59 protein-coding genes (2 of these 59 only partly in view) are annotated in these 54863 nt (G+C 61.1%); 27 read left to right on the top strand and 32 right to left on the bottom strand.

Features of this window, described 5'->3' with window-relative positions:
• Both F0M18_RS09225 and F0M18_RS09220 read left to right on the top strand, forming a co-directional pair.
• Positions 1-673 carry the final stretch of an FAD-dependent oxidoreductase gene (locus F0M18_RS09225; protein WP_149611106.1) on the top strand. 845 nt of this gene lie to the left of the window's left edge, so the window shows 673 of its 1518 coding nt (coding positions 846-1518); its start codon lies off the left edge, out of view; the stop codon is at positions 671-673.
• A gap of 14 nt (positions 674-687) precedes the next feature.
• Complete coding sequence (locus tag F0M18_RS09220) at positions 688-1077, top strand: c-type cytochrome (protein WP_262500892.1); 390 nt, start codon at positions 688-690, stop codon at positions 1075-1077.
• Here F0M18_RS09220 and F0M18_RS09215 read toward each other — a convergent pair.
• On the bottom strand, positions 1074-2261 hold the full coding sequence (locus tag F0M18_RS09215; protein ID WP_149611104.1) for a lipid-transfer protein: 1188 nt from the start codon (positions 2259-2261) through the stop codon (positions 1074-1076). The genes F0M18_RS09220 and F0M18_RS09215 overlap by 4 nt on opposite strands.
• Positions 2262-2290: 29 nt before the next feature.
• On the bottom strand, positions 2291-2725 hold the full coding sequence (locus F0M18_RS09210) for a Zn-ribbon domain-containing OB-fold protein (RefSeq protein WP_149611103.1): 435 nt from the start codon (positions 2723-2725) through the stop codon (positions 2291-2293).
• A gap of 137 nt (positions 2726-2862) precedes the next feature.
• Here F0M18_RS09210 and F0M18_RS09205 point away from each other — a divergent pair, with 137 nt between their 5' ends.
• Positions 2863-3558, top strand: coding sequence for an SOS response-associated peptidase (locus F0M18_RS09205; protein WP_149611102.1), 696 nt, complete (start codon positions 2863-2865; stop codon positions 3556-3558).
• On the opposite strand, the gene F0M18_RS09200 is transcribed toward F0M18_RS09205, so the two are convergent.
• Positions 3555-6071, bottom strand: coding sequence for a TonB-dependent receptor (locus F0M18_RS09200; protein ID WP_149611101.1), 2517 nt, complete (start codon positions 6069-6071; stop codon positions 3555-3557). The two genes, F0M18_RS09205 and F0M18_RS09200, sit on opposite strands and share 4 nt — an antisense overlap.
• A gap of 331 nt (positions 6072-6402) precedes the next feature.
• On the opposite strand from F0M18_RS09200, the gene F0M18_RS09195 reads away from it, so the two are divergent.
• The gene (locus F0M18_RS09195) at positions 6403-7167 is read left to right on the top strand and encodes an SDR family oxidoreductase (RefSeq protein WP_149611100.1); all 765 of its coding nucleotides are present in this window, start codon (positions 6403-6405) and stop codon (positions 7165-7167) included.
• A gap of 17 nt (positions 7168-7184) precedes the next feature.
• On the opposite strand, the gene F0M18_RS09190 is transcribed toward F0M18_RS09195, so the two are convergent.
• The 5 genes from F0M18_RS09190 to F0M18_RS09170 all read right to left on the bottom strand — a co-directional run bounded on the left by F0M18_RS09190 (position 7185) and on the right by F0M18_RS09170 (position 11238).
• A complete protein-coding gene (locus tag F0M18_RS09190) occupies positions 7185-7799 on the bottom strand; it encodes a PqiC family protein (RefSeq protein WP_149611099.1) in 615 nt (204 codons plus the stop codon).
• A complete protein-coding gene (locus tag F0M18_RS09185) occupies positions 7796-8764 on the bottom strand; it encodes an MlaD family protein (protein WP_149611098.1) in 969 nt (322 codons plus the stop codon). The genes F0M18_RS09190 and F0M18_RS09185 overlap by 4 nt, the downstream gene beginning before the upstream one ends.
• Positions 8761-9531 carry an ABC transporter ATP-binding protein gene (locus tag F0M18_RS09180; protein ID WP_149611097.1) on the bottom strand — a complete coding sequence of 257 codons (771 nt, stop codon included), beginning with the start codon at positions 9529-9531 and terminating at the stop codon, positions 8761-8763. Before F0M18_RS09180 ends, F0M18_RS09185 begins: the two co-directional genes overlap by 4 nt.
• The gene (locus F0M18_RS09175; RefSeq protein ID WP_149611096.1) at positions 9531-10661 is read right to left on the bottom strand and encodes an ABC transporter permease; all 1131 of its coding nucleotides are present in this window, start codon (positions 10659-10661) and stop codon (positions 9531-9533) included. Before F0M18_RS09175 ends, F0M18_RS09180 begins: the two co-directional genes overlap by 1 nt.
• Before the next feature lie 70 nt (positions 10662-10731).
• Positions 10732-11238: a DUF3806 domain-containing protein gene (locus tag F0M18_RS09170; RefSeq protein ID WP_262500891.1), complete on the bottom strand. Its 507-nt coding sequence runs from the start codon at positions 11236-11238 to the stop codon at positions 10732-10734.
• A 157-nt stretch (positions 11239-11395) separates the two neighbouring features.
• Between F0M18_RS09170 and dapA the strand changes: the two genes are divergently transcribed.
• Genes dapA through F0M18_RS09155 form a run of 3 tightly spaced genes read left to right on the top strand, consistent with a single transcriptional unit; the run spans position 11396 to position 14086 of the window.
• Complete coding sequence (dapA, locus tag F0M18_RS09165) at positions 11396-12271, top strand: 4-hydroxy-tetrahydrodipicolinate synthase (protein WP_149611095.1); 876 nt, start codon at positions 11396-11398, stop codon at positions 12269-12271.
• Entirely contained in the window at positions 12268-13320 is a 1053-nt protein-coding gene (gene bamC / locus F0M18_RS09160; RefSeq protein WP_149611094.1) for an outer membrane protein assembly factor BamC, read from the top strand. Before dapA ends, bamC begins: the two co-directional genes overlap by 4 nt.
• 7 nt (positions 13321-13327) lie before the next feature.
• Positions 13328-14086 (top strand): MBL fold metallo-hydrolase, encoded by a 759-nt coding sequence (locus tag F0M18_RS09155; RefSeq protein ID WP_149611093.1) that lies wholly within the window; start codon positions 13328-13330, stop codon positions 14084-14086.
• Here the strand turns inward: F0M18_RS09155 and F0M18_RS09150 are convergent.
• Both F0M18_RS09150 and F0M18_RS09145 read right to left on the bottom strand, forming a co-directional pair.
• Positions 14053-14958 carry a lysophospholipid acyltransferase family protein gene (locus tag F0M18_RS09150; RefSeq protein ID WP_149611092.1) on the bottom strand — a complete coding sequence of 302 codons (906 nt, stop codon included), beginning with the start codon at positions 14956-14958 and terminating at the stop codon, positions 14053-14055. The genes F0M18_RS09155 and F0M18_RS09150 overlap by 34 nt on opposite strands.
• Complete coding sequence (locus F0M18_RS09145; protein WP_262500890.1) at positions 14955-15452, bottom strand: hypothetical protein; 498 nt, start codon at positions 15450-15452, stop codon at positions 14955-14957. The genes F0M18_RS09150 and F0M18_RS09145 overlap by 4 nt, the downstream gene beginning before the upstream one ends.
• Before the next feature lie 111 nt (positions 15453-15563).
• Between F0M18_RS09145 and F0M18_RS09140 the strand changes: the two genes are divergently transcribed.
• The 3 genes from F0M18_RS09140 to F0M18_RS09130 all read left to right on the top strand — a co-directional run bounded on the left by F0M18_RS09140 (position 15564) and on the right by F0M18_RS09130 (position 18505).
• Positions 15564-16868, top strand: coding sequence for a hypothetical protein (locus tag F0M18_RS09140; RefSeq protein ID WP_149611091.1), 1305 nt, complete (start codon positions 15564-15566; stop codon positions 16866-16868).
• Between the two features lie 11 nt (positions 16869-16879).
• On the top strand, positions 16880-17674 hold the full coding sequence (locus F0M18_RS09135) for a class I SAM-dependent methyltransferase (protein WP_149611090.1): 795 nt from the start codon (positions 16880-16882) through the stop codon (positions 17672-17674).
• 69 nt (positions 17675-17743) lie between these two features.
• A complete protein-coding gene (locus tag F0M18_RS09130; RefSeq protein ID WP_149611089.1) occupies positions 17744-18505 on the top strand; it encodes an SDR family NAD(P)-dependent oxidoreductase in 762 nt (253 codons plus the stop codon).
• Here F0M18_RS09130 and dapE read toward each other — a convergent pair.
• The 3 genes from dapE to F0M18_RS09115 are packed head-to-tail and all read right to left on the bottom strand — an operon-like array spanning position 18491 to position 21041.
• On the bottom strand, positions 18491-19624 hold the full coding sequence (gene dapE / locus F0M18_RS09125) for a succinyl-diaminopimelate desuccinylase (protein ID WP_149611088.1): 1134 nt from the start codon (positions 19622-19624) through the stop codon (positions 18491-18493). The genes F0M18_RS09130 and dapE overlap by 15 nt on opposite strands.
• A gap of 16 nt (positions 19625-19640) precedes the next feature.
• Positions 19641-20660, bottom strand: a complete 1020-nt coding sequence (gene dapD / locus F0M18_RS09120) for a 2,3,4,5-tetrahydropyridine-2,6-dicarboxylate N-succinyltransferase (RefSeq protein ID WP_149611087.1) — start codon at positions 20658-20660, stop codon at positions 19641-19643.
• 24 nt (positions 20661-20684) lie between these two features.
• Positions 20685-21041: an ArsC family reductase gene (locus tag F0M18_RS09115; RefSeq protein WP_149611086.1), complete on the bottom strand. Its 357-nt coding sequence runs from the start codon at positions 21039-21041 to the stop codon at positions 20685-20687.
• 121 nt (positions 21042-21162) lie between these two features.
• Between F0M18_RS09115 and F0M18_RS09110 the strand changes: the two genes are divergently transcribed.
• Positions 21163-21591 carry an MAPEG family protein gene (locus F0M18_RS09110; protein ID WP_149611085.1) on the top strand — a complete coding sequence of 143 codons (429 nt, stop codon included), beginning with the start codon at positions 21163-21165 and terminating at the stop codon, positions 21589-21591.
• Here F0M18_RS09110 and F0M18_RS09105 read toward each other — a convergent pair.
• The 4 genes from F0M18_RS09105 to gatC are packed head-to-tail and all read right to left on the bottom strand — an operon-like array spanning position 21588 to position 25153.
• Positions 21588-21887 carry a PA4642 family protein gene (locus F0M18_RS09105; protein ID WP_149611084.1) on the bottom strand — a complete coding sequence of 100 codons (300 nt, stop codon included), beginning with the start codon at positions 21885-21887 and terminating at the stop codon, positions 21588-21590. The genes F0M18_RS09110 and F0M18_RS09105 overlap by 4 nt on opposite strands.
• A 46-nt stretch (positions 21888-21933) precedes the next feature.
• Positions 21934-23376, bottom strand: coding sequence for an Asp-tRNA(Asn)/Glu-tRNA(Gln) amidotransferase subunit GatB (gene gatB / locus F0M18_RS09100; RefSeq protein WP_149611083.1), 1443 nt, complete (start codon positions 23374-23376; stop codon positions 21934-21936).
• Positions 23376-24836 (bottom strand): Asp-tRNA(Asn)/Glu-tRNA(Gln) amidotransferase subunit GatA, encoded by a 1461-nt coding sequence (gene gatA, locus F0M18_RS09095; protein WP_149611082.1) that lies wholly within the window; start codon positions 24834-24836, stop codon positions 23376-23378. Before gatA ends, gatB begins: the two co-directional genes overlap by 1 nt.
• Before the next feature lie 29 nt (positions 24837-24865).
• Positions 24866-25153, bottom strand: coding sequence for an Asp-tRNA(Asn)/Glu-tRNA(Gln) amidotransferase subunit GatC (gatC, locus tag F0M18_RS09090; protein WP_149611081.1), 288 nt, complete (start codon positions 25151-25153; stop codon positions 24866-24868).
• 234 nt (positions 25154-25387) lie between these two features.
• Between gatC and F0M18_RS09085 the strand changes: the two genes are divergently transcribed.
• Genes F0M18_RS09085 through F0M18_RS09060 form a run of 6 tightly spaced genes read left to right on the top strand, consistent with a single transcriptional unit; the run spans position 25388 to position 33885 of the window.
• Positions 25388-26425 (top strand): rod shape-determining protein, encoded by a 1038-nt coding sequence (locus tag F0M18_RS09085; RefSeq protein ID WP_149611080.1) that lies wholly within the window; start codon positions 25388-25390, stop codon positions 26423-26425.
• A gap of 45 nt (positions 26426-26470) precedes the next feature.
• Positions 26471-27307, top strand: a complete 837-nt coding sequence (gene mreC / locus F0M18_RS09080) for a rod shape-determining protein MreC (RefSeq protein WP_149611079.1) — start codon at positions 26471-26473, stop codon at positions 27305-27307.
• A 3-nt stretch (positions 27308-27310) separates the two neighbouring features.
• Complete coding sequence (mreD, locus tag F0M18_RS09075; protein ID WP_149611078.1) at positions 27311-27799, top strand: rod shape-determining protein MreD; 489 nt, start codon at positions 27311-27313, stop codon at positions 27797-27799.
• A gap of 1 nt (position 27800) precedes the next feature.
• Positions 27801-28394, top strand: coding sequence for a Maf family protein (locus tag F0M18_RS09070; RefSeq protein WP_149611077.1), 594 nt, complete (start codon positions 27801-27803; stop codon positions 28392-28394).
• Positions 28387-29856, top strand: coding sequence for a ribonuclease G (rng, locus tag F0M18_RS09065; protein ID WP_149611076.1), 1470 nt, complete (start codon positions 28387-28389; stop codon positions 29854-29856). Before F0M18_RS09070 ends, rng begins: the two co-directional genes overlap by 8 nt.
• Before the next feature lie 18 nt (positions 29857-29874).
• Positions 29875-33885: a YhdP family phospholipid transporter gene (locus F0M18_RS09060; RefSeq protein WP_149611075.1), complete on the top strand. Its 4011-nt coding sequence runs from the start codon at positions 29875-29877 to the stop codon at positions 33883-33885.
• Here F0M18_RS09060 and yjgA read toward each other — a convergent pair.
• The 13 genes from yjgA to F0M18_RS08995 form a co-directional block, all read right to left on the bottom strand.
• Entirely contained in the window at positions 33870-34400 is a 531-nt protein-coding gene (gene yjgA, locus F0M18_RS09055; RefSeq protein ID WP_149611074.1) for a ribosome biogenesis factor YjgA, read from the bottom strand. The genes F0M18_RS09060 and yjgA overlap by 16 nt on opposite strands.
• Entirely contained in the window at positions 34393-35745 is a 1353-nt protein-coding gene (gene mgtE / locus F0M18_RS09050) for a magnesium transporter (RefSeq protein ID WP_149611073.1), read from the bottom strand. Before mgtE ends, yjgA begins: the two co-directional genes overlap by 8 nt.
• Positions 35746-35875: 130 nt before the next feature.
• Positions 35876-36145: an HPr family phosphocarrier protein gene (locus F0M18_RS09045; protein ID WP_149611072.1), complete on the bottom strand. Its 270-nt coding sequence runs from the start codon at positions 36143-36145 to the stop codon at positions 35876-35878.
• Positions 36146-37000: an RNase adapter RapZ gene (gene rapZ / locus F0M18_RS09040; protein ID WP_149611071.1), complete on the bottom strand. Its 855-nt coding sequence runs from the start codon at positions 36998-37000 to the stop codon at positions 36146-36148. It lies immediately after the preceding gene.
• Positions 37001-37017: 17 nt separating this feature from the next.
• On the bottom strand, positions 37018-37485 hold the full coding sequence (locus F0M18_RS09035) for a PTS sugar transporter subunit IIA (protein WP_149611070.1): 468 nt from the start codon (positions 37483-37485) through the stop codon (positions 37018-37020).
• A gap of 19 nt (positions 37486-37504) precedes the next feature.
• Positions 37505-37792 carry a ribosome hibernation-promoting factor, HPF/YfiA family gene (hpf, locus tag F0M18_RS09030; protein WP_149611069.1) on the bottom strand — a complete coding sequence of 96 codons (288 nt, stop codon included), beginning with the start codon at positions 37790-37792 and terminating at the stop codon, positions 37505-37507.
• Positions 37793-37943: 151 nt separating this feature from the next.
• On the bottom strand, positions 37944-39437 hold the full coding sequence (locus F0M18_RS09025) for an RNA polymerase factor sigma-54 (protein WP_149611068.1): 1494 nt from the start codon (positions 39435-39437) through the stop codon (positions 37944-37946).
• Positions 39438-39583: 146 nt separating this feature from the next.
• The gene (lptB, locus tag F0M18_RS09020; RefSeq protein WP_149611067.1) at positions 39584-40309 is read right to left on the bottom strand and encodes an LPS export ABC transporter ATP-binding protein; all 726 of its coding nucleotides are present in this window, start codon (positions 40307-40309) and stop codon (positions 39584-39586) included.
• The gene (lptA, locus tag F0M18_RS09015; protein ID WP_188109659.1) at positions 40287-40838 is read right to left on the bottom strand and encodes a lipopolysaccharide transport periplasmic protein LptA; all 552 of its coding nucleotides are present in this window, start codon (positions 40836-40838) and stop codon (positions 40287-40289) included. The genes lptB and lptA overlap by 23 nt, the downstream gene beginning before the upstream one ends.
• Positions 40822-41379 (bottom strand): LPS export ABC transporter periplasmic protein LptC, encoded by a 558-nt coding sequence (gene lptC / locus F0M18_RS09010; protein WP_149611065.1) that lies wholly within the window; start codon positions 41377-41379, stop codon positions 40822-40824. The genes lptA and lptC overlap by 17 nt, the downstream gene beginning before the upstream one ends.
• Positions 41379-41900 (bottom strand): KdsC family phosphatase, encoded by a 522-nt coding sequence (locus F0M18_RS09005; protein ID WP_149611064.1) that lies wholly within the window; start codon positions 41898-41900, stop codon positions 41379-41381. Before F0M18_RS09005 ends, lptC begins: the two co-directional genes overlap by 1 nt.
• A gap of 5 nt (positions 41901-41905) precedes the next feature.
• A complete protein-coding gene (locus F0M18_RS09000; protein WP_149611063.1) occupies positions 41906-42886 on the bottom strand; it encodes a KpsF/GutQ family sugar-phosphate isomerase in 981 nt (326 codons plus the stop codon).
• Between the two features lie 16 nt (positions 42887-42902).
• Positions 42903-43877 (bottom strand): calcium/sodium antiporter, encoded by a 975-nt coding sequence (locus F0M18_RS08995; RefSeq protein ID WP_149611062.1) that lies wholly within the window; start codon positions 43875-43877, stop codon positions 42903-42905.
• Between the two features lie 157 nt (positions 43878-44034).
• Between F0M18_RS08995 and F0M18_RS08990 the strand changes: the two genes are divergently transcribed.
• The 4 genes from F0M18_RS08990 (at position 44035) to hisD (ending at position 47289) form a co-directional block, all read left to right on the top strand.
• Positions 44035-44739, top strand: coding sequence for an MlaC/ttg2D family ABC transporter substrate-binding protein (locus tag F0M18_RS08990; protein WP_262500889.1), 705 nt, complete (start codon positions 44035-44037; stop codon positions 44737-44739).
• Between the two features lie 177 nt (positions 44740-44916).
• Positions 44917-45156: a BolA family protein gene (locus F0M18_RS08985; RefSeq protein ID WP_149611061.1), complete on the top strand. Its 240-nt coding sequence runs from the start codon at positions 44917-44919 to the stop codon at positions 45154-45156.
• Positions 45157-45361: 205 nt separating this feature from the next.
• Complete coding sequence (gene hisG, locus F0M18_RS08980) at positions 45362-45997, top strand: ATP phosphoribosyltransferase (protein WP_149611060.1); 636 nt, start codon at positions 45362-45364, stop codon at positions 45995-45997.
• Positions 45994-47289 carry a histidinol dehydrogenase gene (gene hisD / locus F0M18_RS08975; RefSeq protein ID WP_149611059.1) on the top strand — a complete coding sequence of 432 codons (1296 nt, stop codon included), beginning with the start codon at positions 45994-45996 and terminating at the stop codon, positions 47287-47289. Before hisG ends, hisD begins: the two co-directional genes overlap by 4 nt.
• Positions 47290-47426: 137 nt before the next feature.
• Here hisD and F0M18_RS08970 read toward each other — a convergent pair whose 3' ends face one another.
• Complete coding sequence (locus tag F0M18_RS08970; RefSeq protein ID WP_149611058.1) at positions 47427-48527, bottom strand: S1C family serine protease; 1101 nt, start codon at positions 48525-48527, stop codon at positions 47427-47429.
• A gap of 164 nt (positions 48528-48691) precedes the next feature.
• Here F0M18_RS08970 and F0M18_RS08965 point away from each other — a divergent pair, with 164 nt between their 5' ends.
• A complete protein-coding gene (locus F0M18_RS08965; RefSeq protein WP_149611057.1) occupies positions 48692-49447 on the top strand; it encodes a Nif3-like dinuclear metal center hexameric protein in 756 nt (251 codons plus the stop codon).
• Here the strand turns inward: F0M18_RS08965 and F0M18_RS08960 are convergent, their stop codons facing one another.
• On the bottom strand, positions 49448-49918 hold the full coding sequence (locus F0M18_RS08960) for a YhcB family protein (RefSeq protein ID WP_149611056.1): 471 nt from the start codon (positions 49916-49918) through the stop codon (positions 49448-49450).
• Positions 49919-50068: 150 nt separating this feature from the next.
• Between F0M18_RS08960 and zapE the strand changes: the two genes are divergently transcribed.
• The 5 genes from zapE to F0M18_RS08935 all read left to right on the top strand — a co-directional run.
• Positions 50069-51169 (top strand): cell division protein ZapE, encoded by a 1101-nt coding sequence (gene zapE / locus F0M18_RS08955; protein ID WP_149611055.1) that lies wholly within the window; start codon positions 50069-50071, stop codon positions 51167-51169.
• Between the two features lie 210 nt (positions 51170-51379).
• Positions 51380-51808 (top strand): 50S ribosomal protein L13, encoded by a 429-nt coding sequence (rplM, locus tag F0M18_RS08950; protein ID WP_149611054.1) that lies wholly within the window; start codon positions 51380-51382, stop codon positions 51806-51808.
• Positions 51809-51820: 12 nt separating this feature from the next.
• Positions 51821-52213, top strand: coding sequence for a 30S ribosomal protein S9 (gene rpsI, locus F0M18_RS08945; RefSeq protein WP_149611053.1), 393 nt, complete (start codon positions 51821-51823; stop codon positions 52211-52213).
• A 278-nt stretch (positions 52214-52491) separates the two neighbouring features.
• Positions 52492-53088, top strand: coding sequence for a ubiquinol-cytochrome c reductase iron-sulfur subunit (gene petA / locus F0M18_RS08940; protein WP_149611052.1), 597 nt, complete (start codon positions 52492-52494; stop codon positions 53086-53088).
• A protein-coding gene (locus F0M18_RS08935; RefSeq protein ID WP_149611051.1) for a ubiquinol-cytochrome c reductase crosses the window boundary here: on the top strand, positions 53088-54863 show its 5' portion. Its footprint extends 264 nt past the window's final position; 1776 of the gene's 2040 nt are visible here — the first part of the coding sequence; its start codon is at positions 53088-53090; the stop codon falls past the right edge of the window. The genes petA and F0M18_RS08935 overlap by 1 nt, the downstream gene beginning before the upstream one ends.

Below are 54863 nucleotides of genomic sequence, written 5' to 3'. Positions count from 1 at the left end.
TGGCGACCAGGGGCAGGGTATCAATATGGGCGTAGCCGTCGGGGCGTCCAGTGTGCGCATGCACGAGGGCTTTGCCGTGGCCCCCATCTACCCGCCGGAACAGTCAATCTCGGGAATTCTGATCAACAGTAGCGGACAGCGCTTTATCGGCGAAGACGTCTATCACGCTGTCATAGGGCACGCCATTGCCTTCCAGCAGCAGGGCAGGGCATGGCTGATAACCGATGAGCAAAGCGCATATAAAGGGGTGCAGGACAACTTTCCGCTTGCCGCCCAGAGCAACAGCATCGGTGGCATCGCGGAGCAGCTGTCGCTGCCCAAGGGGGCACTGCAGAACACAGTGGCCTATTACAATCGCCACGCCGGCAACGGAGAGGATCCAGTTTTTGGCAAAGCCGGGCAATACCTGCGCCCATTGCAGGGGCCGCCTTACAAAGCCTGGGATATCTCCGTGGAGCGGGCGTTTTTCCCGGCGCATACCCTGGGCGGTCTGGCGACCACGGTGAACGGAAACGTCCTCAACAGTTTTGGCGAACAGATTCCGGGTTTGTACGCTGCCGGTCGCACCAGCGCGGGCGTGCCCACCGCGCCCTATATTGCCAGTGGCTTGTCGCTTGGCGACGCCACTTTTTTCGGCAGGCGCGCCGGACGTGCCGTCGCGGGGGCGGCGTGATGCGGGGGTTGCTGATGGCGCTGCTGCTGGTCGGCCTGCCCGCAGGGGCGAGCGAACTGGAAGCGCGGCTGGCCCTGGCAGATGTCGACCGCGGGCGCATACTGTTCGGGCAGTGCCGGACCTGCCATTACCCGCAGCAGTTCATGGGGCATAACACCGGGCCCAATCTCAGCGGTATTTTTGGCAAGGTGGCGGGCAAACAACCCGGCTTTGAATACTACTCGGCGCGGTTCAAGGCGGCCCAGTTCGTATGGACCCCGAAAATGATGTACGCCTGGCTGGAAAACCCCATGGCCATTTATCCCGACTCAACCATGATGAGCAATGGCGTGCCGGATGCACAGGACAGGGCCGACCTGATCGCTTTTCTGATGCAGGCGACCCGCCGCGACAGTGAGAATTAGCGCTTCACGATCACCGAGCTACCGTGACCGAATAGCCCCTGGTTGGCGGTAATCCCGACCCGGGCACCTGCCACCTGCCGATCACCTGCCTCGCCACGCAACTGCCAGGTCAACTCGCAAACCTGGGCCAGCGCCTGTGCCGGCACGGCCTCACCAAAGCAGGCCAGGCCGCCGGAGACGTTGACCGGGATCTTGCCGCCAATCGCAGTGTCGCCCGCGCGCAGCAGCGCGGCGGCCTCACCTCGCGGTGCTAACTGCAGATCTTCTATCCAGTCGAGTTCCAGTGCAGTTGAGAGGTCATACACTTCCGCCAGGTCAATGTCCTCCGGGCCTATGCCCGCCTCTTCGTAGGCTTTCAGCGGCAGCGTGGAGCGGAATGCGTGCGCCTCAACGCCAGCGGCGGCGGCAGAATCGGTGGCAATATCCGGCATTTCCACCACGGAACTGGCGAAGGTGGGTGTGGTGGTGGAAATTGCCGCGACCCTCGGTGCGTCGCCCTTGCCGATTCTTTCGGCGTATTCGACGCTGGACACAATCAGCGCGGCGCCGCCATCGGAGGTGGCGCAGATGTCCATCAGTCGCAGCGGATCTGCCACCATGGCCGATGCAGCCACGTCTTCGGCGCTGAAGCACTTGCGATACCTTGCACGCGGGTTCTTGCTGCCGATCCGTGAGTTTTTCACTTTCACCGCGGCAAAGTCATCGAGGGTGTCCCCGTAGACATCCATGCGTCGTCTGGCATACAGGGCGAAGTAGGTGGGGTTGGTGATGCCGAGGTAGAAACGGACCCAGTCCGGGTCTTCCGGCCGGTAGCCTTTGGCTGGGGCCAGGAAGCCCTTGGGCGTGGTGTCGGCACCGACTACCAGGGCGACGTCGCAGGCGCCGGCCAGTATCTTGTTGCGTGCGGCAGCCAGTGCCTGTGAACCGGAGGCACAGGCCGCATAGGAAGTGTTGACTTCCGCACCCTGCCAGCCCAGTGCCTGGGCAAAGGTCGCGCCGGCCACGTAACCCGGGTAGCCGCAGCGCACGGTGGCGCCACCGGACACGAATTTCACGTCCTGCCAGGGCACGCCTGCGTCCTTCAGGGCCTCGCGGGCGGCGGCGACCCCGTACTCTACGAAGTTATGGCCCCATTTGCCCCAGGGGTGCATGCCGGCGCCGAGAATGGCGATTTCGTTGGACATAATGTCTTGTGCTCCTGCTGTGCCGCGCCCTAGGGGGCAACCGGCTTCCATTTCCAGGTCATCTTGATGTCGTCGTCGGTCTCATGGAGAGGCTCGAGTACCAGTTCAACCGGCATGCCGACTTTCAACTGTTCACAGCTCACGCCTTCTATCACCTGGCCCAGCACGACCATTTGTTCTTTCTCCAACTGCACCGCGGCGATGGCGTAGGGCTCAAAAGGCTCCGCGGCAACAAACGGCTCGGGTGGCTTGTAGCAGGCGTTGGTGTAGCTCCAGATATGGCCGCTACGACTCAATTCCACTTCGCGAAAGTCGGTGGAGTCACAGGCCGGGTTACGGCAGTAAGCCTGGTTCTTGGGGAAGAAGTAGGTGCCGCAACCCTTGCACTGGGTGCCGATCAGGTGCGGTTTGACTTCCATGGTATGCCAGCCCTCGATGGCTGGCGCCAGGGGTTTGTCGCTCATTGGATTCTCCCGGGAAAAGCGTCAGCAGGTTAAACCCGCCGGAGGTCGCAGGCAAGCGCCCCTGTAATTGAGCCCCGACAGGTTTACCAAAGCAGACCTGCCTTGCTCCCCCCGCGGGATTTGGGCACAGTGAGCGCATGTGCGGCCGTTTCAACATTATTGACAGTCCCGGTGTGCAGCAGCTGATGCGCGATCTTGGCGTGGACCTGAACCTGCCGACGCGAACCAACATCGCCCCGACGGAGGAGGTTGGGTTGGTTCGCCGCGGGGCAGATAGCGTGCACCTGGATACGGCGCGCTGGTGGCTGACGCCATCGTGGGCGCCGGCCGTGGACCAGAAATACAGCATGTTCAACGCGCGCGCCGAAACCCTGGCGACCAGTCGCGCATTCCGTACACCTTTCAGGCGCCATCGCGGCATCGTGCCCATGAGCAGTTTTCTGGAATGGCGTGAGGAGGGTGGCGTGAAGCAGCCATGGCTTATCAGCAATCCCGAGCAGGCGCTTGCCGTTGCCGCACTGTGGGACGTCTGGGAAGGGGATGGGGTACCGCTGTTGAGTTGTGCCCTGGTGACGACCGCGGCGGCGGAAGCGTTCCTGCCCTGGCATAAGCGCATGCCCGTTGTCCTGACCGGTGATGAAATGTCGCGCTGGCTGGACAATTCTGTGGAAGTGGCTGCAGATGACCCGCTGTTTCGCAGCGAGCTGAAATACTGCTGGCAGTTGCAGCGCGTCTCGCGCAATGTCAGCAACGCCAGAAACAAGAACCCCTCCGATATGGAGGGGTTGGGCGAAGTCATTGAGCTCTCTCCCGGGGGCGGGCGCGCGACCTAGAAGGAATAGCGCAGGTCTACGCCCCAGGTGAGAGCGTCATCGATATTGGTGTGGTAGGCGCCGAGTTCGTCTGCGGCGAGTCCGCCGGGGTTCTCCGCGTATTCCTCGTCCAGCAGGTTTTTGCCCCACAAGGCCACCTCGATAGTGTCCTCCTCATTGGACCAGGCCAGTCGCGCATTGAGCAGCTTTTTGTCCTGGAAATACCAGGGGCCGGTCGTGAACAGGGCGTCCCGGTCGGTGGGCCCCGGGTCTTCCCTGAATTCATAGTCCATGTGCAGCAGCAGATAGCCGTAGGCGATTTCAGGCGTCCAGTCGAGCTGGAGCGTGTACTCGGTGTTGGTCTCGGCGTCCTCGGTGGTGCCGCCCACCAGTTCCCCGGCGGAGTTGTAGTACTGCTGTGAGGTGGTTTCCGTTTCGCGGTAGGTGGTCAATGCGCCAAGGCGCAGGGTGTCCGTTACGTTCCACGTGAGGACCAGTTCAACGCCGTCCGCTTCCTCGTCACTGCTGATCACGCCGGGTGCCGCTGTGGGGTCGTCAGGCCCTTCCTTGATATCAGTTGACGTCTGCTTGCCGTCCAGTTGATGGTGGAACAGGGCCAGTTCGACCCGCAGGCTCTCCTCGAAAAAGTCGCCCTTCAAACCCAGCTCGTAACTGGTCATCTCCTCGGGATCGAAGGAGCCGACGACAAAGGCCTTGAAACTCTGGCCGTCGAAGCCGCCGGATTTATAACCGGTGGCGTAGGAAAAATAGGTCATGGCGTAGTCGGTGAACTGCCAGTCGGCAACGAAGCGCCCGGTGGTTTTGCTCCAGTCGTCATTGGCGCTGAATTTGTTGTACCACTGGTCTTCCGGAGCACCCGTTTCGGCGGGAATGTAGTTCACCCGGAACGGCAGGAAGGGCCAGTCATCGAAGCTGTTATCGTAGGTCTGCCAGGAATAGTCCTTTTCGTCGTAGCTGTAACGCAGTCCCGCTGCCAGGCGAATGGTGTCGGTGAGCTGGTAGGTGCCGTCAACGAACAGGCCCCAGTTGACGAAGTCACCGGTATTGTCCATGGTTTCGGTGAAATAGCCCTGGGCATAGCTGGGGGGCAGCACTGCGGTCGGTATGCCGGTGATGCCTGAGGCCAGCGCGGAAAAGCCCAGGTAGGTGGCGTCGGGCTCATCGCCGAAGTAGTCCCAGATGTGATCATCCGGCCCGAGCTCGACGTCCGGGTCGATCAAGCCGATGTCCTGGGCCACAGGCAGTAATTCACCGCTGAGCAGTTGCATGTAGGAGTCCGTGAGCAGGCCGATGTCAGTGCGCTGGAACACATCCTCTTTGCTGTAGTTGCCGCCCAGGATGACGTTCCAGTTCTCGTCAACAAAGTTGAAACGGACTTCGCTGTAGAAAATATTGGAATCTTCGATATTGTTGGTATCCAGGTAGCGACGAGGATCAGGTGTGCCGTCTTCTTCCTGCAGGTTGGTGGTGTCCCAGTCACGGTAGCTGACGATGCCGAACATGTCCCACTGGTCTGAGAGTACCTGGTTGATCTGCAGCGAGACACCGTACATTTCACGGGTTTCTTCCTCGTTGGTGCGATCATTGTTGTAGCTGTTGCCGGCACCGACGACGTCGTGCCTGTCCTTGCCGCGGAAGGGGTCGTCACTACCCCGGAAGGCGTACTTGCTGACGCCAATGGCGGCGCGGGGCATTTCGTCGCGGTCCTCGTAGTCAGCGGAGAGCTGTATCTCCGTATCTTCCGTGGGTGTCCACAGCATCACGCCGCGCACGGCCATGAAGCCCTCGTCCCGGTAGTCACCACCATTGGTGACTGATTCGGTGGCGCCAGCGCGCTGGTGGGAGAAGATATTGCCGCGCAGGGCGAGGGTGTCACTGACGGGGGCGTTGATCATGCCTTCAACGCGGACCAGGTCCTGGTTGCCGAGGCGCGCTTTCACGAAACCCTCAAAATCCTGGCTGGGCTTGTTGGGAACGATGTTAATGACGCCCGCAGTGGCATTGCGTCCGAACAGGGTACCCTGGGGGCCTTTCAGAACTTCGGTTCGGGCAATGTCTGTAAAGGGGATCGAGGTCACCGCGCGGGGCATGTAGGAACCATCATAGAACGTCGCCACCGAGGGGTCTTGCCCGGAACTGATATTGGGGCTGCTGATGCCGCGTACGGTAATGCCCAATTGAGTCGAGCCGCTCACCGAGTCGCCGATTTCCACCCCGGGCATGAACGCATCGATATCCTGGATGGTGGCGGCGCCGGTGTTGATCATGTCCTGCGCGGTAAAGGCGTTGACCGCCGCCGGCACCGACATAAAGTCTTCCTCGCGCTTCTGCGCGGTGACCAGCACTTCCTCCAGTTGCAGGTTGTATCGACTCTGTGTCGAGGTGTCTTCCTGGGCCAGGGCACCGGCGGCGCACACGCCTGTACACAGTAGCGCCAGAGCGTGCCTGACGGCGGTCGACAGTGGCAGGTGAATGACGGTGACAGACTGCCCGAAATAGCGTGCATTGCTCATGCTTGCGGATCCCTCAGCAAATAGTGTGATGTAAAAGTGCTGTGCCGGCCCGACGCGGGCTATGGTGTGCTCCGCGACCTGGGCTTCAATTATTGTTCTTCAGCCGCTCACTGGCGTTGTTATTATGCTGGCCTCATCATAACCCAGATCGGATTATGGACGAACCCCGCCAGTGATAGCCGCGCTGGCTAAACTCACCATTGTTCAGCCGATTTCTTAAACCAGTCTGAAAATACATTGCAGCTCGCACAGGGTTGGCGCGCGAAGGCTTTGGCCTGGTGCCGGTGTTGGGGGAGAATGGGCCGCTTACCGAATCAGTCAGGGATTAGTTATGGGTACATTTGCATTGACGGGCGGGGCCACCGGCATCGGCGCCGAGTTAAAGCGGCAACTGCTGGCAGGGGGCCACCAGGTGATCAGTGTGGATATCCGTGAAGGCGATATTATCGCCGACCTGTCCTCGCCTGAAGGCAGGCAGGCCGCGATCGATGGTGTGCGTGAGCTGGCACCCGATGGCCTCGACGGGTTTATACCCTGTGCCGGCCTGCCGCCGGTAGCGCGGCCACTGTCGCTGATTGCCAGCGTGAACTACTTTGCCGTCGTGGCGACGGTGGAGGGCTTGAAAGACCTGGTTGCGAAAAAGCGCGGTACGGTTTTGCTTGTCGCCTCCAATTCGGCACCCATGGTGCCCGCCGCCGACGCCTTCGTGCAGCTTTGCCTGGGCGGTGACGAGGATGCCGCCCTCGCCGAGATAGCGCAGCGAGACGGGCACACTGCCTACGCCGGTTCCAAGCGCGCTGTTTCGGTGTGGATGCGTCGAAATGTCGTACCCTACGCGAAGCTGGGCGTGCGCCTGAACGCGGTGGCACCGGGCATTACCCAGACGCCGCTGTCCGAGCAGGTCATGTCCGATGCCGAGCTGGGGCCGGCAATGAAGGAGTTCGGGGCGATGGTTCCCTGGGGCGGCACAGCGCGCCCGGATCAGATTGCCAACGTGATGCGCTTTTTGCTGTCACCGGAAGCCGATTTCGTTTGTGGCTCAGTGGTCTTCGTAGACGGCGGTTCCGACGCCATGCTGCGCCCCGACGAGTTTTAAACCCCGGGCGGCCAGATTTACTCTGTGCTGTCCGCAGGACTCTGTGCGTCACGGGCGCGGATAGTCGCCGCGATGTCCTCGCTCAGCGCCAGCAACATGTCGCTGTAGAGGCTGGCGAGGGTATTGCTGTCGGCATCAGGTCCGGGCAATGGCGATGACTGGCGGCTGAGTTGCCGGTCGATGGCGCTGGCGTCCGCCGGCCTGTATACCAGCCACTCTACCACCAGGGTGGCGCTATCAGCTGTGGCATCCATCTCCAGCACGTGCACCTTGATGCCGTATTGTGGCGCCCGGGCGGGGTGCCATGGATAGCGCACGACGCTCTTTGTTTGCAACAGACCGGCCAGGTTGAGTCCCAGTACCCGGGTGATGCCGTCTTCCAGTGGTTCGCCCCAGCGCTCCGTGGTCGACAGCTCCAGTTGGTTGCTGCCACTGCGTCTCACCAGTGCATTCCGGTTCAGGTACGCCGACAGGCTGATGGGCCCGATGCCGAGGGTCGGGCTGTCACCGGAAGGCAATGGCGCTTCGGCGGCGGTCAGCAGGTAGTGGTGGCTCTGCGGGGTGGTGCCGCAAGCGGCGAGCAGCGTTGCGATCAGCAGGGGCCAGGCAATAGTGCGCCAGGGTAGGGTCATGGTGTGTCTCCACTCTTGCCACGGATAATGGCTTCAGGTTGCTCCTCAAGGGTCTGGCCCAGCTGCTGCAGTGCCCTGCCGGCCTGGCCCAGTTCGCGCAGCGCGCGGTTGAGTTCGTAGACAGTGGCCGAGTCATAGTCCACCAGCCCCTCAAACTCGAGCATGCCCTGTTCGAAGGCTTTTATGGCGTCCTCGAGCAGGTCGAGGTTGTCGTTGATGAGCTTTGCCAGCTGCGGCAGCTCGGCATTGGCCAGGCTTACGGTGGTCGCGGCTTCTTCCAGCACGCTATCCAGCTTGGGCCCGGTACTGGCGATCTGGCCCTGCAGTTGCGCGCTGAGTTGGTCGACAGAGGCCAGCGTGGCGCGCACCTGCTGTGGCAGTTGCTGAAAGCCCTCGCTGTTGATGAAACGGTTTATGCCCTCTGCGATGGACTCCATATCTGTGGCCACCTTGGCGAAGTCAATTGACTCCAGCCTGCGCGTAATGCGCTCCAGTTCCGTGGGTATGGTGGGAATCTGCAGATACGGTGAGTCTATCTCGGCGAGGTTGATGGCGCTGTCGGGATGGAAGTCCAGCTGCACATAGAGCAGCCCCGTCAACAGGCTCTGGGTATTGAGCTGTGCGCGCAGACCGCGCGAAATCAACTCCTCGGTGAGGTTTTCGGCGTTGGAGCCACTGCGTCGAATGTTTTCGCCACTTATTTCCGCTTCTACCAGCATGATCAGTTCAACCGTATCGGAATCCAGGACCAGTTCCACGTCGGTGACCTGGCCTATCTGCACGCCCCGCAATGCTACCGGTGCGCCCACACTGAGCCCTTTCACCGAACCATCGAATACCATGACCACCGTACTGCGTTCCTGGCCTATGCCGGTGCCGAGGGCAAATATGATGGCGGTTACAGCGATGAGCAGCGCGCCAATAACAAAGGCGCCAATCGCTACTGTATGGGGTTTTTCGCTCATAATGGTTCCTCAACTGCTGCGCTCGCTTCCCGGGCGAGAAATTGTCTCACCACGGCCTGGTCGCTGTGATCGCGCAGCTCGCGCGGGTCGCCGTAGGCGATCATGGTCTTGGTTTTCGCATCGAGATAGACGGAATTGTTGGCGATAGCGAAAATGCTGGGCAGTTCGTGCGTCACCATCACCACAGTCGCCCCGGTGCTCTGTTGCAATTGCACTATCAGCTCGTCCAGCAGGCTGGAGCTGATCGGGTCCAGGCCTGCCGAGGGCTCGTCAAAAAACAGGATTTCCGGCTCCAGGGCGATAGCACGCGCCAATGCCGCCCGCTTGCGCATCCCGCCGCTGATTTCCGATGGGTAAAAGTCCTGGTAGCCGGCCAGGCCCACCAGGGCCAGTTTATAGGCGATGATATCGTCGCGATCTGCTGCCGAGTACTGCGTGTACAGCTGCAGCGGCAGGGCGATGTTTTCTGCCAGCGTCATGGCACTGAACAGACCGCCGCTCTGGTAGGTAATCCCCCAGCGCTGTCGCATGCGGTCGCGTTGCTGGGCACTGGCGCTGACCAGGCTCTCGCCGTTGAACAGGATGTCGCCTGACGCTGGCGATAGCAGGCCCAGCATGTGCTTCAGCAGGGTGCTCTTGCCACAACCACTGCCGCCCATGATGACAAAAATGTCGCCTTTCATTATGTCGAAATCGAGGTCCCGCTGGATGACCCTGGAGCCGTAGGCCATAGTGAGCTGGCTGACCCTGATATGCACGTCCGACATCAGATCTCCAGCTGTTGGAAAACGATGTTGATGGCGGCGTCGGCAACGATCAGGTAGACAATTGCGGTGACGACAGCTTCTGTGGCCGCCTGGCCAACGGCCGCTGAATCGCGCCCGCTGTTGATGCCCGAACGACAGCCTGCCACGGCAATCAGCAGGCCGAACACCACGCTCTTGATCAGGCCCACAGTGAGGTGCGCAAGGCTCACTGCATCCTCTCCCTGGGCAATATACATCAACGGCGTTATGCCCATGCCGCCGGCGACGATGCCGCCGCCTACAATCCCCAGCACGTTGGCGTACAGGGTCAACAGGGGCATCATGACCACCAGCGCCAGCACCCGTGGCACGATAAGGAATTCCATGGGTGACACACCCATGGTGGTAATGGCATCTATTTCCTCGTTGGTCTGCATGGTTCCCAGCTGCGCAGCATAGGCGGCGCCGGTCCTGCCGGCCATGACCACTGCCGCCATCAATACACCCATCTCGCGCAGCATGCCTATGACCACGAGGTCGGCGACGTATATTCCGGCGCCGAACTGCTGCAGCTGGACTGCACCGAGGTAGGCGAGAATCATCCCCACCAGCAGGCTGGTCAGGCTGATAATGGCGAATGCATTGGGGCCGGCCTGGTAACAGAAGTCGCGGAAATCACTGAGCCGGGTATTGGCGCGGCCGACCGTGAGTCGAGCCAGGGCGACGCTGAGCTCACCAACGAACTCGAGGGTGCCCAGGGTGGCGTCGCGTACTTCACCATAGAGCCTGCCGGGGTCGAGAAAGCCGTACCAGGGCTCGGCCTCCGGTGCTTTCTGCTCATGGGCCGGAACGGTGGAGGCTACCTCGAGCAGTTGCACCACGTTGGCGGGGAGGCCGCGCTGGGAAAATTCAATATTGTCGTCCCGGCACTGGTTGTAACACTGCAGCAGGAATGCCATCAGCACCGAATCCCAGCGCCCAAGCTCGGCGCCGTCGACTACCAGTTTGTCGGCATGGATGCAGCACAAGTCATCCTTGAAGGTCTGGAAGTCACTGTGGGTGTTGCCCTGTATCCAGTCGCCGCTGATGGTGAGTACAGCCGTCTGGCGGTCCTGGACGGTCAGTTCGAATCCCGGGGGCCGTTGTTCCATGCTTAGCCGATAACAGCGAGAAGGTGATGGCAGTCTATCGCCTGAAGCGCCCGGCTGTCACCCCGTGGCATCAGCTGAACGGCAGCGCGGGTACGACGGCGCGCATGCTCTCTACGGCTTTTTCGTAGATCCGGGACACCGGGGTCGCGTTGCCCGCTTCCCTGCGCCTGGAAATCATGGTGACCGGGAACAGGTAGTTGTCGGTCTGCTGGTAGCGCAGGGCGCGGCTGCGGCCGGCCCTGTCCTCGTAGACCACCCAGTCAAGCCCGAGCTCTGCCGCCAGCAAATCTCCCATGACCACGCCCATGGCCTGCAGCTCCCGGGTCTGGTCGTTGCGCACCAGGCGCTCGTCCAGCAGTCGTTGCAACAGGCGGAGGTCGCGGTCACGCTCGCCGCTGAACTGGCTGCCAAACTGGCGGGAGACCAGGTCATTCAGCAGGTCGCGCTGCTGCTGCATGAACTGGCGGTCGAGATAGGACAGCTCGCTGATTCGCGCCTCGTTCTGGGTGTGGCCAGACATCGGCAGCAGCAGTAACAGGACCAGCAAGGGGCGGAAAATGGCAGGCACAGCGATCACGGGAAGTCCTCAAATCCGGGTTGATGCAAGCATAGCAGGCCGTTCAATTTTAGCCCAAGCCGGTTGTCATCCGGCCCCCTTCATGGATAATGGCGGACTTCCCGACGGACCCCGGCGCTGCGCCGCCTGTCCGCCAGCCTGTTGCGGAGAATGACTCATGATTACCGGCAGTATTGTCGCCCTCGTTACGCCTATGCACAACGACGGCAGCGTCGACTGGGAGGCGCTGGACCGCCTCCTGGATCTGCACATGAAGTCGGGCACCGGCGCCATCGGCGCGGTGGGCACCACCGGTGAGAGCGCCACACTCAGCGTACCCGAGCACTGTGACGTGATCAGGCACTGCGTACAGTACGTGGCCGGCCGCATCCCGGTAGTCGCGGGCACCGGCGCCAACGCCACCCGCGAAGCCATCGAACTGACACGCGCCGCAGCCGATGCCGGCGCAGATGCCTGCCTGTTGGTAACCCCCTACTACAACAAGCCGACGCAGGAAGGGCTCTACCTGCATTACAAGGCCATCGCCGAGGCGGTGGATGTGCCCCAAATTCTGTACAACGTGCCCGGGCGCACCGCGGTGGATATGCACAACGACACCGTGGCCAGGCTGGCGGGTATTGCCAATATTGTCGGTATCAAGGACGCCACGGGTGACGTGGATCGCGGCCGCGACCTGATTGCCCGCTGTGGCGAGCAGCTGGCGGTGTACTCTGGTGATGACCCTACTGCGATGGAGCTGATCCTCGCAGGGGGGCAGGGCAATATATCGGTAACCGCCAACGTGGCGCCCGCGCTGATGGCGGAGATGTGTCGCCTGGCGGCGGCGGGTGACCGGGAGGCTGCCGCGGCGATTGACAGCCGGCTGGCGCCGCTCAACCGGGCACTGTTCCTGGAGTCCAACCCGATACCGGTGAAATGGGCCTTGCAGCACCAGGGGCGAATTGGCGGGGGTATCCGCCTGCCGCTGACGCCGCTGGCCGCAGAGTATCACCAGGAGCTGGCTGCAGCCCTGCAAGCGGTGGCGGAAGTATGAACCTATATCACTTCAGGCGTATGGCCGCGCTGTCTGTCCTGCTGCTGCCTGTTTCCGGCTGCGGCTACCTGTTTGGCGACCAGGGCGTGTTCCGCGACCCATCCAATGACTACAAGAAAGCCCCGGAGATGGCCGCGATCAAGGTGCCGGATGGCGCCGACTCGGGAACCCTGCAGGAGATTTACCCGGTGCCGCCGGTGCAGAGTTCGGTTGTAGACACCGGCAAGTTTGAAGTGCCACGGCCCTCACCGCTGGTGGCGGGTGGTAGCGAGGAACTGGTGCGTATCCAGCGTCTCGGTGACGAAAGCTGGGCGCTGGTGGACGAGGCGCCCGGGCAGGTATGGCCGCAGGTGCGCAGCTTCCTGGCGAGCGCCGGTATCGGCGTGTCGCGGGTTGACGCCCGCGCCGGTGTCCTGGAGACGGGCTGGCTGAAACTGGAGTCAGCCCCCATGAACAGTCGGTTCCAGGTGCGCATCGAACAGGGTGTCCAGCGCGGCACCAGTGAGCTGCATGTGCTGCAGCAAAACCAGGCTGGCGATGTCGGCAACTGGCCCGATCAGTCAGATGACCTTGAGCTGGAGGCCGAGATGCTGAGGTCCCTGGCGCAGTACATCGCCAACAGCGCCGAGGCGGCGCCCGTGTCCATGGTGGCAGAGCAGGCGATCAGCGCGGGCGGCCGTATTTCCATGCAGGAGAGCGCCACTGGCGAACCCTACCTGCAATTGCAACTGCCCTTCCCCAGGGCCTGGGCCTCGATGGGTCGCGCGTTGGAGAAGTCTACCTTCTCGGTCACCGATCTCGACCGCAGCAGTGGCACCTATTTTGCGCTCTTCAACGGTCCGTCCAGCGAAGAGGATGACGGCTGGTTCGACTGGCTCTGGGACAGCGACGATGAGTTCCCCCATGCCGGCGAGAACTTTGTGGTCACCCTTGAGGACGCCGGTGATGCAGGCGTGCGCATATTCCTGCGCCCACAGGAGCAGGGCACAGAGCTCTCAGTGCGCGACCAGCAGGCGCTGTTGTCGTTGATCAAGGGCAACATTAACTGATCTGCCGATGCGCTTTGCCTCCATCGGTTCCGGCAGTAAGGGCAATGCCACCCTGGTGGAGGCCGATGACACGCTGGTTATGGTTGACTGCGGCTTTTCTGCGCGCGAGACCACCCGGCGACTGGCGCGGCTCGGGCTGGCACCGGAACAACTGAGTGCCATCCTGGTCACCCATGAGCACAGTGACCACAGCGCAGGGGTCGCGCGCTTGTCTCGCCAGTACCGCATCCCTGTCTACCTCACCTATGGTACTGCGGCCAGTGGGCGCTGTGATGGCGCTCACGAGTTGCGCTGTTTCAACTGTGACGACAGGTTCGAAGTGGGTGCCCTGGCCGTGCAAACTGTGGCCGTGCCGCACGATGCGCTCGAGCCCTGCCAGTTTCGCCTGAGTTGGCAGCAACGCTCACTGGGTATTCTCACCGACCTGGGTTCTGTGACCCCGCATGTGGTTAACAGCTACCGTGGCTGTAACAGCCTGTTGCTGGAATTCAATCACGATACACGGCTGCTTGCCGGCGGCACGTATCCGCCACAACTCAAGCGCCGGGTAGGCGGTGACTGGGGGCACCTTAATAATGAACAGGCTGCCGACCTGCTGCGTGAGCTGGATTGCGTTGCTGAGCTGAACCACCTGGTGGTCGCGCATATCAGCGAGAACAATAACTCCCGGGCCTGTGCCGAAGCGGCGCTGGCAGCTGTCCTGGAGTCGCTGGAGGGCGTGACCTGGGCCTGTCAGTCAGAAGGATTCGACTGGCTCGCCGTCTGAGCTGCCGCAGCCTGCTCACGAGCTTCTTCTTCACTGCGGTTGCGCTTCCAGCGCCGATTGCTCCACAGCCAGCTCTCGGGTTCGTGGCGGATGGCGGCCTCGGCGAGGGCGACGTAGCGGTCGGTGATGGCGTGGGACTCTTTGTCATAGGGCGGGCTGGCCAGTTCCCGGAATTCGATTTCATAGTGCCCGCTGCGACGGCGATGGCACTGGGCAAAGACCACCGGGAAACCGGTCATCTTGGCGATGGTTTCAGTGCCGAGGTAGAAGTTTGCCTCCTGGTTCATGAACTGCGTCCAGTAGCCGCGCTCGCTGCGAATGGGCGACTGGTCCGCCACCATCACGAAGATGCGAAACTCCCTGCGCCGGCGCAATATATCCCGGGTCGACTCCGCCATCGACAGCGGTCGCGACCCGAACTGGCTGCGGATGCTGAAAATCAGCTTGTCCACGCTTTTGTTGTGCAGCGGTTTGTACACCGGATCTATGGGAATCCTGAAGTAGCTGGTGGCGCCGTGCAGCATCCACTCCCAGTTGCCCTGGTGGATGGTGAGTACGATGACCGAGCGGGTAAAGCCCTCGCTCTGCTGCTCGAGAATCTCCGGGTTGATAATGCGTGCCCGGCGCAGGAAATCCTCTGCGCGCATGCGCCGCGCCTTGACGATCTCCAGTGCGACCTGGCTCAGCCTGCGATAGAACTGGCGGCCGATGGCCTTGCGCTCATCAGCTGATTTCTCCGGAAAGGCGTTTGCCAGATTGGCTTTCACCACGTCCCTGCGGTAGCGGAACACGTGGTACAGCAGCAGGTAAACCACCCAGGCGAGTGCGTAGAGCAGTGGAAAGGGCAGGTAGCTGATCAGTCGGTAAATCATGGGCGGCGACAGTGCTCGGGCAGTGTCACGTCTTCCACCTGGAACAGTGCGTTTCCTGCCGGGCACTGCAACTGCACATTGCCGGACAGGTCAAGGTTGCGCAGTGACAGCAGTTCATACAGTGGTACCGGGTCGACGACCTCGTTGTCGTCCAGATACAGGCTCTCCAGGGAAGACATCGTGGCCAGTGCTATCAGGTTGCGAATGGCGTTGGCTGACAGTTTGAGCTGGCGCAGGCCGGTGAATATTTCCAGCCCGTCGAGTGCGCTGATACCGGCATTGCTGCAATTGAGTATCAGCAGCTGGTTGGCCTCTACTACTTTCTGGTCGATGATCGCCTGCTCCACGCAGGCGCGCAGGGCAGGGTCACTGATGGCAAAGTCACTGAACAGTGGCTGCGGTGTATACACCACCTTCTCGTTTACTTTGAAATCGTAATTCCCGCAGCCGGCCAGGCAGGACAGCATTGCGAGCATGATCATCCAGCGCGACATTGCCGCCTCCTCGGTAAATCAGCATCTGGAGCCGGGCACATTACCCATAGCCGCGGCGCCAATGGCTACCTATAATAGCATCGCATTAGGGATAAAAAATCGGAAAGCTTGATGACAAAATCCGGCAAGCTGGGGAAATCATCCCCCGATAGCGCAAGCGCTCGCGGCGAGGCAATTTCCCTGGTGCAGCGCGGTAACCTGAAGGCCCTGGAAAAGACGCTGCGCAAGCAGTGGCGCCTGGGGCAGAACATCGTGCTTTGCTGGAGCGCGGATGAGCGCGGCCTGCTGGTCATTTTTGTACCGCACTATTTCCTGGGTAATTACTGTGCCGAAGATGAACAGCATCGCGGCAACGAGGAATTTATTCGTGAGCTGATTTCCGGGCAGCGTCGCACCACGCGCGAGGAGATGTTTGCGGTGTCAGACCGGCTTGAGGTCTCCCCGACCTTTATCAAGCTGGACACGGCGCTCAGCGAAGAACCACAGGTTATTCAGCAGGTTGAGCAGCTGATCCGGCGCTATGGGCTCAGCTACGTCGACAGCAGGGCGGTGCTGCTATTCGATATTGTGGAGTTTTCGCTGTATACACCGTTTGAGCAGGCCAGCCAGCTCAACAGCCTGTCCTACTCATTGAACTCTGCCTACAACAAACTTCTGGCGCGCGGGATTGAGATCAACTTCGCACGCACCACCACGGGCGATGGTTACTATATCTGGAATCGCAGGCTGGGCCCGGGTGCCAACCTCGACCTGTTTTACTTCATGCTGCTGGTGGTGGCTGATAACGCGGCTGCGCGAGCGGCCTCCCGTGGCAACACGGTGCCGGTGATACGCTCGGCCTACCATATCGGCGGCCACTACGAGCTCTACCAGGCAGAGGGGGTAAACCCCACGGTGTTCAGTTACATTGTCGGTGACGTGACCATCGAGCTGGCAAGGATGGTCGAACTGGCGGCCGCTGAGCAGATACTGGTAGGTGATTTCAGTACCGAGCTCGCCGACGGCGCCCTGGCGACAGCCCACGTGCCGACGCCCGCTTTCGTTGCGGCCTGCAATCGCGAGATGTCTGCGCTGGCGGGCTTGCAGATTGCCGGGAAGAAGGTGGAGTCGATCAACTGTCGCCTCAGCGAACACCTCGACGACGCCGGCGAACGGTCCCCGCGACGCTTTCGCATTACCGATAAACACGGCCTGTCCCGCTATGCCTACAACCTGGAGTGCGCGATCGAGACCGAGGGAGACAGCACGCAGCTGGGTCTCGATGCATCACGCCTCCAGGGCCAGGTGGCCGAGCCGGAGGCGGACGCTGATACGGGCGGCCAGCAAGCGGGCGAACCACCACCCTCAGCGGAGGAATTGTTCGACGACCTTGCCTCGCTACTGAAAAAGCGGCATGGCAGTATCGTCGAGGATTAGGAACGCCTGCCTTGGGTGACCCCGAGCCCCTTGCCGTCTGTGCCTGCACTGAAGCTTCCCTGGCCACTGCCGAAGGCCTGGCGCGTTCGCTGGGCTGCCTGCTGGCTCCCGTGGGAGTAATGCCCCGTGATTATGCTGCTGCCCGCGCGCTGCTGCTGGTCAGCGACGACAAGCTGGCGCTGCAGCTGTGCGGCCGCAAGATGCCGGGCCCGGTATCTGTAGACTTCGGTTCTTCCGGCATGCGCCATCGGCGCGCCGCAGGGCACAATGAATTGCTGGGTAAGGCTGTCGGTGTCGGCAGGAAGTCGGCGTTGAGCGTCATCGATGCGACAGCAGGCCTGGGACGGGACAGTTTTGTCCTCGCCGACCTGGGTGCCAGGGTCAGGTTGTGTGAGCGCCACCCGGTAATAGCTGCCATGCTCGAGGCGGGCATGGACGCCGCGCGCAATTCCGGGGACAGCTGGCTTGTTGAACGGGTGTCGCGAATGCAATTGCACAAGGGCGATGCCTGCCTGTTACCGCCGGAGCAACTGGTTGACGTGGACGTGATCTACCTTGACCCGATGTTCCCAGCTCGCACCAAGGCAGCCGCGGTCAAGAAAGAGATGGCCCTGTTCCAGTATCTGTTGCACGACAGCAGCGGTGACGGTGAAGCGACGTTGCACTGGGCCCTGCAGCAGCAGGTTGCGCGCGTGGTGGTCAAGCGGCCAGCCAGGGCGGAGGCGCTGGCAGGTGTGGCGCCCTCGCACAGCATCGAGGGCCGCGCGGTTCGCTACGACGTGCACGTGCTCGCTGCACTGGGCTGAACGTCCCCGGGTGCAGGAAACGCGCTATGATATGCAGCGTTTTGTAGACCACTTCCAGAGGCTGTAATCATGTCAGAAAATAAAACCATTGCGCTGGTAACAGGCGCCTCATCGGGCCTTGGCGAGGAGTTCTGCCGACAACTGGCCGGGCGCTGCGATGCCATTATCGCGGTGGCGCGGCGCAGTGACCGCCTGGCGCAGTTGCAGGAGGCGTTGGGTGATGAAACGGCGGTGCACGCCGTGCAGGCTGACCTGCTCACGGTAGAGGGGGTGACCCGCACCATGGACGCATTGCGACAGAAGGGGCCGGTTAATCTCCTGGTCAACAATGCCGGTTTCAGCCCCTTCGGTGATTTTGCAGACGAACCCATCGGGCGCCAGCGCGATATGCTGACCTTGCACTGTGACGCCAGTATCACGCTGGCGCGTGCGGCCGTGCCGTATATGCTGGAGCAGGGCAAGGGCGCCATTATCAATGTGTCCTCCCTGGGTTCGTTCCTTCCGGGGCGCAAGCTCGCCGTTTACGGCGGCAGCAAGGCCTTCCTGAATTACTTTTCATTGTCTTTGCAGCAGGAACTCGAGGCGACTGGCGTTGGCGTTCAGGCCTTGTGCCCTGGCCTTGTGCGCACCGAGATTCACGAGCCCATGAAGGCCCAGGGCTTTGATCCGGATATGTTCCCGGAAGATATGTGGATGGATGCGGAGGACGTCGTCGCTGCCAGCCTGGCAGCGCTGGATACGGGTACAGTGCTGGTAGTGCCGGGGGAGGGCAACCTGGCCCTGGCCCGAATGGGCCTGCAATCCATGCTGGATGCGCTAGGCGGCCAGTAGTCGCTCAAGGATGCCGCGGTAAACTGCGGCGAGGCGAGGCAGGTCCGGTGCATGGACCGCCTCATTGACCTTGTGGATAGTCGCGTTTACCGGGCCCAGTTCAAGCACCTGCGCGCCGCTGGGGGCGATGAAGCGGCCGTCGGAGGTGCCGCCTGAGGTGGACAGTTCGGGCTCCACTCCCAGTTGTTCACGAATACTCGCCACCGCCGCATCGACGAGTTCGCCCCGGGGCGTCAGGAACGGTTGTCCGCTGAGACTCCAGTGGATGTCGTAGTCGAGTCCGTGCTGATCGAGCAGGGCTTCGGTCCGCTGGCGCAACTCCACATCGGTTACTTCCGTCGAGAAGCGGAAATTGAACACCACCTCTATGTGCCCCGGGATCACGTTGGTGGCGCCGGTCCCGCCGTGGATATTGGAAATCTGCATGGACGTTGGTGGGAAGAACTGGTTGCCCTGGTCCCAGGTTTCCCGGGTCAGGGCACTCAGAGCCGGCGCCACGCGGTGAATCGGGTTGTCGGCCAGCTGCGGGTAGGCTATGTGGCCCTGGGTGCCCTTGACAGTAAGGGTGGCGTTGAGCGAGCCGCGGCGACCGTTCTTGATGACGTCGCCAAGCTGGTCACTGCTGGAAGGTTCGCCCACCAGGCACCAGTCAATCTGCTCGCCCCGTTCTGACAGCCACTCCATCACCCTAACGGTGCCGTTGACCGCGGGGCCTTCTTCATCGGAGGTAATCAGGAAGCCGATGCGGCCGCTATGCTGCGGGTGAGCCGCTACGAACGCCTCGCAGGCCACGACCATAGCCGCGAGGCTGGCTTTCATGTCGGCGGCGCCGCGTCCATACAGGGTGTCACCCTGCAGTGTGGGCTCAAAAGGGGGAGTGTGCCACTGTTCCAGCGGGCCTGTCGGTACCACGTCGGTGTGCCCGGCAAAGACCAGCAGGGGGCCCTCCCGCTCACCTCGCTCCGCCCAGAAATTGTCTACATCGCCAAAGCGCAGTGGCGTGCAGCGGAAGCCGATGGCTTCGAGTCGCATCATCATCTGCGCCTGGCAGCCGGCGTCTTCCGGGGTTACCGAGGCGCGACGCATCAGGTCGCAGCAGAGTTCGAGTGTTTTGTCCAAATCCTCTTGCCCGCGCCTAGTTGTGCGCGTGCAGCTCCTCATTGAGTTCGATGGCGGACCGGTTGGTCAGGCACTCGACTGCACCGGTGGTGGAATTGCGTCGGAACAGCAGGTCCGATTTGCCGGCGAGGTCCCTGGCTTTGGCTGTCTCGACGGGCATGCCCGCCGCGTCGAGCATGTTGACCTTGGTGCCCGCGGTGACAAACAACCCGGCTTCAACGGTGCACCGATCGCCCAGTGGAATACCGATGCCCGCGTTGGCGCCAATGAGACATTCCTTGCCCACGGAAATAATGATGTTGCCACCACCGGAAAGGGTGCCCATGGTCGAGCAGCCGCCGCCCAGATCTGAACCGGCACCCACACGCACCCCCGCGGATATGCGGCCCTCTATCATCCCCGGGCCGTCAGTGCCGGCGTTAAAGTTGACGAAGCCTTCATGCATGATGGTAGTGCCTTCACCGAGATGGGCCCCGAGGCGCACCCTGGCGGTGTGGGCGATGCGCACGCCTGCCGGGACCACGTAATTGGTCATCTTGGGAAATTTATCCACGCAGCTGACTTCCAGTACGTCCCCGCGAAGCCGCGCCGCCAGCTGGCGTTCCGGGAGTTCGTTGATATCGATGGCGCCCTCGTTGGTCCAGGCGACATTCGGTAACACACCAAACAGGCCATCCAGGTTGGTGCCGTGCGGTGCCACCAGCCGATGCGAGAGCAGGTGCAGTTTCAGGTAGCCCTCGGGTACGTTCGCCGGCGCCTGGTCCGCGGCCAGCAGGACAGCCACGGCGGGACGGCCGCTGTCCAGCAGCCGGCCGGCCAGTGCCGCCTGCGCGCTCTCGCCCGCTGCCGACAGGTCGGCCTGCAACTGGCGCAGTTGGTCACTATCGAGTGACGCGGATGTCTCCAGTTCTTTTGTGGCGTCCACCAGCGCCCCGGCGGGGTGCAGCAAAGGCTGCGGGAAGAACACTTCCAGCCAATCTCCCTTGCTGTTTTGAGTGCCTACGCCGAGGCCGAACGCAAACGCGGTGTCGGTCATGATGCTGTTATTCCTGTATCTACCCTAGAGGGTGTGGTGGTTGAATATGGTCTGGTAGTTGGCGGCGGAGAAGCCGCAGTGCAGCTCGTGCCCGGTGTCCAGCACCGGGCGCTTGAACAAGGTGGGATTGGCGACGATGGCGTCCAGCGCCGCGTCCTCATCCATGTTGTCGCGAGTGGACTGGTCGAGGCCCTTCCAGGTGGTGCTGCGCTTGTTTACCACTGCTTCCCAGCCCAAAGCCTGCAGCCACTGCGACACCGTATCCCGGTCGAGGCCGTCGGCGCGCACGTCGTGGAAATGGTAGTCGACTTCGCGGTCTTCCAGCCACTTGCGGGCCTTCTTCACGGTGTCGCAGTTCTTGATGCCGTAAAGGGTGATCAACTTGTATCCTCATGTCTCTGCAGGTGGACCGCTAGCATAGCAAAAGGGGTACGGTAGTTATAGCGCGCGGGTGGTATAGTCCTGCCCACGGAGCAATCAACGCAGAAAAAGGAGAATTTACGTGGAGCTTTTCAACGCGGAGCTGGCGCTGCCTATCGCCAGTATGCTGTGCCTGACCTTGCTGGTCTGGGTCTACATGTTCGTGCGCCGACTCGGCTATCTCACGGCTAACCAGATCGACGCCGAGCAACTGAAAACACCGGCTGAAGTGCAGGCGATTCTGCCGCCGGATGTGTCGGGGCCGGGTAATAACTTCAAGAATCTGCTGGAAATGCCGGTGCTGTTTTACGTCGTCTGCCTGTACCTGACGGTATTTGGCATGGTGGACAGCCTGCATATCACCTGTGCCTGGGTTTTCGTGGCAGGGCGTGTTCTGCACAGCCTGATCCACTGCACCTACAACCGCGTAATGCACCGCTTCCTGGTCTACCTGGTATCGTCTCTCGCAGTCTGGGTCATGGTGGTGCGGGCGCTGCTGGCGGCGCTTTAGTCCACGCTGCCGGCGCCTGCTGTGCGCAGCAGGTCTGCATACTCCCCGCCGTTGCGGTGACTGGTGACGATGTCCAGCACCGTGCGGCCGTCGCGGCCACAGGCATTGATGTCCCGCTGCTGCTCGCAAAAAAAGCGCACAAACAGCTCGAAGTCTTCGGCGCGCATGCTCTGGTACGCTTTCAGGAGCATGTGGAAATCTTCACTGCTGCCGTCGTGTGGCCGGACCTCGAGGAAGCTGCGCACGCGGTCTTCTGTCCAGACTTCATCCAGAACCTTTTCCTTGTCTTTTCTCATACTGCTATACCTGTGTCTCTGTGCCGGGCCGGGCCGGCAGGGGCGATTATTTCAGTTTTTCTGCCAGTAGCTGATTGACCATCTTGGGGTTGGCCTGACCCCTGGAAGCTTTCATGACCTGGCCAACGAAAAAGCCAACCAGTTTCTTGCGCTTGGCGTCGTCGGCGGCAAGGAACTGTTCCACCTGGGCGGCGTTGTTGGCGATCACCTCGTCCACCATCGCCTCCAGCGCGCCGGTATCTGAAACCTGCTTGAGGCCGCGGGCGGCGATGATATCGTCGGCGCTTCCCTCGCCCTGCCACATCGCCTCGAAGACCTGTTTGGCTATCTTGCCGGAAATGCTGTTATCGAGAATGCGGCTGATCAGTTGCCCGAGGGCACTGGCCGACACCGGGCTGTCGCTGATATCCAGTTCGTTCCTGTTAAGCTGCCCGAGTAGTTCCACCTGGACCCAGTTTGCCGCGATCTTGGCGTCGCCGCAGACACCCACTACCTGCTCATAGAAATCGGCGAGCGCGAGGCTGTCGGACAATACGCTGGCGTCGTAGGCAGACAGTTGGTAAGCCTCCATGAAGCGATGGCGCTTGGCTGCGGGCAGCTCCGGCAGGCTGTCGCGAACCTGCTGCACGTATGCCTCATCAATGACCACGGGCAGCAGGTCAGGCTCGGGAAAATAGCGATAGTCGTTGGCCACTTCCTTGCTGCGCATGGGTCGTGTCTCGTCGCGCTCTGCGTCGTAGAGGCGGGTTTCCTGCACCACACGGCCTCCGCTTTCGAGAATGTCGGCCTGGCGCTCGAACTCGTGACGAATGGCCTTTTCTACAAAGCGGAACGAGTTGACGTTCTTGATCTCCGCGCGGGTGCCGTATTCCTGTTGACCCTGTGGGCGCAGTGAGATGTTGATGTCGCAACGCATTGAGCCCTCGGCCATGTTGCCATCGGAGATGCCGAGGTATGTCACCAGGCTGTGCAGTGCCTTGAGATAGGCGACCGCCTCGGCCGCATTGCGGATGTCCGGCTCGCTGACAATTTCCAGCAGCGGCGTACCGGCGCGGTTCAGATCTATCCCGCTCATGCCGTGAAAATCCTCGTGCAGCGATTTGCCCGCGTCTTCCTCGAGATGCGCGCGGGTGATGCCAATCTGCTTGCTGCTGCCATCCTCCAGCTGGATCTCGAACTGTCCGCGCCCGACGATGGGGTCGGCGAACTGGCTGATCTGGTAGCCCTTGGGCAGGTCCGGGTAGAAATAGTTCTTGCGGTCAAACACAGAGCGCATGCCGATTTCCGCGTCTATGCCCAGGCCGAACATCACCGCGAAGTGCACCGCCTGCTCATTGAGCACCGGCAGCATGCCGGGCATGGCGAGGTCGACGGCGCTGGCCTGGGTGTTGGGTTCGGCGCCAAACGTGGTGGCGGAGCCGGAAAAAATCTTTGACCGCGTGGCCAGTTGCAGATGCACCTCCAGGCCGATTACTGTTTCCCATTGCATCAGGCGTCACCTCCCTGTGCCGGGGTGCGCGTGTGCCAGTCGGTAGCGCACTGGAACCGGTGTGCCACATTGAGCAGTTGGGCTTCCGCAAAGTGGCGACCGATCAACTGCAGTCCCACCGGCAGGCCGTTTACCAGCCCCGCGGGAACTGACATGCCGGGCAGGCCGGCCAGGTTTGCTGCCAGGGTGTAGACATCTTCCAGGTACATTGCCACCGGGTCGTCGGTTTTGGCCCCGAGTTTGAACGCCGGTCCGGGCGTGGTCGGGCCGGCGATCACATCCACCTGCTCAAATGCGGCCAGGAAGTCGTCGCGGATTAACCGGCGAGCCTGCTGCGCTTTCTTGTAATAGGCGTCGTAGTAGCCCGCGGAGAGCGCGTAGGTGCCCACGAGGATGCGGCGCTTGACCTCGGCGCCAAAGCCTTCTTCTCGCGTGCGGGTGTAGAGGTCATGCAGGTCACCGGGCTGCTCACAGCGGTGGCCATAGCGAACCCCGTCAAAGCGTGACAGGTTGGTCGATGCTTCTGCCGGCGCGATGATGTAGTAGGCCGGAATGGTCAGCGCGCTGTTGGGCAGGCTGATCTCTACCAGTTCAGCACCCTGGGCTTCGAACTCGCGCAGTGCTGCCTGGACGCAATCCCCTGTGGCGGCATCCAGGCCGTCGCCAAAATACTCGCGCGGCAGGCCGATGCGCAGGCCCTGCAGCGGATTTGACAACCCGGCAGTGTAATCCTCGGTCGCGGTGGCAGAGGATGTGGAATCCAGTGGATCATGGCCTGCCATGGCGTTCAGCAGCAGGGCGCAATCTTCAGCGGTGTGGGCCATCGGCCCGCCCTGGTCCAGGCTGGAGGCGTAAGCGACCATGCCCAGCCGGGAAACCCGGCCATAGGTCGGTTTCAGGCCGGTGATGCCACAGAACGCAGCGGGCTGGCGGATTGAGCCGCCGGTGTCCGTACCGGTGGCGGCGGGGGCCATGCGAGCCGCCACCGCCGCAGCGGAGCCGCCAGAGGACCCCCCGGGGACGGCATCCGCGTTCCAGGGGTTCCTGACCGCGCCGTAAAAGCTGTTCTCGTTGGAAGAGCCCATGGCGAACTCGTCCAGGTTGGTTTTTCCCAGCGTGACCGCGCCGGCGCCATTTAGCCGTGCCACCACGGTGGCGTCGTAGGGTGGAATGAAGTTATCCAGCATCTTCGATCCGCAACTGGTGCGCATGCCTCGGGTGCAGAAAATGTCTTTGTGTGCAATCGGTATCCCCGTGAGTGGCCCGGCGTCGCCAGCGGCAATGCGCTGATCCGCCGCCACCGCGGCGGCCAGCGCGGCTGCCTCGTCAACGGTGATAAAGGCGTTGAGTTGCGGATTGAGCTCGGCAATACGCGCGCTGAAGTGACGCGTTAGCTCGACGCTGGAAAATTGCTTGTCTCGGAGCCCTCGGGCCAACTCGGCGACAGTCTGTTGATACATGGCTGGTGTCCTGATGTGGTGCTGGAGGCCTAGTCGATGACTTTGGGTACGAGGTACAGACCGTTCTCTACGGCCGGCGCGATGGCCTGGAATGCTTCGCGGTGATTGCTTTCTGTTACCTCGTCCGCACGTAGCTTCTGGGTCGCATCCAGCGGGTTGGCCATAGGCTCCACCCCGTCTGTATCGGCGGCCTGCAACTGGTCCACCATGCCAAGTATTGCAGTGATACGCTGGGTAAGCTCGCCAATTTCCTGCTGCGGGATGCGTATGCGCGCCAGCTCGGCGATTTTTTCAATCTCGTCTTGCTCAATAGCCATATTTTTACAACCGGGAACAGCCGCCGGAATGCGGCAGGGGCGCTAAAGTTATCACATTTGCGCCTTGCCCAAAATCCCCGTGGTTGTTACAGTTGCGCGAATAATATGTCTCCACAAAAAACGGTTGAAAACCGCAGCATTCAAAGGGCTTGCCACCTGATGCGCGGCTGTTAGGGAAGCGTGCGGGATGGTCCGGCCTGGTTCCTCGTTGTATTCATAAGGTAGTAAAACTTAATGCTGAAGAAATTGCGTGGAGTATTCTCCAACGATCTCTCCATTGATCTGGGCACCGCCAACACCCTGATCTACGTACGCGACAAGGGCATCGTGCTCGACGAACCGTCAGTCGTTGCCATTCGCATCCACAATGGCCAGAAGACTATCGAGGCGGTCGGCACCGAGGCCAAGCGTATGCTGGGCAGAACTCCCGGTAATATCACCGCGATACGGCCCCTCAAAGACGGTGTGATCGCCGACTTCCAGGTAACAGAAAAGATGCTCCAGCACTTCATTGCCAAGGTGCACGAGAGCCGTTTTATCCGTCCCAGCCCCCGGGTGCTGGTCTGTGTGCCCTGCATGTCCACCCAGGTGGAGCGTCGCGCCATTCGTGAATCGGCTTTGTCTGCCGGGGCACGTGAAGTGCGTCTCATCGAAGAACCCATGGCCGCCGCGATTGGCGCGGGCCTCGATGTGGAAGAGGCCAGTGGGTGCATGGTGGTGGACGTGGGTGGTGGTACCACCGAAATTGCCATTATTTCACTTAACGGCATCGTCTACCGCGATTCTGTTCGCATCGGCGGTGATCGCTTTGATGAGGCCATCGTGTCCCACGTGCGCCGCCGCTATGGCAGCCTGATCGGGGACGCCACTGCGGAAAAGATCAAGATGGAAGTGGGCTGTGCCTTCGGCGGTTCCGACCTGCGCGAGATCGACGTGCGCGGACGCAACCTGGCAGAAGGCGTGCCGCGGAGTTTCACCCTGGATAGCGACGAGATACTGGAGTCCCTGCAGGATCCCTTGTCTTCCATCGTACAGGCCGTTAAATCGGCATTGGAACAGTCTCCCCCCGAGCTCGCTGCAGACATCGCCGAGAGTGGCATCGTGCTCACCGGCGGTGGCGCCCTGTTGCGTGACCTGGATCGCCTGATTTCCGAAGAGACGGGTCTCCCGGTCATCGTTGCCGAGGAGCCGCTGACCTGTGTGGCTCGCGGTGGCGGCCGGGCGATGGAGCTTATGGACAGGCGTACCATAGACCTGCTGTCCACTGAGTAAGTAAACTGTCCCCCGAGTTCCGGCAGGAATCGCTGAGGAGACACCATCAAGCCACTATTCGTCAAAGAGTCAACCCTGGGGCTGCGCCTGTTGCTGGTCACCCTGTTGTTGGTAGGGCTGCTCGCGGCGGATCTGCGTTTCAATGCCCTGCAGACGACCCGTTCGGCACTGGAAGTCGTTGCTGCTCCGGTCTACTGGGTGTCGGATATCCCTTCACGCGTCTCGGACTGGAACCAGGAGCACCTGGTACTTCGTGATGAGCTACTCGAGCAGAATGAACAACTGCGGCAGGAAAACCTGGTATTGCAGGGTCGCTCGCTGCAAATGTCATCGCTGCAGGCGGAAAACGTGCGCCTGCGCGCACTGCTGAATTCATCGGCCCTGTTACGTGACGATGTACTGGTAGCGGAGTTGATCGGGGTTTCTCCCGACCCGGTGCGTCATCAACTGGTACTCAACAAGGGCAGCAATGACGGGGTTTTCGTCGGCCAGCCGCTGATCGATGCCGACGGACTGCTGGGTCAGATCGTCGAGGTCAGCCCGATCAATGCCCGCGCGCTGCTGATCACCGATGCCACCCACTCCATTCCCGTGCAGGTAAACCGCAATGGCGTCAGGGCCATCGCGGAAGGCACGGGCAGCCTGACCCTGTTGGAAGTCCATCACGTGTCGGCCACGACCGATATCCGTGAAGGGGACCTGCTGGTCAGCTCCGGTCTCGGCGGTCGTTTTCCCGTTGGCTACCCGGTGGCTGTGGTCAACGAGATAGAACGCGACCCGGGAGAAGCGTTCGCGCGTATCACCGCAACCCCCAGTGCAGCGCTGGAGCGCAGTCGTCATGTGCTGTTGGTGTTCACGTCCAAGCCAGCCGGGGAGAATTGAGTTTTGGACGGCCAGGGCGCACACGCTTACTGGGTCATTGTGTTCACTTTCTTTACCGCCATGGTGCTTGCGGTGTTGCCGCTGCCGGCATGGCTTGCCTGGGGGCGCCCCGAGTGGGTCGCGCTGACCCTGATTTACTGGGTCATCGCATTGCCCCACCGGGTAGGCATCACCACTGCTGTGCTGCTGGGCATCCTGCTGGACGTGAGTGAGGGGGCGGTAATCGGGCAAAACGCTTTTGCCCTGGTTTCGGTAGCCTTGCTGGCGCTGTTGCTGTACCAGCGGCTGCGTGTCTTCAGCTTGTGGCAGCAGTCGGCGGTGGTGTTTGTACTGGTCGGGATAAACCAGATGGTCTGCCAATGGGTGCAGAGCCTGGAGGGCGCGGGCGCCCAGACAATGTTGTTCCTGCTGCCGGCTGTTTCCAGTGCCTTGCTGTGGCCCTTTGTGCTGCACAGCCTGCGCGGGTTGCGCCGCTATTACCAGGTGAGCTGATATGGAACTGATTCTGGCCTCGGCGTCACCCAGGCGCAGGGAGTTATTGCAACAGATTGGCTACCAGTATCGCTGTGACCCCGCCGATATAGATGAAACACCGCGGGAGGGAGAAAAACCCGATGCGTATGTACAGCGCATGGCGCTGGAGAAGGCTACCGAGGTAGTCGGGCGCTACCCGGGGCAGAATGTCGCTGTGCTGGCTGCGGACACCTCGGTTGTCATCGACGATGACGTGCTCGGCAAACCGGTGGATCACTTTGATGGCCTGGGCATGCTCGCGCGCCTGAGTGCGCGTCGGCATTCAGTGCTCACGGCCATCTGCCTGTGCCTTCCGGAGGCGGAGCCGGAAGTCCGCCTGGTGAGCACCGAGGTGGAGTTTATTCAACTGAGCAGGGCGCTCTGCGAGGCCTACCTGGCGACGCCGGAACCATGGGACAAGGCCGGGGGATATGCCATCCAGGGGCTGGCTGGCGCTTTTGTCAGGTCCATAGAGGGCAGCTACAGTAATGTAGTGGGTTTACCCCTGGCCGAGACCTGGCAACTGCTGTCGGGCCTCGGCATCGCCAATGTGCTGGAGACATCGGGTGAGTGAGGAGATACTGGTCAATGTGACGCCAATGGAGACCCGGGTAGCCGTGGTCGACAATGGCGCCACCCAGGACATCCACATAGAGCGCAGTGCCAGCCTGGGCATGGTAGGCAATATCTATGCGGGCAAGGTGGTTCGCGTGATGCCCGGAATGCAGGCTGCGTTTGTTGATATTGGTGCTGAGCGCACCAGCTTTATCCACGTTTCCGACATACACGATCCAGCCGCCGAGGGTCGCGCTCGCGGTACGGGCGCCATTGGTGACTACCTGCACGAGGGCAAGAAAGTGATCGTGCAGGTTACCAAGGACCCGCTTGGTAGTAAGGGTGCCAGGCTGACCACAGAGTTGTCGGTGTCATCACGTTACCTGGTGTTCATGCCCCAGAGCGATCACGTCGGCGTGTCCCAGCGTATTGACGATGTCGATGAGCGCACACGCCTGCAGGGCCTGCTGGCAGAAGGCCTGGTTGCCGAGGGAATGGAGGGAGAGGGCGGGTACATCCTGCGCACCGCGGCAGAAGGCGTGGGGCTGGAAGAAATCTGCGTCGATTTGCGTTTCCTGAAACGGCTGTGGGCCGCGGTATCGCGCCGTGCCAAAGCGGCGCGCAAGGCTGAATTGCTTTACACCGAGCTGCCCTTGCACATGCGCACCGTCCGTGACCTCGCCCGCCCGGGCGTGGAAAAGATTCTCATAGACAGCCGCGAGAGCTTTACTGCGCTACAGGAGTTCTGCACGGCGTATATGCCGGAGGTGTCCGGGCTGCTGGAACACTATGCCGGAGAACGCCCGCTGTTCGACCTGCACGGTATCGAGGATGATATCCAGCGCGCGTTGGCGCGCAAGGTGGAGCTCAAGTCTGGCGGTTACCTGATTATTGACCAGACCGAGGCGATGACAACGATCGACGTCAATACCGGCTCCTATATCGGGCGTCGCAATCTCGAGGAAACCATCTTCAAGACCAACCTGGAAGCGGCTACTGTGCTGGCGCGCCAGCTGCGCCTGCGTAATCTGGGCGGTATCATCATTGTCGACTTTATCGACATGCAGGATGAGGAGCACCGCAGGCAGGTGCATCGCAGCCTGGAAAAAGCCATGGCCAGGGACCCTGCCCGTAACAAGATTACCGCAGTGTCAGAACTGGGACTTGTTGAAATGACGCGCAAGCGTACCCGGGAGAGTCTCGAACAGTTGCTGTGCGAGGACTGTCCGGTATGCATGGGGCGTGGCGTACTGAAGACGGCGGAGACCATCTGTTACGAGATTTTTCGGGAAATCATGCGTGACGCCCGCGCCTACGAGGCCGACAAACTCCTGGTGTTGGCGGCCCAGGGAGTCATCGACAGGTTACTGGATGAAGAATCGGCAAATGTCGCCGACCTCCAGGAATTTATTGGCAAGTCAATCAGTCTGAGAGTAGAGCCGGACAACAATCCGGAACACTTCGATATCGTACTGCTCTAAAGCGGCGGGTGTAGCGAGTTGCAACGATCAATTTTTCACAGGCTGAGCAATGTCCTCTGGGTGTGCGTCGTCGCGGCAATCGTCCTGCTGGCGACGTACGTCAGTCTTGGTCGTGTGCTGAGCACCAACCTGCATAACTGGCAGGATGTTGTGCTTTCTGAAATCAACAGTCGGGTACCGTTTGCCGTCACGGCGCGCAACCTGAGCGGGGAGTGGTCTTCTTTTACGCCCGAAATAGTGCTGCATGATCTTGAGTTCGACATGCTGGATGGCACCTCGCGACCACTGCAGCTTACCGGCGGGCGCATTGGCATAGACGTACTGGGCTCATTGGCCAACCGCAGCCTGCAGATCACGTCCCTGCGGCTCGACGGCCTGGCCCTGGAAGGCGAGTTGACAGCTGACGGCAAGCTCCTCATACCCGGGATTAGCGGCGGTGGCGGAACGCTGGGCGAGTGGCTGCAACAGTTCCTGCTCAATATCGAGTACGTCACGCTGGAGGACAACCGCCTGCAACTGCGCCTGCCCGGTGGCCAGCTGAGGCAGTATGACCTGGCGCTGCACCTCGCCCGGGATGGCAGCCAGCGCCACATGCGCGCAGAGTTGCTGGCGACAACCGGCACCGCGATCAGCGTCGTCGGTAAAGGCCTGGGCAACCCGTTCCGCCCCGCCGAATTTGAGGGCACCCTGTTCATGGAGATAGAGTCGGCTGATCTCGATGCCATTGCCGAACTGTTCGCAGAGCCGCCCAGCGTTTGGGCCGGGGGAGAGCTGGCCAGCAAACTCTGGCTGTTCTGGGATCGCGGGAAGGTGGAAGTGGACGTGGATCTGGCGCTGTCAAATGCGGTGCTGCAACCCCTGGATGGGAGCTGGTCGCTACCCCTGGACGAATTGTCTCTGCAGGCAACGCTGGTTCAGCGCCGCAAGCGCTGGACAGCGTACGCTTCCGATCTTCTGATTGCGCACGCCGGGACCGAGTTGGCGGTGCCGCGCCTGCAAGTTGATGCCTGGGGTGATTCGCTGCGTTTGCGAACTGCCGCATTGCAGCTGCAACCCTTGAATCAGCTGTTGCTCGATACGCCGGCGGTGCCGGAAGCCCTGCGCTCCGTGTTCCAGATATTGAATATGCGCGGCGAGGTATCTGCCATGCAACTGGCTGTAGGCGACAGGGCGGATCCATTGGCGGGCTGGGACGTGGAGGGCAACTTCGACGCGCTCCAGGTCGATTCCTGGAGGGGTGCCCCCGGGGTGACTTCAGGCACCGGCTACTTTGAGTTGTCCGACAACGGCGGATATGTGGTTCTGGATAGCCAGCAGTTTGCGCTGGATTTTCCCACTGTCTATCGCGATCCGCTGTTCTATGAGGATTTTTACGGCACGCTAAACCTGGACTGGGACGAGCATTCGCTGCTGCTGCACAGCGACCTGATCACCGCCCGCGGCGCGGAGGGCAAGGCCGAAGCCCTGTTCAGCCTGAATATTCCTTTTACCGCCACGGATACCGGTCTGGAGATGGACCTGCTGGTGGGTCTGGCCGATTCGCATCCGCGGTACCGGATGAAATACCTGCCGTACATCCTCAATGCGGGGCTGTTGGACTGGCTGGGCAGCGCGGTGGGCGAGGGGCGGGTAGAACAGGCTGGTTTCGTCTGGCGCGGCACCCTGCGCAGCGGCGCCAGCGATCTGCGCACCGTGCAGTTGATGCTTAACCTGGAGGACACGGCGTTGGCCTATCACCCGGACTGGCCTGCGGTGTCTAACTTTGACGGCACGGTATTGATTGACGATACCAATGTCAGCGTGTGGGCGGACAGCGCCCAGGTCTATGAGTCCTCGGTCACGCACCTGTCCGCTGAAAGCTGGATGGATGACGATGCGCAGATGCGACTGGCAATTGATGGGCGCATCAGTGGCAGTGCAGCCGATGGCCTGCGCGTGGTCAATGAATCGCTGCTGGGTGACCTGACCGGTGCTGCATTTGCCCGGTGGCAGGCCGCTGGAGACCTCGAAACGCACCTGCAACTGGAACTGAACCTGGCCGACCCGAGTGCTCCTCCCGAGGTCGATGTCGCGGTCGAGCTTGGGGATGTGGCGCTGCTGATCGAGCAAGGCCGCTTGCCGTTGCAGCAGTTGGCGGGGCAGATAGGCTATTCCAGTGCGCAAGGGTTCAGCTCAAAGGAACTGCGCGCTACGCTCTGGCAGGAGGAGGTGACAGCAGCGTTGCGGCAGCGCAACCTGCGGGGCCAGGACGCGGCATTCGCCATGGCTGATTCAGCGCTGGAGGTGTCCTTTCAGTCGCGCGTGAGCTCCGGCGCTCTCAGTGAGTGGCTGCAACTGCAGGCCCTGGAACTGGCTGACGGCACGGCAGAGGTAAACGGGCTGGTGACCGTCATTCCGGGCGAAATACCGCTGCTGACCCTGAGTTCTGACCTCGCCGGTATGGCGCTGGATCTGCCGCCCCCCTGGACCAAGCTCCCGGCGTCGACGTTGCCACTGGAGATCGCACTGCCACTGGGCGGTGAACGACCTGTGCTGGGCATGGCTCTCGGTGAGGATATCTCCCTGCACCTGCATATCGATAATGGGCAGCTGCGGGCGGCAGGCCTTGGCCTGGAGGCGCCGCCCCCGGAACTGCAGCCGGGGTCTGTGCTGGTGCAGGGGCGGGCACCGCTGGTGGACGCACAGGCATGGCTGGACTTCAGTAACCGCTATCTGCTGGGCCGCGAGGAGGCGCAGCAGGAACTGGCAGCGGACAATTCCACCGACGCCAGCGGTGAGTTCACACTGGGTATTACCGGTATCTACACTGAGCGCCTGTTGCTCTGGGGAAGAGAGATTGCCGATGTGGATTTCAGCCTGCAACTGGAGCGGGATCTGCTGACCGTCACCGCTGCTACCGACTGGCTGCACGGCAGTTATCGACAGCCGCAACAGGGTGTGGCGAGCCTGGAAATCGATTTCCTCGACATTACCCCGCCCGGCGGCGAGGACACGTCCCCGGGTGAAGCGGAAGCGCCCGGTGCTCCTGATGATGGCCTGGGCGGGTTAACGCTGCCGCTGATCGAAGCCAGCATTAGTGAACTGCGTATGAACGGTGAAGCGGTCGGCTCACTGGCGTTCACGCTGGCTGCGGCGGACGGTGCTCTCAGCATGCTCGATATCACCGGTGAGGTGGCCGGCCTCTCATTGATGCCGGAATCGCCGGGCGAGTTGAGCTGGCAACCAGAACACGGCAGCAGGGCGCGCCTGCCCCTTGAATTCGAGGATATCGGCAATACGCTGGAGCGTCTGGGTTATGCGCGCTTTGTGGAGACCGACCAGGGTACCCTGGCTCTCGATCTGCAATGGGATGGCTCGCCGGAGGCCTTCGCGCTGGCGTCACTGGGGGGGCGTTTGGATATCGCGCTCGGCAAGGGGCGCTTCCTGCAAACGCCCGGCGGCGCCGGGGCGCTGCAGGTAGTCGAGATCGTCAATCTCGCCGGGATCGTGGAGCGACTCAGTTTGTCGCACATGTTTGAATCGGGGCTGAATTTTGACGCTGTGACAGGCGAGGTGTTTTTCCACCAGGGCAAGATCGAGGTCGCCGGACTGGATGTGCGCAGTACCTCCAGCGCGTTCTCCATGAGTGGCGTATCCGATATCGCCAGCCGCAGTCTGGATGGCGAACTGGTCGCGACACTTCCGGTTGCCAACAACCTGCCCTGGGTCGCAGCCCTGACAGCAGGGCCCGCGGTTGCCGCGGGTGTGTTTGTAGTCAGCAAGGTGTTTGAAAAGCAGGTCAACCGCCTTTCCAGTGGTGTGTACACCATCGAGGGCACCTGGGATGAGCCCGACGTCAGCTTCGATCGCATCTTCGACGATGAGGTGCGCCAGGTGTCCGTACCGGCAGCTCCGCTCGCGGACCCCAACGACCCTGCCGAGAAGGGCCTGGCGCCGGGAAGCGCTGTGTCGGGTCGGGGGGCGGTTGGTGGCGGGCTCGCTACCGATGCCGAGGGTGCAACGGCGGAGCCTGTTCAGCCCTCGCCATAAAGCTCGTGCAGTTCGCGTAGATACCGGAAAAGCTTGCGGCTGGCTGCCGGTGGTTTGCCCTGCTTTTGCTCGCGCTGGTGTTGCAGCACCAGTTGACGCAACTGCTGGCGATCGGCCTGGGGCCATCTCTGTAGTACTGTCTCGACGCCGGCAACGCCAGCCGCAAGCACTTCCTCGCGCAGGTTTTCCAGCGCGTGGAAGGCAGCAGTCGCCTCCCGGTCCGGGCGGTGCATCTGCTCCAGGGCCGTATTGATAGGCTCCGGATCCACATCGCGCATCAGTTTACCGATGTACTGCAGGTGGCGTCGCAGCGCATTCTTGCTGCTGATGCGGCGGGTCTCGCGAATCGCGCGCAGCAGCTGTTCGTCGTTGATCGGCAGTGTTTCCAGCTGTTTTTCAGTCAGTCGCGTTAGCTGCTCTCCCAGTGTTTGCCGCGCAAGCATCTGGCGTTTAAGTTCGCTCTTGCTGGGAAGAAATTCGCCATCTTCCTCACTGTCGTTATTCTCGTCACGCATAGAACAGGGTCGCCAGTCCAAGAAAAGAGACGAAACCGACCACGTCGGTCACGGTGGTAAGAATTACGCCGCCGGCCAATGCCGGGTCAATCTGGAAACGGGTCAGCATCAGGGGCAGGGCTGCGCCGGTAAACGCTGCCGTTACCAGGTTGATGACCATGGCCGCGGCAATGATCAAACCGATTTGCCAATCGTTGAACCACATCGACGCGGCAACGGCCACCACCGCCGCCCACAGGAATCCGTTAAGCACCCCTATAGTGACCTCGCGCACCAGCAGCCAGTTCTGGTTGTTGCGGCCCACCTGGCCCATGGCGATACCACGCACCAGTACAGTGAGCGTCTGGGTGCCTGCAATACCGCCCATCGAGGCGACTATCGGCATCAGCACAGCGAGCGCTACAACCTTGTCGATAGTGTCCTGGAACATGTTGATGGCGGACGCGGCGATGAAAGCTGTTATCAGGTTGATGCCTAGCCAGATGGCGCGCCTGGGAGCGGCCTTGGCTACCGGGGCGAAGGTGTCTTCGTCCTCGTCCAGGCCAGCCATGGACATGAACGAGTGGTCGGCGTCCTCGCGGATAACATCGACGACGTCGTCAATGGTGATGCGGCCCAGCAGTCGTCCGCCTTCGTCTACGACCGGCGCTGATACCCAGTCATTGCGCTCAAACAATCGCGCTACCTCGTGATCGGGCATGTCTACTGGAATCGGGTCGACATCGGTTACCATCATTTCGCGCACGGTTGTCGCCGGGTCGGATACCAGCAACGTGCGCAGTGGCAGTAGCCCGATAAACTGGTCGGACCGATTCACCACGATCAGGTTGTCTGTCATCGGCGGCAGGTCTTCGTGCCGGCGCAGGTAGCGCATTACCACGTCAAGGGTCAGGCGGGCGCGGATGGTAATGGTGTCGGTGTTCATCAGGCCGCCGGCCACATCGTCCGGGTACAGCATGACCTGTTCCAGACGGGCGCGGTCCTGATGGTCCATGGAATTGAGCACTTCCCAGGTCACACGATCCGGGAGTTGCTGCAGGATGTCGGCTATATCATCGTCTTCCAGCCCTTCCGTGATGGTGGCGACTTCTGCCGCGTCCATGCGCGACAGGAAGTGGGCCTGGAGGTCGTCAGGCAGTTCGCCCAGCACCTCGCCCTCGATGTCGACGTCGATCAGTTTCCAGAGGATGTTCCGAAACTTGGGCGGCGAGGATTCCAGCAGGTGGGCGATATCGGCCGGCGGTATGCCGTTGAGCATGCGACGGACGTCAACGAAGGCGCCACTGTCCAGTGCCAGCGTCAACCGATTGAGCGTTTCCTGCGATTTGACTGTGTTCTGTGGCATGCCCCTGCCCTGCTTGGCGTGGCGGGCAGCGTTGCCCGCCAAACAGGGATTATCCGGTAAACCGGCAGTGGCAACAACGTGATTAGTTACCAGCCCGGGCTAAATGCCGGACCGGGTTGTGGTGGCGGCCTTACTCGGCCTCGTCGAAGCGGTTGGCAATGAGCGTGGTCAGGGCTTCCAGTGCGGCCTGCTCGTCCCTGCCGTCGACTTGCAGGTCGAGCACCGTGCCCTTGCCCGCGGCCAGCATCATTACCGACATGATGCTTTTGGCATCGACCATCTTGCCGTCCTTGCCCATGCGGATATCGCTGGAAAAAGCGGCGGTACAGCCGACCAGCTTGGCTGCAGCACGTGCGTGCAGGCCAAGCTTGTTGACGATCGTGACCTGGGTTTCAATCACTTACTGCAATTCCCTGTGTCTGACGTGAATGCCCGGATACTGCGCCTGGTAATGACGGAACAGGCGCTCGGCCAAGTATACTGAACGATGCTGGCCGCCGGTACAACCGATAGCGACCGTCATGTAACTGCGGTTGCTGTCACCGTAGCGGGGTAGCCACCGATCCAGAAAATGGCAAATATCTGCGAACAATTCCGCGGTCATGGGCTGTGCTTCCAGGAAATCGCGGACCTCGGCTTCGGTGCCGTTTTGCAGGCGTAGTTCCTTTACCCAGTGCGGGTTTGGCAGCATGCGCACATCGAACAGCAGGTCGGCGTCCTTGGGAATTCCGCGCTTGAACCCGAATGACTGGATCAGCAGTGACATGCTGCTGCTCTCGGTGCCCAGCAGGCGTTGCTTGATAGCGTCGCGCAGGTCGTAGATGGTCATCTGGGTGGTGTCCAGGACCAGCGATGCCGCGCTGGATATGGGCTCGAGCAACTCCCTCTCCTGCGCTATGGCCTCAGCCAGTGTCATGGAGTCCGCGCTCAGCGGGTGTTTGCGCCGGGTCTCGGAGAAACGCTTGATCAGCGCCGGTTCCTCTGCGTCGAGGTAGAGCACTTCAGTCTTCACGGTTGCCGGCAGGGCGCCCATGACCTGGCTGAAATCCGCCAGGTATTTCCATGCGTTGCGCGCGTCGATGCAGACCGCAGTGCCGCGAAAGTGGGCAAACTCCTCGCGCTGGGTTTCGGCAACGAGTGCAGGCAGCAGGGAGACGGGCAAGTTATCGATACAGTAATAACCCTCGTCCTCAAGCTGGTTGAGGGCGGTGCTCTTGCCGGATCCGGATCGGCCGCTGATGATGATTAGCTGCATGGCGAGTGTGCCGGGCCCTAAGGCGCGACGGCTTCGGCCTCGATGGCCAGCCGAAACAGGGTTGCCTGATCACGGGCATTGCGCAGCCCCTCACAGAAGCCAGCCTGGCTGAATAGCCTGGCCAGACCCGCGAGTGTATCGAGATGCTGCTGCGGCTCATCCTCGGGCACCAGCAGGGCAAACACGAGATCAACGGGCTGATTGTCCGGTGAGTCAAAATCAATGGGTTCGGATAGCGTCAGCAGGGCCCCGGTGGGCTGGCTGCAGTTGCCGATGCGGCAATGCGGTATCGCTATGCCGTCCCCCAGGCCGGTACTGCCAAGTTTCTCCCTGGCGATAAAGTGGGCGAAGACTTCGTCATAGGACAGCGAGAACTGGTCGTCGCTGATTATGCGGGCGATGCTTTCGAACAAGCGTTTTTTGCTGAGCCCCGGCAACTGGCAGGCAGTGCGCTCGGGGGTCAGCAGAGAGGCAAGGGGTTGCATAGAGTGATTGCCCGGGGTGTCAGTGACCCCGGTTTTTTTCCTTGTGCTTAATGAGTTGGCGGTCGAGTTTATCGGCAAGCGCGTCGATAGCAGCATACATGTCCTCGGACTCGGCGTGGGCGAAAATATCGGCCCCGGATATGTGCACATTGGCCTCGGCTTTCTGTACCAGTTTTTCCACGATCAGGGTGACTTCCGTGTTGGTAATCTGGTCAAAGTGCCTCTGCAGTCGTTCAAACTTGTGTTGCACATACTCGCGCAGTGGCTCGGTGACTTCCACGTGATGTCCGCTGACAGTCAGTTGCATATTATTGCTCCTTCTTCAGGTTAAACCGGCAGGTGCCTGAGCTGGTTCTGCCGGGGCCGGCAATGCCGGGAATCTCTCGCTGTTTGTTTTAAAGTCTAGACCAATGCCCCGTGGCATCGAAACCTTTTTCCATGGAACCTCTATGTAAGGGCTAAACCAGCCGCTTGCGTTCGTTAGATGGGGGGATCTGCATGGTCTCCCGGTACTTGGCAATGGTTCGCCGTGCCACTTTGATGCCCTGTTCCTCCAGCAGCTGGGTGATCTTGTTGTCACTGAGCGGTTTACGCGGGTTTTCCGCTGCCACCAGTTTCTTGATCAGCGCGCGTATTGCCGTGGAAGAGCACTCGCCGCCGCTGGTTGTCGCCACGTGGCTGGAGAAAAAGAACTTCAGCTCAAATACGCCGCGGGGCGTATGCATGTATTTCTGGGTGGTAACCCTGGAAATCGTGGACTCGTGCATTTCCACCGCTTCTGCGATATCGGCAAGTACCAGCGGTTTCATCGCCTCCTCGCCATACTCGAGGAAATTACGTTGGTGCTCGACGATCTTGCTGGCTACTTTCATCAGGGTTTCATTGCGACTCTGCAGGCTCTTCAGGAACCAGCGCGCCTCCTGCAGGTTGTCGCGCAGGAAGGTGTTGTCGGCACTGTTGTCTGCGCGCTTGATGAGTCCGGCGTAGGTGCTGTTGATGCGCAACCTGGGGGCAATATCGGGGTTCAGTTCGACGCACCAGCGTCCCGCCTTCTTGCTCACGAAAACATCCGGCACCACGTACTCTACCGACTCTGGCGCAAAGGTCTCGCCGGGCCGGGGGTCCAGGGTCTGGATCAGTGCCAGTACATCCTTCAGTTGCTCTTCCTTGAGCCGTGTGCGCCGCATGATCTGCTTGAAGTCACCACTCGCCAGCTGCGGTAGATGGCGGCTGAGCAAGACCTTGGCCTGCTCCAGGTAAGGCGTGGAGGCGGGTAGCTGCTGTAGCTGCACCAGCAGGCATTCCTGTAGGTTGCGGGTGCACACGCCCGCTGGCTCAAACTGCTGCAGTCTGTGCAGCACGGCGACGACCTCGTCCATCTCGATGTCGAGCTCTTCGTCGAAGCCCTCGTGGATCTCCTCCAGACTCACAGACAGGCGACCATCGCCGGCAGTGGCGTCGATAATAGCCAGGGCAATGAGCCTGTCGGTATCAGATAGTCTGGCCAGGTTGAGCTGCCAGAGTAAACTCTCGCGCAGGCTCTCCTGTGGTGCATTGCGGCCGTCGAAATCGCCCTCGCCGGAGTCATCCGTGGCCGGGGCTGGTGGAGCCGAGCCGGATGGCAGCAGGTCGTCCCACTGGGTGTCGACCGGCAACTCCTCAGGCATGGTTTCGCTGATCGGGGCGGATTCGCTATTGGCGGCGTTTACCGGGTCACTGGCGCTGTGTTCAAGGTTTTCCAGCGGCCCATCGCTCGAAGGCGCCTGTTCTTCCGCGATGGCTTCGGGTTCGGGTTCGTCTTCACTGACTTCGAGTAGGGGGTTACTGTCGAGTGCCTGCTGGATTTCCTGCTGTAAATCCAGTGTGGACAACTGCAACAGGCGAATAGCCTGCTGTAGCTGAGGCGTCATTGTCAGCTGCTGGCCAAGCTTGAGTTGAAGCGACTGTTTCATCGAGTGTCTGGTAGCACTTTGTCGCCCCGAATGCGGGCGCCTTGAATTACAACAGGGGCAGTTTAGCGCCGGGTCGAGAGCCGTGGCAACAGCTTGGCGCGAAATTTGCTTATTGACTTCGTGGGATAATGCCGGTCACACAGCGTTTACATGGTGAACTGCTCACCCAGGTAGATTTTGCGCACGCGGGCATTGTTCAGTACGTCGTTGGCATTTCCCGAGGCGATGATATGCCCCTCGCCAACGATGAAAGCCAGTTCACAGATGTCGAGCGTGTCGCGCACGTTGTGGTCGGTGATCAACACGCCGATGCCGCGCTCACGCAAGTGGTTGATGATCTGCTTGATATCGCTGACTGAAATCGGGTCGACACCGGCGAAAGGTTCATCGAGCAGAATGAAATCGGGTTCCGCCGCCAGTGCCCTGGCGATCTCGACACGGCGGCGCTCACCCCCGGAGAGAGACTGCCCGAGGCTGTCGCGCAGGTGTTGCACGTTGAATTCCTGTAGCAATTGATCGCGCTGCTGCAGACGCTGCTTTCTATTCAGGTCCGGCCGAGTCTCCAGCACCGCAAGGATATTGTCGCCCACCGATAGCTTGCGGAAGATCGAGGCCTCCTGCGGCAGGTAGCCGATGCCTCGCCTGGCACGCTCGTGCATGGACAGTGGCGTGATATCCTCGCCATTCAGCTCAATTACCCCGCGATCAGCCTGGATGATGCCAGTGATCATGTAGAAACAGGTGGTTTTGCCAGCGCCGTTGGGCCCGAGGAGGCCGACGACCTGGCCGCTTTCGATCTGCAGCGACACGTCCTGCACGACCTCGCGACCACGGTAGGCCTTGGCCAGATTATTTGCTGTCAGTCGTGCCACGGTCCGCTTCCTCATCCTGCAACACCTCGGCGGGGATCACCACCTGCACCCTGCTGGCATTTTCTCCCCCGGCGGAACCCGCCTTGACGAGTTCCTGTTCAATGAAATAGTCGATGTAGTCGCCGGTGACGATGGAGCCGTCCTGCTCGATATGGGCGTTGCTGCGCAATTCCACGCGCTGCTCACTTTTGACGTAGGTGATGGTGTCCGCCCTGGCCTTGAGCAGGCCTTTTTCCGGGTCCGGCTGTTGCTGCATGCGCGCCGGCTTGCCGGTGGCCAGAACCCGGTCGGCTTCCTCGCCGGTGTGATAAATGGTGATCTGGTCGGCCTCGATACGTAGGCTTCCCTGGTCCATCTGCACGTTGCCCTGGTAGCGAGTGAAGCCCTGTTTTTCGTCGCGAAGCGCCTCGTCTGCCTCGATGTGGATAGGCTGTTCGCGGTCATCCGGCAGGGCGTTGCTTACTCCCGGCGCTAACATGGCCAGGCAGATCACTGCGCAGGCGATAAACCGGTCAAGGCTGCTGCACATAGGTACTCTCCACATTGGGTTTCAAGGTTATTGTCTCCTCCTGCAGGCGCGCGACCATGCCATCGGCGGTGGTGCGATTCTCGCCCTGGGTGATGGTGACCCGTTTATTGGCAATAGCTGTTTTGTCGTCCAGCTCTATATCCATGGCTTGCGTGGTCATGCTGGTGCCGGTCTGGTCGTGCGTCAGCACCACGTTCCGGCGCAGCAGCAGGCGTTCGCTATGATCCTCAAAGCGCCCGCGTTCGGCCACTGCAGACCAGGTCTTGTCGTCGCGACTGTGGGCATAAAATTTCGGCATGGTCAGCATTGAGACGTTGCCACGCCCGAATTGTTCGATTTTTTCCGCTTCGAGAATGTCGGTCAGGGCACCGGTCTCATCAAATGACCAGGCCCGGGTTTGCTCGATATAGGTCTTTGGCAATGCCCGTTGCCGCTCCCTGGTTTCCTCGTCCACGGTTTGTGAAGTTCGCGGGCTCCAGTAGTAGTTCGCGGCCACCACAAGGGTAATGGCGAGCAGCACTTGCAGTGCGGGGCGCGTCATCAGTCGTAGTCTGCCAGTCTTTGCAGCAGGGTCCCGCGCCGGGACAGCAGCATCTCGCAGGCCTCGCGCACAGCGCCGGCACCGCCGGGTCGCTCGCTGACCCAGTCCGCAGACTCGCGCAGAGGCGCGGCAGCATCGGCCGGTGCCATGCCAATCCCGGCTGCACGCACGGCGGCGAGGTCGGGAAGATCATCTCCCATGTAGGCGCACTGTGCCGGTTGAATGGCCCTTGCCGCGCAGACCTCGCGCAGTGCAGTGAGCTTGTCCTCGCGCCCCTGTATGACCTCAGTGATGCCCAGTTCCGCGGCGCGCCTGGAGACAATATGCGAGTCGCGACCGGTGATCAGCACGACCTCGATACCATCGCGCTGCAGCAGCTTGATGCCGAGGCCATCCTTGATGCTAAAACTCTTCAGCTCCTCGCCACTGTTGCCATAGAAGATTCGGCCATCGGTCAGTACGCCGTCGACATCCAGCGCCAGCAGTTCGATGTTTCCAGCAGTTTGCGCGCTAATTGTCATAAGCTTCAGGCTATACCTGCATGCAGCAGGTGCATCAGGTGGATGACGCCGCAGGTATTGCCCTCATCGCCCACAACAACGAGGGAGGTGATTTCATTCTCCTCCATGATGCGCAGGGCTTCGGCGGCAAGCATTTGCGGGCTGGCTGTCTTGGCGCCCGTCGTCATCAGCTCGGCGATGGGCGTGCTGTTGATATCGATCTTCTGGTCCAGGGTGCGGCGCAGGTCGCCGTCAGTGAAAATGCCCACCAGGTTGCCCGCGGCATCGACCACCGTGGTCATCCCCAGACCCTTGTTGCTGATCTCCAGCAGGGCATTCGACAACAGGGTGTCCCCGGTGACGGCGGGGATGGCATTCCCACCCTGCATTACATCCTCGACCTTCAGCAACAGCTTCTTGCCCAGGGTGCCACCCGGGTGGGAAAAGGCGAAATCCTCCGCGGTGAAGCCGCGTTCTTCCAGCAGGGCAATGGCCAGGGCGTCGCCCATGACCAGGGCCGTGGTGGTGCTGGAAGTCGGCGCCAGGTCGAGCGGGCAGGCCTCGGATTCAACGCCCGTGTCCAGGTGGGCGTCTGCGGCCCGCGCCAGCGTGGAATTGGCGTTGCCGGTCATGGCTATCAGACTGGCACCGAGGCGCTTGAGCAGGGGCAGCAGGGTGACCACTTCGGTGACCTCACCGCTGTTGGACAGGGCGATAACGGCGTCGCTGGCGGTAATCATGCCCATATCGCCATGGCTGGCCTCGCCAGGGTGGACAAAGTAGGCGGGAGTGCCGGTGCTGGCAAGGGTGGCAGCGATTTTGCGCGCGATATGCCCGGATTTCCCCATGCCGGTGACGATGACGCGACCGCGGCAGGCCAGTAACAATTCACAGGCCTTGTTGAAATCCTCGCCAATGCGATGCGACAACGCCGCCACAGCCTGCGCTTCGATGTCGATGGTTCGCCTCGCCGAGAGGGCAAAACTGCTGCAAGAGGTGTCCGCCATAGAGGTGGGGCCCGGGTCAGATGCTAAGGTATAGCCAGTAATAATACAGCGCGTATAAAGCGACTAACAACACCCCGACGGTGCGCCCGAGATACGCGTGCCCGGCCCTGGATCGTGTGCGCCTGCGGCTGATGATAATGGCCGCGGCAAGGAACACCGTCAGGAATGTCATGGTGGGGTAGTCGCGGGTAATCACGGCCCGTTCGAGATTCTCTGAGCCGACGATGCCTGGAATGCTCATCACAGCCAGCAGGTTGAACATATTTGAGCCGATAATATTGCCCAGCGCGATCTCGGTATGTCCGCGCATGGCGCTGGCAATGGTTGCCGCGAGTTCAGGCAGGCTGGTGCCGATGGCGACGATCGTCAGGCCGATGACCAGTTCCGACACTCCCAGGGTCTCGGCGACGAACACCGACCCCCACACCAGCGCGTGTGAGCTGGCGATGAGCAGGCCGAGTCCCGCAAAAAAGTAGAGCCAGGCCCTGGTCGGGGCCAGATGGGGCAGGTTCTCCTCCGCTGCCTCCACCGCAAGTACCTCATCCTGCTGCTGGCTGCGTACCATGTGCACGATGATCAGCACCAGTGTTCCGACCATAAGCCAGGCGTCGATTGTGGAGAGCACATCGTCGATCAGGAGCGCGCCAGTGCCAAATGTGACCAGCAGCAGGATGGGCATCTCCTTCTTCATGCAGCTTTCGTGAACCATCATCGGCGCCACCAGAACCGTGATACCCAGTACCAGGCCGATGTTGGCGATGTTCGAGCCGATCGCGTTGCCGATAGCGAGATCCCCGGCTCCGGACAGTGCAGCGGTGAACGAGACTATAATTTCAGGGGCCGAGGTGCCCAGGGAGACAATGGTCAGGCCGATCAGGATGGGCGACATGCCCATGTTCTCCGCGATGGAAGCGGCGCCGGCGACGAACAGGTCGGCGCTCCAGATCAGCACAACCAGGCCGACGAGGATGGTGACGGATGCTAACAGCATGGCGTCATGTTTCCTGTTAAAGTGGGCGGCCGCGCTGCCATGTGGAACTGCGCGAACAAAGCTGTTGTCATAGAGACCGGGCTTAACTGATCAGGGTGAATTCGGCAGCGTACATATGTCGCTGGGCAAAATGCGGATTATACAGGGGACGGCGAGTGTGAATAGTAGAAATGAGTGGTTTCGCGAAGCGGGTGTTGGGTACGGCCGCTGGGTCGGCTGGATAACCGGGCTGTTTTTTGTAGCGCTGGCAGCCAGTGCCGATGACACCCCCGCTGGCGACAGTACCGCCCATGGGGTGGTGCACTCGGCAACCACCAGCGTGATGCAGGTGGTCGCCGAAGCCCAGGCATACGTTGACGACGACCCCGAGCGCTATTACCAGGCCATCCAGGACGTGCTTGATCCCGTGGTGGACTTTCGCGGTTTTGCCCGGGGCGTTATGGGCCCCTACGCAACCAGTGAACGCTACCGGTCGCTGGATGAAGCGGGCCGGGCGCAGTTGCGGGAGCAGCTCGATCGCTTCACCGAAGTCATGCGCGATGGCATGGTGCGAACCTATGGCAAGGGCCTGCTCGCATTCGGTGGCTCCCGGATTGAGTTGTCCGACCCCGGCGCCGAGGACAAGGACGCGTCTCGCGTCTCGGTTGAACAGTTGATTTACTCCGAAAACAGTGAACCCTACGTGGTGATGTACCAGATGGGACGGGGCCGGGATGGGGAGTGGAAGTTGCGCAACATGATCATCGAAAGTGTGAACCTCGGGGAGATCTACCGCAGCCAGTTTGAATCGGCCGCGCGTAAGGAAAACGGCGACCTGAATGCTGTCATTGAAAACTGGTCGGCCATCGAAGTGGAAGGCTGACCCCGGTCTGCGTTTGTCGACAAGCACTTGCGGGAGCCACCGGGTACCCGGTGCCTTCCGTGCGAGGCGAAGCCAGTCGCCTTTACCTTCATTTTCTCCTAAAATGCCACCCCCTTGCCGCCTGTGTGTGAACACGGGCGGTAATGCTGTCGAATCAACCCTGATCTGGAGATCGCTATGGACGCTGCCACCGTCAAGGCCCTGCTGCAAAATCATATGCCGGAATGCGAATTCCGTGTGCAGGGTGAGGGCGCCAACTATGACATCACGGCCATCGGTGATGTTTTCGAAGGCCTGCGCCCGGTGAAGAAGCAGCAACTGGTTTATGCGGCCCTCAGCGACGAGATCGCCGAAGGGAGCATTCATGCTGTGAATATCCGCACCTTCACCCCGGAACAGTGGCAGCAGCAAGCCTGACGGGTTTGCGCTCTCGTTGCGTCGGATACCCTGTCGGTCCGTGCCGGACCATCGCCGGACCATTGCCGGACAACAGGCAGCGTGACGCTGGCGCCGAGAGCGCCCGAATCACATTGTTCAGGGGTTCGGGTTACTGAACAGAAACTGCAGTCACCGGGGCATCTAGTTACTGCCTCCCTGACTGATCGGAACAGGCACCAAACCAATGAGTGAAAGCATTACCATCGCCCTCACCAAGGGACGTATTCTCAAGGAAACACTGCCGCTGCTGGCTCGCGCCGGCATTGAGCCGCTCGATGACATCAGCAAGAGCCGTAAACTGGTGTTCGAAACGACGGCAGACGGTGTCCGGCTGGTCGTTATTCGCGGCACCGATGTGCCGACATACGTGCGTCACGGGGCGGCAGACGTGGGCGTGGTGGGCAAGGATGTGTTATTGGAGCACGGCGCCGAGGGGCTCTACGAACCGCTGGATCTGGGGATTGCCCGCTGTCGCCTGATGACAGCCGGGCCGGTCGGTTGGCAGCAGGACGGGGCGCGCATCCGCGTGGCCACCAAATTCGTGAATATCGCGCGCGACTACTTCGCGCGCAAGGGCGTGCATGCCGATGTTATCAAGTTGTACGGTGCCATGGAGCTGGCGCCGATGATGGATCTTGCCGACCTCATACTGGACATCGTCGACACCGGCAATACCCTGCGCGCCAATGGCATGGAGCCGCTGGAAGAAGTCGCCAGCGTGAGCTCACGCCTGATTGTCAACAAGGCGGCCATGCGCTCGCGTTGTGCCGGTATACAGTCGCTAGTAGACAGCCTGGCGGCTGCGGTGGAGGCCGCATGATGCGGCGACTGGATTCCACGCAGACCGATTTTGATGCCCGTATTGAGCAGCTTACGGCATGGGAGGAGGAACTCGACCATGCCGTCAACGACACCGTGCGCGAGATCCTGGCAGCAGTGGCCGAGCGCGGCGACGCGGCGCTGCTGTCCTACACAGCACAATTCGACCAGCTCGAGCGGGCAAGTGCGGCGGAGTTGGAGATCAGCCAGGCGCGCCTGCAGCAGGCCTTGCGTGATATCGACGCCGACAGCCGACAGGCGCTGGAAGCTGCCGCTGCGCGTATTCGCGAGTATCACCAGCACCAGTTGCAGGACAGCTGGCAGTACCGGGACGCCAGCGGCAACCTGCTGGGGCAGCAGATTACGGCCCTGGACAGTGCGGGGATTTATGTCCCCGGCGGCAAGGCCAGTTACCCGTCTTCTGTGCTGATGAATGCAATCCCGGCACACGTGGCCGGGGTAGGGCAGATCGTCATGGTGGTGCCGGCCCCGGGGGGAGAGCTCAATGAGCTGGTGCTGGCGGCTGCAGCGATAGCCGGCGTGGACAGGGTGTTTACTGTTGGCGGCGCCCAGGCGGTGGCAGCGCTCGCCTACGGCACAGAAACCGTGCCGGCGGTCGACAAGATTGTCGGCCCCGGGAACATCTACGTGGCTGCGGCAAAACGCATGGTATTCGGGCGCGTGGGTATCGATATGATCGCCGGCCCCTCGGAGATACTGGTTATCTGTGACGGCAGCACAGACCCGGACTGGGTGGCCATGGACCTGTTTTCGCAGGCGGAGCACGATGAGAACGCCCAGGCTATCCTGCTGTGTCCGGATGCCGGGTATCTCGACCGGGTCGCTGCCAGCATCGACGAACTGCTTCCGCAAATGGAGCGGGAGCCGATTATCCGCGCCTCGCTCGCGGGGCGGGGGGCACTGGTCAAGACACGGGACTTGTCAGAGGCGGTGGCGATCAGCAATCGCCTGGCACCTGAGCACCTGGAGCTTTCGGTCGCAGACCCGGAGAACCTGTTACCACACATCCGTCACGCCGGTGCCATCTTCATGGGGCCCTATACCTCGGAGTCACTGGGGGATTATTGCGCTGGCCCCAATCACGTTCTGCCCACCTCGCGCAGCGCGCGCTTCTTTTCGCCCCTGGGTGTGTACGATTTCCAGAAGCGTAGCTCCATTATCATGTGCAGTGCCGATGGCGTGCAGGAACTTGGCAGGGTCGCGTCGGTGCTGGCGCGGGGTGAGTCACTGACGGCCCACGCGCGCAGCGCGGAATATCGCCTGAAAGACTGAGCACCCTGCTCAAAGGCCTAGTGCAGCGTCGACAGTGTGATTGAAGTGGGCGAGGGCACCTTCGAAGCGGCCAAAGTTAAGCGCTGATGGTCGCCGTGAGACGTGCGGGGCAATGGCGTGGCCCGGGGTTTATGAGACTACCTGGCCGGGCTTGACTGGCCCTGCACGCCGACGACAGCGCGCAGTTCAAGACTCTGCTGATCGCGTAAAACTGTGACCGAAATGGCGTCGCCGGGGCGCAGCCGTGCGATCTGGTGCATGGTCTGCCTGCCGTCCAGGACGGCTTCTCCGTCAATGTGGGTAATCAGGTCCCCGGTTTCCACTCCAGCGCGCTTGGCCGGGCTGTTCTCGGCCATTGCGACCACCAGCAGTGCCTGTTGCTGGCCGCCCGTGGTCATGCGTACCGGTTCCACGCTGACTCCCAGCCAGCCGCGGATGACCTCTCCATACTCGATCAGGTCCCGCATCACGTAGGACGCGAGGTTGATGGGAATGGCCAGGCTGATGCCGATACCGGTCGGCGACGTCCCGTCCTGGTTGCTGGCTGTATAAATCAGGGTATTGATGCCGAGCAGTTTGCCGCGGGTGTCGATGAGGGCGCCGCCCGAGTTACCCTGGTGAATGATCGCGTCGGTCTGGATGTAGTCCTCGTAGGTGTTCAGTTGCAACCCGTAGCGTCCCAGCGCAGAGACGATGCCCTGCGTCACGGTGTGGCCGAAGCCCAGTGGATTGCCAATCGCCAGCACCACGTCGCCCACCTGCAGTACATCGGAGTCGGCGGGCTCCACCGGGCTGAGCTCGGGCAGGTCGATTTTCAGGACGGCGAGATCGGTAGCGATATCCGAGCCGATGACGCGCGCGCTGGCGGAGCGGCCGTCGTGCAGCAGGACCTGGATTGCATCGGCCCCTGCGATGACATGATGGTTGGTCAGTATGTGCCCCTCGGCGGTCATGATGACACCGGAACCAAGCGATCTTTCGATCCGCTGGCGCGGCATGCGCTGTGCCAGTGTCAGGCGTTCCTGCACCAGTGGGTTGCCGGTTTTCACCAGCTTGGCAATGTAGATATTGACGACCCCCGGGGTCGCCTTGCGTACCGCTTCTGCGTAGGTGGCTGATGCAGCGGCGCGATGGCCTGTGTTGCCGGGCTGGGGCAGAATCCAGCGGTCCAGGATTAGCAGCGCTGCCAGCAGACCGGCAATGGCTGGCCAGGTGATAAACTTCAGCCCTTCTTTCATGTGTGTCGGTGAGCCCTGTCCTGCGGTAAAGTGATCGGCCTGCCGCTGCCGGTAATCGCAGCCGGCGACAGTCCATGGCAACAGGCTGCGGTGAAGGCCAGCGCCGTTGTGGCACCCCCGTATTGTATATGAAGCGCACACCACCCGAACAGGAAATGGCAATCATGAGCACTCCGCTGACCGAGGTAATCAAGTGGCTGGACGACACCCTGCAGCCGCAGCAATTTCGCGACTACTGTCCCAATGGTTTGCAGGTCGAGGGCAGGGCGCAGGTGCGGAAGCTGGCCACCGCGGTCACTGCCAGCCAGGACGTGCTGGACAGCGCTGTCGAGTGGGGCGCAGACGCACTATTGGTGCACCATGGGTATTTCTGGAAAGGTGAAGCACAGCCCGTAGTGGGGATGAAGCGACGTCGGCTGGCCACGCTACTGGAGCACGAAATCAGCCTGTTGGCCTATCACCTGCCGTTGGATGCGCACCCGCAACTGGGCAACAACGCGCAGCTGGGGCAGTTGCTGGGTATATCGGGTAGCGCCCCGTTGCAACCTGACGATCCAGCGTCAGTGGGCAATGTGGGTATGCTCGCCAGCAGTGCCGGTGAACTCGCTTCCAGGCTGGCGGAACTCACGGGTCGTGAGCCCCTGTTGATCGGCGACCCGCAACATGTGGTGACACGGGTAGCGTGGTGCACCGGCGCCGCCCAGTCGTATATCGATGCAGCCGTGGCCGCAGGTGCAGATGTGTTTGTTACCGGAGAAGTGTCAGAGCCGACCGTCCACATCGCCAGGGAGGAGGGGATTGCCTTTATTGCTGCCGGGCACCATGCCACGGAGCGCTATGGTGTGCAGGCAGTGGGCGCGGCCCTGGCCGAGGCCCACGCGCTGCAGCATCGCTTCCTGGATATAGATAATCCGGTTTGATCAGGCCTTTACGGGTTCCCGCGTGCCCGCTTCCGGGCTGTTGCGGTCCAGGCCGAACTCCTCGTTCAACATGCCTTTTTCGTCGGGCGAGGTTTTCGGGGCGTAGTCCAGTGGCGGTTGGATGTTGGCAAGATCGGGCGGTATTTCAGACGGATCGCGATCTCTGCCCACGCGGTCCATGGCCACAGGGCCGTTGCCCTGGCACAGGTCCGTGGCGCCTTTCGCCAGGTGGTTGTGCACTTCGCGATAGCTTTCAGTGAGCGTATTCAGCAGGCGGGCGGTGTCGGAAAAGTGCTCCACCACTTCATCTTCGTAGGCTTTCTTGTCCTGCAGCACCTGGTCCAGTTTGCGTTCCACCTCGCGATACTTCTGGCCCGCCGCCGAGCTGCGTCGACCCAGCACCATGCCCAATCCGATCCCTGCGAGCAGGCCAGCGGCCGCGCCGACAATAACAATAGTCAAGCTGTACAAGGCGTCATCCCCTTACCGTTTAAAGAAGACCGGAAGTATACCCGTTATGTCCCCGCTGCATACAGTTTACCGCCGCTATACCTTGGTGGCGTTGCCTTGCGCCGGGCCTGTCGGTAAAGTGTGCCGCCCGGATTTCTGTATGGCTGTAACATGACCACACCCTGGCAGCGTTACCAGGCTGACCTGCAGCGTGAGGGCTTCTCGCATGATCCCGCCCAGGAGGCGGCGGTGCGCCTGCTGGACGACCTGCAACAGCGCCTCGTGGCGCGATTCGAATCGCGTGAGCGCGGACTTTCGGCGTTGCTGGGGCGCTTCAAGCGGCAGTCGATGGAACCCGAGACGGGCCTGTATCTGTGGGGCGGGGTGGGCCGCGGCAAAACCTACCTGGTTGATACCTTCTACGACTGCCTGCCTTTCGACCGCAAATTGCGGGTTCACTTTCACCGCTTTATGCAGCGGGTTCATGCCGAACTCAATGACCTGGAGGGTGAGAAGAATCCCTTGCAGATCGTTGCCCAGCGCCTCGCCGACGAGGCATTGGTGGTCTGTTTCGATGAGTTTTTTGTCTCCGATATCGGCGATGCAATGATTCTGGGCGGGCTTATGGAGGCGCTGTTCCAGCGCGGTGTTACCCTGGTGGCCACCTCGAATATCGTGCCGGAAAAGCTGTACGAGAACGGCCTGCAGCGCCAGCGCTTCCTGCCTGTCATCGCCATGGTGGAAAAATACACCCAGGTGGTGAATGTGGACGCCGGTGTGGATTACAGGCTGCGCACGCTGCAGCAGGCGGAGCTCTACCACTGCCCGCTGGACGCCGCCGCCGACACCAGCCTGCGCCAGAGCTTCGAGGCACTGGCTGTGGAGCCAGGCAAGCACTGGGAGCGCATCCAGATCAATAACCGGTACCTGACGGTGCGCTGCCTGGCGGAAGACGTAGCCTGGTTTGACTTTGCCGAGCTTTGTGATGGGCCGCGCTCACAGAATGACTACATAGAGCTGGCGCGCATTTTCCATGCGGTGCTGCTCTCGGGGGTGCCCGAGTTCCGCGCCGAACTCAATGACCAGGCGCGTCGATTCATCAACCTGGTAGACGAATTCTACGATCGCAACGTCAAGCTGGTGATCGCGGCCGAAAAGCCACTTTTGGAGCTCTACGGCGGCGGCAGCCTGGAGTTTGAGTTCCAGCGCACCCAGTCCAGACTGCAGGAAATGCAGTCCCATGAGTACCTGGCGCGAGAGCATCGCCCATAGCCGCTATTCGGCACCGGCCCGCCGGGCTGGTGGCCCCGGTGCACAGGGCGATCAGCGGGTGCGGTGGTGGCGGCCACCCGCCAGCAGGAAGCAGCGCCGGGCTGTTGCGTAAGTGACGAAATTTATTCGTTTTTCGTCTTGAAAAGGCCTGGTGTACGAAGTAGTATTCGCGCTCTCGAAATTGGAGCCCTCCAAGAGGCGGTTATTTGCATGAAAACTTACAGTGCCAAAGCAGAAGACGTGTCCCGCGACTGGTTCGTGGTCGATGCTTCTGACAAGACCCTGGGGCGCCTGGCCAGTGAAATCGCGCATCGTTTGCGCGGCAAACACAAGCCCGAATACACACCTCACGTTGACACCGGCGACTACATCGTCGTCATCAACGCCGAGAAAGTGCGTGTAACCGGAGCCAAGGCGACCGACAAGATTTATCACAGCCACACCGGATACCCCGGTGGCCTCAAGTCAATTTCCTTTGAGAAATTGATCGACAAGGCCCCCGAGCGCGTCATCCAGGGTGCGGTCAAGGGCATGTTGCCGCGCAACCCGCTGGGCCGCGCCATGTTCAAGAAGCTGAAAGTGTACGCGGGTACCGAGCATCCGCATGCCGCACAGCAGCCCCAAGTACTGAACATCTAACGGATAGTATTTATGTCAGCTACCCAATATTACGGAACCGGTCGTCGCAAGACGTCCACCGCCCGCGTTTTCCTGCAAAGCGGCCAGGGTAATATCACCATTAACAAGCGTCCGCTGGATCAGTATTTCGGTCGCGAAGTCGCCCGTATGATCGTGCGCCAGCCGCTGGAACTCGTTGAATTGAATGACAAATTCGATATCAACGTGACTGTGGCAGGTGGCGGCAGCTTCGGCCAGGCCGGTGCGATCCGCCACGGCATTACCCGTGCCCTGATGGAATACGACGAGTCGCTGCGCGGCACCCTGCGCGGGGCCGGCTATGTGACGCGTGACGCCCGTGAGGTGGAGCGCAAGAAAGTGGGCCTGCGCAAGGCTCGCAAGCGTCCTCAGTACTCCAAGCGCTAACGTGTCTGTGGTCCCGCACTGGCGGGATACACTGCATCAGCAAAAGCGTCCGCCCGCTATCTCGTGGGCGGACGTTTTTTTTGCCCGGGAAAAAGTCGCGATGCGCTGTGACGGTGACCTTGATCCAGGGCAAATTTCCTGGGCAAATTGCTTTTAAATCAATGCGTTTACCTTGTAACACGTAGGTAAAGTCACTAGAATTTGCACCATTTTCTGAGAAGCGGTTTCCGGGGCGACATTCCAGGCGCCCAGCTGTTTCAAATCTATGGGAGAAAAGCATGAGTAGCGAGGGCGTAAACACCGGCAGGAGAAAGTTCCTGACGGCTGCCACCAGTGCAGTGGGCGTTGCTGGCGTGGTTGGCGTGGCAGTGCCTTTCCTGGGTTCCTGGAACCCATCAGCCAAGGCCAAGGCCGCCGGCGCGCCGGTGAAGGCAGATATTGGCAAACTCGAACCAGGCCAGATGGTGGTGGTGGAATGGCGCGGCAAGCCCGTCTACGTGATGCACCGCACGCCTTCCCAGCTGGAAGACCTGCCCAAGCTCGACGGCACATTGAAAGACCCCCAGTCAGAGATTTCGGAGCAGCCCGCTTACATCTCCGGAGTAGGGCGCAGCCTGCGTCCCGAGATACTGGTAGTGGTTGGGCTCTGCACACACCTGGGTTGTGCGCCCAAGTTCCGGCCCGAAGTCGGCGCCGCCGACCTCGGTGGTGACGAGTGGCTGGGTGGCTTCTTCTGCCCGTGCCATGGTTCCAAATTTGATCTTGCCGGCCGCGTCTATTCTGGTGTGCCGGCTTCAACCAACCTTGCGGTACCCCCTTACTCGTTCGAGGGTGACAACGTCCTGGTAATCGGCGTGGATGCGGAGGCTGCCTGATGATTAATATGCTTATTGGTTTACGCGACTGGGTTGATGAGCGCCTGCCCATCATGCGCGCCTGGAACACCCATATGGGCAAGTACTATGCGCCCAAGAACTTCAACTTCTGGTATTTCTTCGGTGTACTGTCCCTCATCGTGCTGGTCAACCAGTTGCTCACCGGCATCTGGCTGACCATGAACTATACGCCGAGCGCGGAGGACGCCTTTGCTTCGGTCGAGTACATCATGCGCGATGTCGACTACGGCTGGATACTGCGCTACATGCATTCCACCGGTGCGTCGGCGTTCTTCGTCGTGGTGTACCTGCACATGTTCCGGGCTCTGCTGTACGGCTCGTACAAGAAGCCGCGCGAATTGATCTGGATCTTCGGCATGCTCATCTTCGTGGTGCTGATGGCGGAAGCCTTTGTCGGTTACGTGCTGCCCTGGGGCCAGATGTCCTACTGGGGTGCGCAGGTGATTATTTCACTGTTCGGGGCCATCCCCGTCGTCGGTGAAGACATAGTGACCTGGATTCGCGGTGACTACCTGATTTCCGGGATCACCCTGAACCGCTTCTTCGCCCTGCACGTGGTGGCGCTGCCGATCGTTCTGCTGGCCCTGGTGGTACTGCACCTGCTGGCGTTGCACGAGGTGGGCTCAAATAACCCCGACGGCGTGGATATCAAGAAGCACAAAGGGCCCGATGGTGTGCCGCTGGACGGCGTGGCGTTCCACCCTTACTACACCGTTCACGACCTGCAGGCGATTGCGGTGTTCCTGTTCATCTTCTGTGGCGTGATGTTCTTCATGCCCGAGATGGGTGGTTTCTTCCTCGAGTATGCGAATTTTGAGGAAGCCAATGCCTTGAAGACCCCGGAGCACATTGCGCCGGTGTGGTACTTCACTCCCTTCTACTCGGTGTTGCGCGCCGTGCCGGACAAGTTCTGGGGTTTCGTGGCCTTCGCCGCTTCAGTGGCCATTCCCTTCCTGCTGCCCTGGCTGGACCGCAGCCCGGTGAGGTCCTGGCGCTATCGTGGCAATATCACCAAGGTGATGCTGGTGTTGTTCGTTGCCAGCTTCCTGATCCTTGGCGTGCTGGGTGTGAAAGCACCGACGCCTGAGCGTACTTTCCTGGCGCAGATCTGCTCCGTGTTCTATTTCGCTTTCTTCCTGCTGATGCCGATCTGGTCGGCGATGGATAAAACCAAGCCTGTGCCCGAGCGTGTCACCATGGACGGCGGTATCGGGTTCTGGGGCAGTATGGGTGGCCTGGCGTTGATCCTCGCGCTGACGATCCTGCCGTTGAAGGCGGTGGGGGCCGAGTCGGCCTACAAGTGTGGCGCGATTCCGTGTGACGAATTCGTTGCCGATCCGCACGACAAGCCTTCGCTGCAGAATGGCGCCAAGCTGTATATGAACTACTGCATGGCTTGCCACTCCATGAAATACTCCCGTTACAACCGGGTGGCTGCTGACCTCGGTATCCCCGAGGACATGATGCAGGAGCACCTGATCTTCGACACCAACGTCAAGGTCGGGGCACTCATGGACAATGCCATGGATGACCGCACAGCGAAGACATGGTTTGGCGCGACACCGCCCGACCTGACCCTCGCGGCCCGTGCTCGCCAGCCGGAGTGGCTCTATACCTACCTGCGCAACTTCCATCGCGACGACAGTCGCCCTTACGGCGTCAACAACCGTGTGTTCAAGGACGTGGGCATGCCCCATGTCATGCTGGAGCTTCAGGGCATGCAGGAGTGCGCCATGGGTCCGGTTAAAGCACAC

The sequence above is a fragment of the Pseudohalioglobus sediminis genome, from assembly GCF_008370495.1.
Classification (GTDB): Bacteria; Pseudomonadota; Gammaproteobacteria; order Pseudomonadales; family Halieaceae; genus Halioglobus.
This window is presented reverse-complemented; position numbering and strand designations above follow the sequence as displayed.

What these genes read in the sequence shown, in the direction of transcription:
- lptA (WP_188109659.1), bottom strand. Translation starts at nt 40,838, where the DNA reads ATGTGCAGCAGCCTTGACCGGTTTATCGCCTGCGCAGTGATCTGCCTG.
- hisG (WP_149611060.1), top strand. Translation starts at nt 45,362, where the DNA reads ATGAGTGAAAGCATTACCATCGCCCTCACCAAGGGACGTATTCTCAAG.
- bamC (WP_149611094.1), top strand. Translation starts at nt 12,268, where the DNA reads ATGAACCTATATCACTTCAGGCGTATGGCCGCGCTGTCTGTCCTGCTG.
- F0M18_RS08970 (WP_149611058.1), bottom strand. Translation starts at nt 48,527, where the DNA reads ATGAAAGAAGGGCTGAAGTTTATCACCTGGCCAGCCATTGCCGGTCTG.
- F0M18_RS09220 (WP_262500892.1), top strand. Translation starts at nt 688, where the DNA reads ATGGCGCTGCTGCTGGTCGGCCTGCCCGCAGGGGCGAGCGAACTGGAA.
- F0M18_RS09000 (WP_149611063.1), bottom strand. Translation starts at nt 42,886, where the DNA reads ATGGCGGACACCTCTTGCAGCAGTTTTGCCCTCTCGGCGAGGCGAACC.
- F0M18_RS08965 (WP_149611057.1), top strand. Translation starts at nt 48,692, where the DNA reads ATGAGCACTCCGCTGACCGAGGTAATCAAGTGGCTGGACGACACCCTG.
- dapA (WP_149611095.1), top strand. Translation starts at nt 11,396, where the DNA reads ATGATTACCGGCAGTATTGTCGCCCTCGTTACGCCTATGCACAACGAC.
- zapE (WP_149611055.1), top strand. Translation starts at nt 50,069, where the DNA reads ATGACCACACCCTGGCAGCGTTACCAGGCTGACCTGCAGCGTGAGGGC.
- F0M18_RS09005 (WP_149611064.1), bottom strand. Translation starts at nt 41,900, where the DNA reads ATGACAATTAGCGCGCAAACTGCTGGAAACATCGAACTGCTGGCGCTG.
- mgtE (WP_149611073.1), bottom strand. Translation starts at nt 35,745, where the DNA reads ATGCCACAGAACACAGTCAAATCGCAGGAAACGCTCAATCGGTTGACG.
- F0M18_RS09150 (WP_149611092.1), bottom strand. Translation starts at nt 14,958, where the DNA reads ATGATTTACCGACTGATCAGCTACCTGCCCTTTCCACTGCTCTACGCA.
- F0M18_RS09130 (WP_149611089.1), top strand. Translation starts at nt 17,744, where the DNA reads ATGTCAGAAAATAAAACCATTGCGCTGGTAACAGGCGCCTCATCGGGC.
- rplM (WP_149611054.1), top strand. Translation starts at nt 51,380, where the DNA reads ATGAAAACTTACAGTGCCAAAGCAGAAGACGTGTCCCGCGACTGGTTC.
- rpsI (WP_149611053.1), top strand. Translation starts at nt 51,821, where the DNA reads ATGTCAGCTACCCAATATTACGGAACCGGTCGTCGCAAGACGTCCACC.
- lptC (WP_149611065.1), bottom strand. Translation starts at nt 41,379, where the DNA reads ATGACGCGCCCCGCACTGCAAGTGCTGCTCGCCATTACCCTTGTGGTG.
- gatC (WP_149611081.1), bottom strand. Translation starts at nt 25,153, where the DNA reads ATGGCTATTGAGCAAGACGAGATTGAAAAAATCGCCGAGCTGGCGCGC.
- F0M18_RS08985 (WP_149611061.1), top strand. Translation starts at nt 44,917, where the DNA reads ATGGACGCTGCCACCGTCAAGGCCCTGCTGCAAAATCATATGCCGGAA.
- F0M18_RS09190 (WP_149611099.1), bottom strand. Translation starts at nt 7,799, where the DNA reads ATGACCCTACCCTGGCGCACTATTGCCTGGCCCCTGCTGATCGCAACG.
- F0M18_RS09210 (WP_149611103.1), bottom strand. Translation starts at nt 2,725, where the DNA reads ATGAGCGACAAACCCCTGGCGCCAGCCATCGAGGGCTGGCATACCATG.
- F0M18_RS09200 (WP_149611101.1), bottom strand. Translation starts at nt 6,071, where the DNA reads ATGAGCAATGCACGCTATTTCGGGCAGTCTGTCACCGTCATTCACCTG.
- gatA (WP_149611082.1), bottom strand. Translation starts at nt 24,836, where the DNA reads ATGTATCAACAGACTGTCGCCGAGTTGGCCCGAGGGCTCCGAGACAAG.
- F0M18_RS09215 (WP_149611104.1), bottom strand. Translation starts at nt 2,261, where the DNA reads ATGTCCAACGAAATCGCCATTCTCGGCGCCGGCATGCACCCCTGGGGC.
- F0M18_RS09105 (WP_149611084.1), bottom strand. Translation starts at nt 21,887, where the DNA reads ATGAGAAAAGACAAGGAAAAGGTTCTGGATGAAGTCTGGACAGAAGAC.
- F0M18_RS09175 (WP_149611096.1), bottom strand. Translation starts at nt 10,661, where the DNA reads ATGGAACAACGGCCCCCGGGATTCGAACTGACCGTCCAGGACCGCCAG.
- F0M18_RS09155 (WP_149611093.1), top strand. Translation starts at nt 13,328, where the DNA reads ATGCGCTTTGCCTCCATCGGTTCCGGCAGTAAGGGCAATGCCACCCTG.
- F0M18_RS09035 (WP_149611070.1), bottom strand. Translation starts at nt 37,485, where the DNA reads ATGCAACCCCTTGCCTCTCTGCTGACCCCCGAGCGCACTGCCTGCCAG.
- F0M18_RS09145 (WP_262500890.1), bottom strand. Translation starts at nt 15,452, where the DNA reads ATGTCGCGCTGGATGATCATGCTCGCAATGCTGTCCTGCCTGGCCGGC.
- hisD (WP_149611059.1), top strand. Translation starts at nt 45,994, where the DNA reads ATGATGCGGCGACTGGATTCCACGCAGACCGATTTTGATGCCCGTATT.
- F0M18_RS09205 (WP_149611102.1), top strand. Translation starts at nt 2,863, where the DNA reads ATGTGCGGCCGTTTCAACATTATTGACAGTCCCGGTGTGCAGCAGCTG.
- F0M18_RS09070 (WP_149611077.1), top strand. Translation starts at nt 27,801, where the DNA reads ATGGAACTGATTCTGGCCTCGGCGTCACCCAGGCGCAGGGAGTTATTG.
- yjgA (WP_149611074.1), bottom strand. Translation starts at nt 34,400, where the DNA reads ATGCGTGACGAGAATAACGACAGTGAGGAAGATGGCGAATTTCTTCCC.
- F0M18_RS09195 (WP_149611100.1), top strand. Translation starts at nt 6,403, where the DNA reads ATGGGTACATTTGCATTGACGGGCGGGGCCACCGGCATCGGCGCCGAG.
- F0M18_RS09180 (WP_149611097.1), bottom strand. Translation starts at nt 9,531, where the DNA reads ATGTCGGACGTGCATATCAGGGTCAGCCAGCTCACTATGGCCTACGGC.
- hpf (WP_149611069.1), bottom strand. Translation starts at nt 37,792, where the DNA reads ATGCAACTGACTGTCAGCGGACATCACGTGGAAGTCACCGAGCCACTG.
- F0M18_RS09025 (WP_149611068.1), bottom strand. Translation starts at nt 39,437, where the DNA reads ATGAAACAGTCGCTTCAACTCAAGCTTGGCCAGCAGCTGACAATGACG.
- F0M18_RS09185 (WP_149611098.1), bottom strand. Translation starts at nt 8,764, where the DNA reads ATGAGCGAAAAACCCCATACAGTAGCGATTGGCGCCTTTGTTATTGGC.
- rapZ (WP_149611071.1), bottom strand. Translation starts at nt 37,000, where the DNA reads ATGCAGCTAATCATCATCAGCGGCCGATCCGGATCCGGCAAGAGCACC.
- F0M18_RS09085 (WP_149611080.1), top strand. Translation starts at nt 25,388, where the DNA reads ATGCTGAAGAAATTGCGTGGAGTATTCTCCAACGATCTCTCCATTGAT.
- dapD (WP_149611087.1), bottom strand. Translation starts at nt 20,660, where the DNA reads ATGACCGACACCGCGTTTGCGTTCGGCCTCGGCGTAGGCACTCAAAAC.
- F0M18_RS08995 (WP_149611062.1), bottom strand. Translation starts at nt 43,877, where the DNA reads ATGCTGTTAGCATCCGTCACCATCCTCGTCGGCCTGGTTGTGCTGATC.
- F0M18_RS09140 (WP_149611091.1), top strand. Translation starts at nt 15,564, where the DNA reads ATGACAAAATCCGGCAAGCTGGGGAAATCATCCCCCGATAGCGCAAGC.
- gatB (WP_149611083.1), bottom strand. Translation starts at nt 23,376, where the DNA reads ATGCAATGGGAAACAGTAATCGGCCTGGAGGTGCATCTGCAACTGGCC.
- petA (WP_149611052.1), top strand. Translation starts at nt 52,492, where the DNA reads ATGAGTAGCGAGGGCGTAAACACCGGCAGGAGAAAGTTCCTGACGGCT.